Consider the following 40442-nt stretch of genomic DNA (forward strand, 5'->3'; position numbering starts at 1 on the left):
GCTGCCGTTGTCACGACAGTATTTTCTGTTGGCCCATAATGGTTTATCACCTCTGCCGGAAAATCACTGGGTGGATAATAACGCAATTGATCTCCACCCGTCAGCAGTTTGCGCAAGGCGATCGATTCAGGCCATTTCAGCAACAACAACTTTTCCAATAGTGGAGTCGGAACAAAGCTGACGGTAATCCGATGTTCAATCATCCAGTCACGCAGTGCCTCTGGTGACAAACGCACTTCATCATCCGGAATATAAAGCGAAGCTCCAGAAACCAGTGGCGGCCAGATTTCCCACACAGATGCATCAAAAGCTACCCCTGCAAGTAAAGTGCTTCGGTCAGAAGGTGTCAGCTCATACTCTCGTTGATGCCAATACACCAGATTGAGCAGCGAGCGATGGCTAATCATTACTCCTTTTGGCTTCCCGGTTGAACCCGAAGTATAAATCATATAGGCCAAGTCATCCACTGACACATGGACAGCGGGATCTTCCAAACATTCCTGGCTTATTTCATTCCAGATGGTATCGATGCATATGCGTTGACATGTCATTGGCAATTTGGCATGGATCTCCGTTTGCGTTAAAACCACTCGCACTTGCGCATCCCTGACCATGTAAGCCAAACGCTCTGGTGGATAGGTGGGATCCATCGGTACATAAGTACCACCTGCTTTCATGATGGCCAGCAAACCGATGATCAATTGGGGTGAGCGTTCCATACAAATCCCTACCAAATCCCCTGCACGAATTCCCTGTTTCTGCAGATAATGTGCTAGCTGATTGGCATGCTGATTTAACTCCCCATACGTCAGACAAGTTCCTTTACTGACCACAGCTGTCGCTGTCTTATTTTGCTCCGCATATTGAGCGATCAGCCCATGCACACAGTCATCCAGCGGATACGATACCTGTGTTTGATTCCAACGCTGAAGCCATTGCCGCTCAGTCTCCGTCAACAAGGGAAGCTCCGTAATTGAACAATCAGGATCAGTCAAAATCCCCTTTAACAGGATCATGAAATGATCTGCCATACGTTTGATGGTTTCCGCTTCAAACAGGTCCTTGTTGTATTCCAAATCCACTACCAAACCTGTTTCCGATTCCGCTATATTACAGGTCAAATCAAATTTGGCTACATGATGTGGCACTTCCTGCCAGGCAAGATCAAGCCCCTTTACCTCAGGCAACTCCAATGACACATTTTGCAAGGCAAACATCACTTGGAAAAGCGGCGTATAGCTGAGATCACGTTCTGTTTGCAATTCGTCCACCAGTTTCTCAAACGGCACGTCTTGATGGGCATAGGCTCCCAAAGCCACTTCCCGTACACGAGCCAGCAACTCACAGAAGCTGGGATTTCCGGACAAGTCAGTCCGAAACACCAATGTATTCACAAAGAAACCGACCAATCTCTCAAGTTCTTTCACTTGACGGTTCGCTACAGGACTTCCAACGGCAATGTCTTCCTGACCACTATAACGACCTAAAAGGATCTGAAACGCGGCCAATAAGGTCATAAACAGCGTAACGCCCTCTTTTTGACTTAATTCTCTTAACCCCTCAACCAGTTCGGCTGGCAACGAAAAACGATAAACATCTCCCTCAAAGGTTTGCTCGGATGGTCGTGGCCGATCCGTTGGCAGTTGCAGGACAGGTACACCCGCCAACTGTTCTCTCCAATATTGCAATTGTTTTTCCAACTTCTCTCCCTGTAACCATGTTCGTTGCCAAAGAGCGAAGTCTGTATATTGGATCGGAAGTGCTGGCAAGCCAGATGTTCGACCTTCAAGCAAATCAGCATAAAGGGAAAACAACTCTTCCAGCAATACCCTCAATGACCAGCCATCCGAGATAATATGATGCATATTGACATACAGTAGCCATTCGGTGTCCTTTACCTGGAATAACTTCACTCGAAACAACGGTCCGTTTGCCAAGTCAAATGGCTGTGTAGCATCCAGTTCCATGAGCTGCATCGCTTCCCGTTCTGGCTGAAGGGTCACACGCAAATCAAGTAACTCCCACCAGCCCTCTACATTCCCTTCGACTTGTTGCACGGCTTGCCCATCCAGGTCATGAATCGTTGTACGTAATGATTCCTGCCGTCTCATCAACTCTTCCCAACTCTGATGAAGAGCCGAAACATCCAGTTCCCCTGACAGTCTGAGTGCAAATGGAATATGATACACATCACTCTTTGACATGAGCTGTTCCAAAAACCAAAGTCTCTGCTGTGCGTACGACAGGGGAATCCGTGAATCTTTTTGCTCCATTTTCGTAATCGAAGGAAAGGACAGTGCATGATCACCATGAAGCTCTTTTTCGATATGTTCTGCAAGCTGGGCGATCGTCGTTTTTTCAAATATCATACGGAGAGGTAACTGGATCGCAAAAGCCTCATTTAAACGAGCAATTACTTGCGTTGCCAATAGGGACTGACCACCTATTGCAAAGAAAGATTGATTCATTCCCACTTTTTCCTTATGCAATACTTCACACCAGATTCCGTGAATAATTTCTTCAACAGGTGTACGAGGCCCTCGATCTGTAATACCATCAACAGCACAGTCTGGTGCTGGCAGTGCTTGGCGATCGATCTTGCCATTTGGAGTCAGTGGTAAAGCATCCATACGGATAAACAACGCTGGTACCATGTAATCGGGCAGCATTCTTTTCAGATATGCTTTCCATTCTTCTGCCAGATCCTGAAGTGCATCTGTAACCACATAAGCGATCAAAACTTTTTCCCCGATCTCTTCTTCATGCACGATCACAACGGTATCTTTTACAGCAGGATGTTGGAGCAAAGCCGTTTCGATTTCACCCAACTCAATACGATAACCACGTATTTTTACCTGTTGATCGATTCGTCCCAAAAACTCCAGATTTCCATCAGGAAGAAACCGGACCAAATCGCCTGTACGATACAAACGCTCTCCCTTTCGGAATGGATGAGGAAGAAATTTCTCCTCTGTCAGTTCAGGGCGTCCATGATACCCCCGGGACAAGCCATCCCCACCCACATATAGCTCTCCAGGAATGCCTACAGGTACAGGCTCTAAATGCTCATCGAGTACATAAACTTCTGTATTTGCAATTGGGCGGCCAATCGGTGGCATACTCGTGTCTCCACGCCCTTTGGGAACCGGAAACGCTGTCGTTACCACTGTATTTTCGGTTGGCCCATAGTGATTGACTACTTCAACCGGAAAGTCTTCTGGCAGATAGTGACGTAACTGGTCCCCACCAGTCAACAGCTTGCGCAGCGGCACCTGCTGTGGCCATTTCAAAAACAGCAAACTCTGCAGAAGTGGTGTTGGCAGAAAGCTGACGGTGATTTCCTTTTCCAATAACCAACCTTGCAATCTCGTTGGAGACAAACGCGTCTCCTCATCAGGAATATACAAACTTCCGCCAGTTACCAAGGTCGGCCAAATCTCCCATACAGATGCATCAAAAGCAGGACCAGCAATCAAAGTGGTTCGATCGTTCTCCGATAATTGATACTCCCGAGAGTGCCAGAACACCAAATTGAGTAGCGAACGGTGAGAAATTTGCACTCCTTTGGGTCTTCCTGTCGAGCCGGAAGTATAAATGACATAAGCCAAACCATCGACAGATGTCTGGCAGGTCGGGGGTTCTTTTCTTTCGTGGGCAATCCTTTCCCAATCTTCATCCAGACATATGATTTCCCATGGACCTCCCGCCAACTTCTCTTGAACCGATCCTTTCGTCAGCACCACTGACACCCCGGAGTCTTCCAGCATATAAGCCAGCCGCTCTCTAGGATAGGCAGGATCCATCGGCACATAAGCTGCCCCTGCTTTTAAAATGCCTAACACTCCAACAATCAGCTCTGATGAACGTTCAGCACAAATCCCTACCAAATCACCTTTACGGATCCCCTGCTTCACCAAGAAGTGAGCCAATTGATTCGCCTGGCTGTTCAACTCCTGATAAGTCAGCACTCCCTGCTTGCTGACAACCGCTTCTTTTTGCGGAATATACTCTGCTTGTAACTCTACCCAATCAAAAACGCATCGATCTTGCGGATAAGCCTTTTGAGTTTGGTTCCACTCTACCAGCAATTGCTCTCTTTCGGTTGGTGTCAGAAGAGAAATTTGACTCAATGATTGCGAGACATCTTCGATCATGTGCTCCAACACATGCACCAGTTGATGAGCCATACGCTCAACCGTTGACCGTTCATATCGTCTGGCATCCCATAACCATTTAAAACACAGTTTTTTCCCAGGAAATACGACTAGATTCAGTGAATAGTTGGTGCGCTCAATGGAACGGAGATCTGTCAGTTCAAGGTCTCCCGCTGTCAAAGCCTCCATCGGATAATTTTCAAAAGCTAGCAAGGCATCGAATAGGGAAGCACCTTGAGGCAAATCACTCCAACTTTGGATATCCGCAAGCGAACTGTATTCAAATTGCCGCATTTCCACTTGTTGCTTCTGGATGATCTGCAACCATTCATGAATCGGCATATGCGGTGAAATACGGATACGAGCAGGGAGCGTGTTCATAAACATCCCGACCATTGTCTCAAAACCAACCAATTCGGTGGGCCGACCTGACACAGCTGTTCCAAATACCACATCTTCCCGCCCGCTGTATCGGCTTAACAGATATGCCCATGCTCCTTGAATGAACGTGTTGACCGTTAGTTGATATTTTCGGGCCATCCATTTTATACGTGAATATTCCTCTTCAGATAAATATATTTCCATCTCTTCAAAGAATAAGGATGATTCTGAATCAGATCGCGACTTTTCTACTCGTAATGAAACAGGTTCAATGAACCCCTGTAACTTCTCACGCCAAAAGGCTTCCGCTTTTCTCCCATCTTGCTCTTGGATCCAGGCAATATAATCGCCAAATGGACGTGGCTCATGCAGGGCCAAAGCACAGTCTTGCTGATTGGATTCATAAAACTTCAATACTTCTTTGAGTACAATGGGCAAACTCCAACCATCCAAAATCAGATGATGAAAGCTCCAAAGTACACGATAGCTTTGCTCATCTTGCCGTACCAGAGCAAGTCGCATCAATGGTGGTTCAGACAAATCAAATCCTCTTTGGCGATCCCATGTAAGTAACTGTTTCCATCGTTCATCCTGTTCATCACGATCTACTTCTCGCCAGTCTTCATAAACAAATGGAACTTCGACCTCCTGATAAATCACTTGCAACGGTTGCTTTACGTCCTCCCAAACAAAGGAGGTACGAAGCATCTGATGACGGTTCATCACCTGTTGCCATGCCCATCGATATGTTTCAACATTGATCGATCCATGGAGCATAAAGGTGACCTGGGTTAAATACAGCTTCAAATCCGTTTCATAAAGTGAATGAAATAAGATTCCTTGCTGTACAGGGGTCAGTTCATATAAATCTTGAATTTCCTCCGTTAGCAAGACTGATCTCCCTTTCTTCCGATGTAATCTATTTCCAATATTATCCTATTTATTTCTCCATGGAAATAGTCCCCTGCCCAAACAGGGGAGATCTATTCCATTTTTTACCTTATCTTTTCTTTTTGGTTAATTTGGCTAAGACCTTGTTGAGCTCCGTTTTACTCAATTTTGCTTTGGAGAAGTCTGATGGTGTAAAACGGGCCGTTGTCTGATCATGCAGCATCGCTCTTAGCCATTTCAAATAATGTTGCGCCAAACGCTCGATGGTCTCTGGCTGATGATAGGCTTCATCATAAATCCACATCACCCGTAAACATCCTTCTGTGACCATTGCCGCTATGTCAATCAGATGTGGACGGACACTCGCCTGTTTTTCGCTTGGACCATTGAATTGAACCCATTTGCTAAAGCATGGTGACTCCATCAACAACTGATCAAACTGCCCCAGATAGTTAAAGCTGACTTCTGCTTGTGGAATCTGCTTCATCTGACGAACTGTTTCCTCTTCCGCCAAATAGCGCAAGATTCCATATCCAAAGCCATTATGTGGAACCTGCCGCAATTGCTCCTTGACTTCAGCAAGTGATTCACTTAAGGTTTTGGCTTGTTTTAACTGTAAAAAAACAGGATAAATACTGGTAAACCAACCAACGGTTCTGGTGATATCCACTCCTTCGATCACATTCTCACGACCATGCCCTTCCAAATGAACGAGCAGGGAACGGCGTTTGGTCCACTCAGCAAATGTTTCAACCAGTGCTGTTAGCAAGATTTCAGGCAACTTGGCTCGAAATCGATTGGGAGCCTCTTTCAGTAACAGGTTCGTCTCTTCCATGTTCAATGATCGGACCAACTGATTGACTTTTTTCTCCCGTGCCGATGCTCGGGCATCATCTACCGGAATCCTGTAGACCGCATCGGTAAGTTGGTGAACCCAAAAAGAATGTTCAGCCAGCAATGACTTTGAGCGAGCATATTGTTGCAAACGAAAAGCCCATTCTTTATACGAAGTCGTTTTTCGGGGCAAAATGACTTCTTGGCCTGTACGCAATTGCTCATAAACGGTTTGGATATCTTCCAGGATAATGCGCCACGATACCCCGTCCACTGCCAAGTGATGAATCACCATCACCAAATAGCATGTTTCTCCAAAGTCAACCCATACCGTCTGCAACAATGGACCACGCTCGATGTTCAAGCGACTTTCGGCATGATCCAGCTCTTTTTGTAACCATCTCTCTCTCTCCGATGCAGGCACATCTGCCTTATTGATTTTCTGAAACAGATTCATTCGTTCTTCAGCTGCATTCCATTGGTGCCACAAGTTTTCCTGCTCTTTAAAACGGAGCCTCAAGGCATCATGATGTTCGACCACTTGTTGGATGGCCTGTTCCAGAAGAGAAGCATCGATCCCTGGGCGAAGTTTTAACACGACGGACTGATTCCAGTTATGTCGATTGGGGATTTCCAGTTCAAAAAACCAATGCTGGATCGGTGTCAGTGGCAACTCACCGGTTACGATTCCTTGCTCGGCTTCGATGGAAGAGGTGTCTCCTGCAACTTTTGCCAGCTGAAAAATCGTCGGGTACTCAAAAAAGTGTTTGGGTGTCAAATACAATCCTTGCTTGCTGGCTTCGGCAATGACTTGTAATGTCAATATTGAATCGCCACCCAATTCGAAAAAACTGTCATAAATACCAACTTGCTTCATCCCTAACACTTTGCACCAAATTTCTGCCAAAGCTTGCTCGAGCTCTGTTTGTGGAGCCTGGAACCTGCTGCTTAATTCCAAGTGTTGTTGTTCAGGGCGCGGCAGCTGCTTTCGATCAATTTTTCCATTGGGTGTCAAAGGCATCGCATCCAACACAACAAAGGCAGACGGGATCATATAATCAGGCAGTTTCTGCTTCAGATAGCTTCGCCATTTTTCCATATTTGCTTGTTGCTGCTCTTTCAGTACGAGGTAAGCCACCAATCTTTTCTCACCGGGAACATCCTCTCTTGCCACAACGACGACTTCGCTCACATACGGGTGTTGCCGCAGACGGGCTTCGATTTCCCCCAGTTCGATTCGAAATCCGCGAACCTTGACTTGATAATCGGTACGCCCCAAAAATTCCAGCTGACCATCTGTTCGATAGCGTACCAAATCCCCCGTCTTGTACAAACGGGCTTCTGAATGGTCACGAAAAGGATGAGGAATAAAACGTTCCTGAGTCAGTTCGGGTTTGTTCAAATACCCTCGTGACAACCCAAATCCGCCCAGATACAGTTCTCCTGGAACCCCTATCGGCACCCGTTCCAAATGAGCATCCAATACATAAGCCTCTGTATTTGCAATCGGGCATCCAATGGACGGGCTTCTGGGGTCGTCTTTTTCAATGAGTGCAAATGTCGAATACGTTGTATCCTCAGATGGGCCATATAAATTATATACTTTCTCCACTGTTCCCAATTGATACAATTGTCGAACCAATGTTTGTGGCAGTGGCTCTCCTGCCAGATTGACCACTTTTACGGATGACGGAAATCCACCTATCTTCAGCAGTTCTTTCGCCGCTGAAGGAACAGTGTTGACCAAGGTCACTTGATGACGAGCAGCCAAATAAGGCAACTCCAGGGCATTGTCTGCCAAAATAACCATTCCACCACAACCGAGCGGCACAAAAATCTCAAATACTGACAAATCAAAACAGACGGATGTAGCGGCCAAAACGCCTTTTAGCTCATCAGGCAAAAATACATGGTACGCCCACTGGATAAGGGTAACTGTGCTCCGATGCTCGATCATAACCCCCTTTGGGTTTCCTGTTGAACCCGAAGTATAGATCACATAAGCCAGATGTTCAGGTTGAACTTCGCTTTCTGTATTCTTGATCGATTTTTCCCTGATCAGCTGCTGATCCCGATCCAAACAAACCACCATCGCTGAAGTATCAGGCAACTCAGAAAGCAACTTCTCCTGCGTAAGAAGTACTTTTACCCGAGAGTCTTCCAACATGTAAGCAATTCGTTCTTTCGGATAGGCAGGATCGAGTGGCACATACGCCCCTCCTGCTTTTAAAATCCCCAGTAACCCGACAATCAAGTCTGTGGATCGCTCCATACAAATACCTACGAGTACTTCAGGACCGACTTCCATACTTCTCAGATAGTGGGCCAACTGGTTCGCTCGCTCATTTAACTCCCGATATGTCAAAGACTCTGTATCCGTGAGAAGTGCCACTTGATTCGGTGTTTGTTGAGCCTGTTGTTCAAATAACTGATGGATACAAACCGGCCTGATGTCCAAAGCCGTTTCATTCCACTGATCCAGTTGACGCCGTTCTTGCTCGCTTAACAACGGCAGCTTGCTGATTACCTGCGTCGGTGTTGAGACAATTCCCCACAGTAACGTAACAAAGTTATCAGCCATCCGCCTGATCGTACTTTCATCAAATAGATCTGTATTATATTCAAAAGCAGCGAGAAGCTGATCCCTTTTCTGATACATCATCAAGGTTAAATCAAATTTCGAAGTTTTGTGCTCCATCCCAATGGTTTCCACTTGGAGACCGGGCACTGTTTCCAATACTTCCGGTAAATCCTGCAAACCAAACATCACTTGAAACAGGGGAGAATAGCTCAAACTTCGCTCAGGTTGCAGTTCATGCACCACTTGTTCAAACGGAATATCCTGGTTGGCATAGGCTTCTACAGCCACATTTCGGACACGGTGCAAAAACTCGCGAAAACTTGGATTCCCCGATAAATCGGTACGGAAGACCAGTGAATTGACAAAGAATCCCACCACATTTTCTACTTCTGGATGATTTCGGCCTGCTACCGGACTACCCACAGCAATGTCCGACTGACCCGTATAACGGCTGAGCAACACCTTGAATGCGGCAAGTAATGTCATAAACAGGGTCGTTCCTTCTTGCCGGCTCAATTTCCGCAAGGCAGTCACTAACTCATCGGGAATGATTTGTTGATACGTTGTCCCTTTAAATGTTTGCTCAGACAAGCGTGGACGATCTGTAGGCAGTTCCAACACGGGAACGTTTTTCAATTTTTGTTTCCAATAGACCAATTGCTGCTTCATCGCATCTTTCTGTAACCAAACTTTTTGCCATTCCGAATAATCCGCATATCGTACGGGAATCTCAGATAGATCAAGTGTTGTACGACCTTCGATATACGCTGCATAGAACTGGAACAACTCACGTACCAAAATCTCCATCGACCAACCGTCTGAAATGATATGATGCATATGCAACAATAACAACCATTCTCCATCTGCAACACGCAATAAGTGAACCCGCAGTAACGGACCCCGCTGCAAATCAAAGGGTTCTGCCGCTTCCCGATGCACGAAACTCATGGCTTCTTTCTCAGGATCTGTCGTTTGCCGTAAATCTTTGACAGTCCAGCTGATCTTTATTTCATCAGTGAGTATCTGGACAGCCTGACCGTCGATTTCCGTAAACCTCGTACGCAAAGCCTCATGCCGCTGTACCAGTTGCTCCATACTCCATTTCAACGCATCACAATGTAAAGTCCCTTTGAGTCGCAAGAGAAATGGGATATGATAAGCTGCCAATTGTGGGTTCAAGCGGTGCAAAAACCATAAGCGTTGTTGCGCATAAGACATCGGGATCATTTTTTTGGAGGAATCCGTCCGTTCCAGTCGCAAGAGCCTGTGATGATGTTCTGTCTGGCTTCGATCAATCCATTCCACCAATTCCCTGACCGTCGTTTTCTCAAAAAGTATACTCACTGACAAGTCCAAACCAAACATTTGATTGATCCGGGAAACAATTTGCCCCGCCAACAGCGAATGACCACCTAATGCGAAAAAATCATCATTAAGCCCTACTTTTTCAAGCTTCAGCACCTTGCCCCAAATCTCAGCCACCTGTTTTTCTGTTTCTGTTTGTGGAGTCAAGTATGCTTCTGTATCCATTTCAGGAACAGGTAAAGCATGCCGGTCGATCTTTCCATTTGGCGTTAACGGAAACGAATCCAAAACCACATACACTGTCGGAACCATGTATTCAGGCAATTTCCCCTTTAAATAAGAGCGCCAATCGTCCAATTTTTCTCCACTAATGACCAGATAGGCAACCAGCCGTTTCTCGCCACTTTCATCCTCATGTGCCATGACCAATGATTCCCGTACTTTTGGATGCTGGTTCAGAACTGCTTCAATTTCTCCCAATTCAATCCGGTATCCTCGAATCTTGACTTGATGATCCAGCCTGCCTAAAAACTCCAGATTCCCATCTTCCAGGTAACGGACCAGATCCCCTGTCCGGTAGAGCTTTGCTCCCGGATCAGAATGAAAGGGGTGGGGGATAAACCTTTGCTTGGTTAATACTTCACGCTGGAAATACCCTTGCGCCAGCCCTGCTCCACCCACATACAGCTCGCCTGGTACGCCAATGGGAACCGGTTGTAAATAAGCATCCAAAACGTAAACTTCCGTATTCGCAATCGGCCGACCAATAGCCGGAACGGTCTTTCGTCTTATTCCTTTAGGCACTTCAAACATGGTGGTAACCACTGTATTTTCGGTAGGACCATAATGATTCACCACATCAATCGGGAAATCATGGGGTGGATAAAAGCGCAACTGGTCTCCACCTGTCAAAAGCTTCCGCAACGTCACTTGCTTCGGCCAATCCAACCACAACACACTTTCCAATAATGGTGTTGGCAAGAAGCTTATGGTAATCTGATTCTCAATCAGCCATTCTTTTAGAGCAAGAGGAGACATCCGCACTTCCTCATCTGGAATGTATAAAGAGGCACCTGCTGTCAACGCTGGCCAAATCTCCCAGACAGAAGCATCAAAGGCTGTACCTGCCAATAAAGTCATACGGTCTTCTGAAGTCACTTGATAAGTCCGCAAATGCCAAAAGATCAGATTCAAGATGGAGCGGTGACTGATCATGACCCCCTTTGGCTGCCCAGTGGAACCAGATGTATAAATCATATAAGCCAGATCATCCAACGTGTCATTTGCCTGGATGGACCCTTCACTTTCTCTGGCAATCTCCTCCTCATCCAGATCCAGACAAATCAGCCGTTTTGATCCACCTTCCAACTTATCTATCAGATGAGATTTTGTGATAATGAGCGACACACAGGAATCCTGTAACATATAGGCGATGCGCTCTTTCGGGTACGTTGGATCGATCGGTACATATGCGCCGCCCGCTTTTAAAATCCCGAGTAAACCAACAACCAAATCACACGACCGTTCCAAACAAATGGCCACAAAATCACCTGAACGGACTCCCCGTTTCTGTAAATAATGGGCAAGCTGATTTGCATTCCGATTCAATTCACCATAGGTAAGCTGACCGTTCTGACTTACTACAGCCAATCGATTAGAGATCTTTTCAGCTTGTTGCTCAATCCATTGATATACATACCGATCTTGTGGATATGACTTCTCTGTTTGGTTCCAACTGCGAATTAACTGTTCTTCTTCACTCGTTAAGATGGAATATGTACGAATCGTTCCCTCTGGACGCATCACACTTTCTTCCAACAAACGAAGAAAATGTTGTGCCATTCGCTGAATCTTGTCTTGATTAAAAAGTTTGGAGTCATATGTAAAACGGGCGATCCATTGATTCTCATGCTGCAAGATACCCAATTTCAGTTCAAACGACGGACTGCCCCCATGGTCATCCTTCTGATCAGTTAACCATGCAAACTGTACAGCGAAAAGGGACAGACCTTTCTCTGTTTCCAATCCAAGCTCTTTGACGATCGACTTAAAGGAACCCGTCACATGCTGAAGCGACTTGTCTACCTTTTGACGAACCTGCTTGATCCAGTCATAAAATCTGGGATTTTCAATTCCTTTCATCCGAAACAAAACAGGATAAGCTCCTCCGTCCAATGCGCCACCTACCACCATATCCTTTTGACCACTATAACGAAGAAGCAAAATTTTAAATAGAGAAAAAACCGTGACCGAAAAAGGGACACCCATCTCCCTGCTGAACCCCTCTAATTTTCCCATCCATCTCTGCGGGAGTTCTACCTCTATCTTAGCCTGTTCAAACGGTTCATTGAGTGAACGCGGATAATCGGTTGGCAATTGTAATGCGGATGCCCCGCGTAATACATGTCTCCAATATGACAGTTCTTCTACAGGAACCGACAGCAACGGATTATGCAAGTTCATTTATGTACCCTCCGAAGAATATAATCTCATCAATATATGATTTATTTTGTTCAGGTATATTTTTATTCCTAATCCATCGATTGTGACCATAATTTGTAATCGAACAAGGAAGAAAATTTTTGACTAGGCAGTTATTTTATAATTATATATTTTTACTGTATTATTTTTATACAAAATAGACATTGTTTAATTTGTATTTGAAATGAACTCTTTTTAAACCCAGATAAACCAAGCGTTCTATGAAAACTTATGCATCCAGCGAAAAATCATCTGATTAAATTTTATTTTATACTATTAAAAGGACAGCGAATTGTCAATATATTTTTTATGTGAGATCAATTCGATATTCAACCTAAATGGGATATATTCAATTTAAAAATATTATAAATATTCATTCCAAACTCTTGGTCAGGGCGATTTTTTTAATAAAACAAAGCGGAGGGATGTGTTCCCTCCTCCGTGACGATTTCTGTACCATCACAACCACTCCGAAAGGAACCCATCCCGAAATGCGAGAGAAAACACATATTTTCAGATAGCTTAAAAACAGGTTTTTTCACTTGATCACAGAAAAAAGCCACCCGCATTTTCCGGATGGCTTCTCTAGCTTTATTTTACTTCCTTTTTCAACTCATCAAACTGGATTTCATGAAGTGGAATCACTTTCGTTTTCTTCACCCATTTATATCCTAACCAGATCACAAGGAAGACAGGTAATGTAATATACGTTTCCGCCATTTCCAGCCAGTTTCCCTGTTGAATGGCTTCGATGTTTTGTCCCAGAATGATAACCATACACAGTGCAAAAGCAAACAAGGGACCAAATGGATACCATTTTGCCCGATACGGCAAATCATTCAAATCTCTGCCCTGTGCCACATACGCTTTACGGAAACGATAATGGCTAATGGCAATCCCTACCCAGGCAATAAATCCGGACAATCCCGAAGCGTTAATCAACCAGGTATAGACGGTTTTATCTCCAAACAAAGATGACAGGAAGGTCAGGGCACCTACTAAAGCAGTCAAAAGCAGAGCAAAAATCGGTACACCCCGTTGGTTGAGTTTCGCAAAAATTTTGGGCGCCTGTCCTTCTTTAGCCAAGCTCCATAACATCCGGGTTGCCACATACATGCCAGAGTTTCCAGCAGATAACACAGATGTTAATATAACCGCATTCATGACAGAAGCTGCAAATGCAAGACCTGCACGTTCAAACACCAGGGTAAATGGACTGTAAGCCACACTCTCACTTTCATTGAGCAAACGGGGATCGGTATAAGGAATCAAAAGCCCGATCACAAAAATCGCCAACACGTAAAAGAGAAGAATGCGCCAGAACACTTGTCTGATCGATTTGGGTACATTTTCTCGCGGATTTTCACTTTCACCTGCAGCTACACCAACAATCTCCGTTCCCTGGAAGGAAAATCCGGCAATCATAAACACACCCAGAATGGCAAAGAACCCACCGTGGAAAGGACCTCCATCCAAGGCAAAGTTTTTAAAGCCAATCGCTTCGCTACCCATGATTCCAAAAATGGTTAATACTCCGACGATCAAAAAGATAATGACGGTTGCTACTTTAATGAAGGAAAACCAATATTCAGACTCTCCATAAACCCGTACAGAGACATAGTTCAGGAGGAATAGCAGAACCAGAAAAATCGAGCTCCAGACGATCGAACTTACTTGCGGGAACCAATATTGCATGAGCATGGAAGCTGTGGCAATATCAACAGCCAAGGTGATCGCCCAGTTATACCAATAGTTCCATCCCAATGCAAATCCCAAAGCCGGATCAACAAACTTCGATGAATACGTACTGAATGATCCTGAAACAGGGATAAATGTGGTCAACTCACCGAGGCTCGTCATTAAGAAGTAAACCATGATTCCAATCACGATATAAGAGAGTAATGCACCACCTGGTCCAGCATCATGAATGACTTTCCCGCTTGCCAAAAACAAACCGGTACCAATCGCTCCGCCAATGGCGATCATTGACATGTGTCGCGCTTTTAGTTTACGCTGTAATTGTGTGTTACTTGTTTTTTCCATCCTTTTCACCTTCACTTCTAAAATAAAAAATACCGTCCGAAAATATAGGACGGTATTTTTGTTTCAAAAACCCGTACCCCATACTTTCGTGAAATAGCCCTCCACGATTACTTGCCCAGTAATCGTGACAGTCCTGCCCCTATTCGGAAACAGCACCAGCTTGTCCCGCCCAGAGAAAGCAAGACAAACTTCGGCGACTTTTCCTTTCTTCAAATAGTCATCGATCTCTCTGTATCTCCTACTTGAATACTGATAAAAGCCGCTCCTCTACTTCATCGAATGATGTCAGGGTCAATATTCATTTATTAGCTTTATATATAAAATAACTAATTAATAAAATAAAGTCAATCGGTATTAATTTACATTAGTCAATAAATATATAAATTTATATTTGTAAAAAAGGATATTTCCAATAAACGCGGGCATGAAATCATCATCATCCCAAACCGCTATCCAAGCGAAAAGAAACCGCTTTCTATTCTTTTTGTACTCAATCTTTCTCTCTCAAAAATTTGATCCCTTTTGCTGTCAGGTTCATTCTTTTATTCAAAATATAAAATAAAGCTTTATTAATATAAATAAAAACCCGGAATCTTTACATTTGAGAGATCCTGGATCTAGCTTGTTGACAAATTTACCGTTATATACCAGGGTTGTTGACAGCCACATCCAGCATCTTCACATTCGAAAGATCCCAGGTTTTTTAGATTTTTTATCTTAATTCTTTACGCTTCCCATTTTCCATCCATAAACATTGAACAACATGAGCCAGTCCGCAATGGTACGATCTTTTGTGTCATTGGAATGATAGGTAACATAGATGCCCATGTTATCTTTTTTAGTAATCGCTGCTGAGTGCTCGATATCTTTATCCCCATCAAAGTCTACATTGATGATGTCCCCAATCTCCAACTCTTCTGCTTTATTTGCCAGTTCGGCTCTTGTCTTGAAATGTCTGAAAAATCCGTTTGCAACTCCCCAGGAGATGGATGGCTTCTGATCCGAGTAGTACCAAACGGTCGAACCGGATCTGACCTGCTTGATTCCGCCCACTTTCACAATCTGTGACGCAAAATTGGTACAATCGGCCCAGCAATCATAGCATCCACCATTCGCTCGACTGTAGTAGCCATACTCTTCATTGTTTCGCTTGTTCCACCATTTATAAGCATATTCCCTTGCCATAAAACGATGATATCCATTGTTTGCAATCACGTCAGGCGACTGGATCTTTCCTTTTGGAGAGTAAGATTTGGGAACGGCCAGTTTTGGACTGTCCGGGATTGGCAATAATCCTTGCAGTTCTTCTTCTTCATCTGGAGTGATGGTTCCCAAACGCCATTTTTTCTCCAATTCCCTAATCCGCTGATTTTTCCATTTGTTTTCATATACATCTACATATTTCGCATAGGCTACCATCGTCTTTTGTTGATAAGGAGTCAAATGTTCGAGATTCAATGCTGCCATATAAACCACTTCTCTGAATTTGGCATCATTGATATCCGGTTTTACCTGGATGTTCAATTTTTGTGCCAATTTTTGTGCGATTTTTACGGCAACTTGATGATCTTTTGGCAATGGTACATCCTTTTCTTTATAATAAGCAACAGGCACTGTTAGCTCGCTTTTCAGCATGAAGTTTTCCAATAAGGATTGTGATAAGGCAGGAATTGACTGGACTTCGCCATAAGCTGCCATTGGTGCCAAAATCATCAGCGAAATCATTCCCACCATTGACCAGATCAACGAGCATCTTTTCAACACAAACCCTCCATTTCAAACGATGTAAGATAATGGCAATTTACTATACCTTTATTCCACAATGAATATTAAATACCTCTTTTCTTTCCAAAAATAGAAGCACCCTCATGCAGGGTGCTTATCCTTACAAAGAATCCAGATCCTTTTCCAGATGAATGTATTGTTCTTTCACCTTTGCTTCCACTAGCTTCAAATGAGCGACATCGATCTGCTCTGATAAAATATACATCATGCTTTGATAATAATCTTGACAGTCCATAGAAACTTTCTGTTTGACCGCTGTTAGTCCATCCTGCCATTCTTCACGATAATGAGCGAACAATCGTTCCTTTTGCTCCTTGATATAGCTTTCAACTTCCTGCTCCAAAATCTTTTTCACTTCGTCCCTCATACTGGCTCTTTCATTTTTCTCAAAAAAGGATTTTGCATTTTTAAAGTGGGACAACGCTTTTTTAAATGCGGACAGATCAAGGGATGGAAATGGCTCCAAAAAGGTTGGAGTTGTATAGCCATGCTCGATTTCGACCGAAAATGGCAGTTCTCCATTAATCTGTTTACACGCTGCGACCATTCGTTCCAACTGTTCCATCAACTTCTTATCCAACCATTTTTCCAGGCGCAATGAAGTTGCACGCAATTCCTGCATCACATCATGACGAATAAAATCGAGCAATTCCAGAAGGCAATCATAGAGTTTTTGCTTGATCTGCCCCAGATCTCCTCGCAATGTGCCAGGATTGAAGATTTCAATGAACACATCATTATATCGCAAAAAGACCCGCTGTTTGACATAATAAAGCAGTTCTTCGATTTCTTTGTCCAATGCATACGCAACAGCACTTGCATTCCATTCTTTTATCACATCGGATACCTGGGCTTGTTCAAGAGACACTTGCTTCTTCTTCGCCTCTTTTTCTTCATGACTCTGTAAAGTCGAACGAATGAAATTTGCAAGCATCGTTTTCGCCCGTTCGATATTCCCAACCAATTGGCGTAAAGAAACCAACAACAAATCTCTCATGATAAAAGAAGTAAATGCTTTCTCAAACATCTCCATTCCTGAATTTTTTTCCGCCCATATCCCCTGTTTCTCACGCAAAGCAAGAAGACTGGAGACTGCAAACATTCTTGGATGACGAATTCCATACTGCAACAATTGTTCTTTCAAATATTGCTGAACGGCTTCCAGCTCTTCTTCAGACGAGGCCAAATCCGCTGCATTCATAATGAAAAACATTTTATCCATCGAAAAGGTATCTTTGACTCGCCCCAGTTGGATTAAAAACTCCCGATCTGCGCGAGAAAAAGCATGATTATAATAGGTGACATATAAAATCGCATCCGCATCCCGGATATATTCAAAAGCCACTCCCGTATGCCGGGCATTGATTGAATCCGCTCCCGGTGTATCAACCAAGGTTATCCCATATCGCGTCCATAAACAATCATAGTAGAGCTCAGCCAACTCAACAAAACAGGATTTCTCCTCATTGGCCACATATTCGGACCACTCATCCACGGTCACTGAAACACTTGAGCCCAATTTTTCCTGTACAGCCGGATATCCATTTCGTACTGCACGCAAAAAAGCAAAGCTCATTTTCTGTCTTGCGTTTGGCTCTGATATTTGGAGCAGATCAGGTATTGTCCGAATCGCTTCTTCCAGGGTGTTCACTTTTCGTTGAAACAACTGAAAAACATATTGCAAATCCTGAAGCAATGCTTCCCTTGATTTGAAATAGACTACCGCTTGTCCATGATGGTGCTTTTCGGTAGGTGGGCACACTTTAGTAATCGTCGCTGTTGTTGGATTTGGAGAAACAGGCAGGATGCTTTCACCGATCAAAGCATTGGCAAAGGAAGACTTACCTGCACTAAATGCTCCAAATAATGCCACCGTAAATTGCCTATCCGCTACACGTTTTCTTTTCGTGATCAGTTCCTTGCGAACAGACTCCAATCCTGTCACGCCATCGATCAGCTTCGTCACCGCATCTACACGATCCAGGATGCTTTTTATCTGTTCAGATATCTCTTGGGAAGATGAGGCTGGCTCCTCTTTCAACATCTCCTCTTCCTTCACTGGTATCGCGGAGACAGATGACCGGGAAATCCATTGATCCTTTCGAAGCTGTATCTGTTCTTCGGTCAACCAGGTTTCCAGATCCAGCTCAGGCCCTTCCAGTTCACCATTTATAAAGGCTACCAAACTTTCGTGATAAGTTTCCTGATCCTGCTTGAGTTTCATCAGCTCTTGACCCGCTATGAGTGCTCTTTCCCACTGCTGGATCAACGATCCCAATCGGCTAATCTCTGCAGTATATCTGGCTTCCAATCTGTCCTTAAACATGTCATAGATTTGTTGGCTCCACTGACGATATCTTCTCTTCAATTCATTGGCCAGATCTTCACAGTATTGCAAAAGATAATTCCCGCTTAATCCCGCTCCCGTTTTCACCATCTCTTCCAAAATCCCCGGTGACAAAGAGATAGAGGATTGGTAGATTTGAGCGGCTACCTCTTCTGAATCCAGCTGCTGCTCCTTAAAAAAGGTGTGGATCGCCTGTTTGACATGTGTATCAAGCTGGGTCTTGACGATTTGTGCCAGCTTATCAAAGAAGGCCTGTTTCCGCCGCGCTTTTTCCTGTTCGGTTTTACTTTTGGAAAACAGGAACCCCACTTTAAAATGTGGTTGGATCGATTCCAGATACTGCTCTGCAAGCTCTCGTACCTCATAAGGCATAAGGTATGCATTCTGCAGAATGGATTCGATTTGTTTTTTATACTTTGTCCCGATTTCATTTCTCTGTTGTTTGATTTGCTCTTGTTGCTGCTTAAGATGGGTCAATTTTTGTTCGATATCCGTTAATCGGTCTGTCTCATCAACCAGCTGGGCCTGGAGTTTTTTAACCCGTGGTTTGTCTCGTTCTTCGATATAACGCAGATGTTCTTTAATCAAATACTCTGCTTCATGATAGGCACTTTCCAATAAAAGTGTTTGCCGCTGTTCGATCAGCTGTTGGATAAACTGTTTAAATGAGTCCAATTGATTTTGCGAATGCTGGCGATTGCGTAAAGAAGTATAAAAAATGCCTTCTACTTGCAGATTCCAGTTTTGAAAAGATTCTTCCACACTTGCCTGATAAGCTGAAAATGGCAATTCTTCTTCCCGATGCTTGTCAATCTGGTTGATGACCAGATAGACACACTTATTCCGTTGGGTTAATTCTTTGATAAATAGATAATTTTCTTCTGATTGAACGTGGTTATAATCCATCATGTAAAAAATGACATCTGCCAGATGCAATGCCGACTCAGTCGCCATGCGGTGCGCATCATCGGTTGAGTCAATACCGGGCGTATCCAAAAAACTGACCCCTTCCGGGATATTGCTTTTATCTTTAAATACATGAACGGCAATTACTTCTTCTCCGTTTTTGCACAACTGTTTCAGCTCTTTTTCTGTATAACTGCCTTCATACGTATATTTTTCTCCCGAACTTAAGAATAAAGTGACCCGTTCTGGACCTGCCTGGATTTTGACGATATTGGCACTCGTCGGAATCGGACTGGTTGGTAAAAGATCCTCTCCATATAGCTCATTGAGCATGGTTGATTTCCCTGCAGAAAAGTGACCGCAAAAAGCAAGAATGAATTCATTTTTATGCACTTTTCGCATAAGCTCCAGCAGCTTCAAGTGATGGTTGGTGTCACCTTGCTGTTCCATTTGTTGAACAAGAGCTCCCAGTCGTTGAACCATCTCCCGTTGTTTATTTCCGATCATTTGCCGTTTTCCTTTCTTCCCTATTTTCTTGCTCCATCAATTTTCAGGAAATGAACATTTCTATGATATCATCCTTGATCCAAAATAAAAAAGTCTCCACAACAATATGGAGACTTTCCTTTTAATTATGATAGGCTCGAACTTCCAAAAGCTGGTCTACAGTAACAAACTCAAAACCTTTACTTTTCAGCTGTTGAATGACTTGCGGCAGGACGGATACAGTCGCACTACGGTTACCACCTGCATCGTGGAATAAAATAATGCTTCCTGGTTGTGTTTCTTTCTGGATGACATCCACGATTTGCTGTGGCGTTCGCCCCGGTTTCCAATCCACTGTATCCACATCCCAGTTTATAATCACATAACCTTCCTTTTTCAGTTTTTCTTCAATTCCTTTTGTCGCACCATAAGGCGGCCGCAAAAACAGAATATCTTTCCCGGATGCCTTTTTAATCTCTTCTTTCGTTTTTTTCAAGTCTTCATGAAGCTGTTGAGGTGTCAATTTCGGCAGTTCCTTGTGTTCCCAAGAATGACTGCCAATAGCATGCCCTTCATCAACTTCCTGTTTAACCAAATGCGGGAATCGTTGGACATTCTTTCCAATTAAAAAAAAGGTCGCTTTAATATTATTTTCACGCAATATATTCAGGATTTGGGTCGTAAATCTGGGATCTGGACCATCATCAAATGTGAGTGCCACCCGTTTCTTTTGTTTCGGTCCATTAAAGACAATATGTCTTCTCTCGATCTTCTTCAATTTCTCAAACTCTGCCTGGGTGAGCAATGGATTCAGTTTTACTTTCTGTTCCTGGCTATTTCCTGCACCAAACTGTTGCTGCTCTTCTGCTTGCGGTCCCTTTTTACTCATTGGATCCTCTGATTTATGTATAATTCGACATCCAGTCATCAGTAAACTAATCGTTAATAAAGCGACTCCTGCACGGAAGAACTTCCCCACTCTGCTCACTCCTAGTTTCTCTCTAAACTGAGTAAAAAAGTTGCCATGATGCCATTCATATGGCAGAGGCCAATTTTTCACATAAAAAAAGAAGGTTTATACAGAAGATCCAAACCTCTCCTCGACTCCTAAAATAAAGGGATGACTCTTATATTCTATCATAATTTCTGGTTAATTTAAGTAGTTTACAAGATAAATTATAGCAAATCATTGAAATATTTCATGACGTTCTATCTATGATGTTGCAAAATAATTTCCAAACTTTGATCGCACTTCATCCAACTGTTCGGAAGAAAGGCATTTGGAAGCTCCCAGTATACTGGCTCCAAATGCAATTTGTGCCACATACTCAATCAATTCCGCCCGCCGATAAGCATCTGCCATCGTTTTTCCTACAGCTATGACACCATGATGTTCCAGCAATGCACCATTGGCATTTTCCAATGCCTGCATGGCGTTTCTAGCCAATTCTTCTGAACCGTAAATCGCATAAGGAGCTACAGGAACCTCATTCCCAATATCTGCTACCAGATAATGAACGGCAGGAATCGCTTTTCCGACTGCAGCAAACATGGTGGCATAAGGCGAATGGGTGTGAACAATCGCCTGAATATCTGAACGCCCTAGATAAATCCAACGATGCATCGGCGTTTCGGAGGACGGACGCTGTGATCCGGTAATCACCTTTCCGGTTTCCAAATCTACTTCCAGTAAATCAGCGACTTCCATCTGATCATAGGGAATAGCTGAAGGAGTAATCCACATCGTATTCTTTTCCGGATGACGGATGCTTACATTTCCAGTCGTTCCTGTTACCAGACCTTCCTGTACCAGTTTTCGCGCATATCGAATCACTTCTTCCAATTTCACGGATGAACCCCTCCACTTGGTCTGTCAACTACCTCAATCATTTTATCATGAGAGAGTTCGGAAGATAAACGATCGATATCAATGAGAAGAATAGAAAAAGCTACCTGTTTAAGCAGGTAGCTGAAATCGTTGACAAACCCGGTTTTCCTTTTCCAGTTGAACGACTTCTTGCTCGTTTTTAAGCAACGGGAGTGAAACGGAAAAGGAAAACCGGCATATAACGGATACTTTGTCAAGCAGATTAAGCTACCTATTTAAGTAGGTAGCTAAGCATCAGTCAAAACGGAATCGATCGGGATGTTGGCCGAAGCGGTGGTCCTGATTCATCTGATCGATTTTCTCCATGTCTTCCGGTGCCAGTTCGAAATCAAAAATATCCGCATTCTCAGCAATTCGCTCAGGACGAACTGATTTTGGAATGGTCACCACCTGATGCTGCAGATCCCAACGCAAAATAATTTGAGCGGGCGTTTTTTGATACTTGGCTGCTAACTCCACCAGCGTCGGATGATCCAATTGATTCCCTCTCATTAGCGGACTCCATGCTTCTAGCTGAATGCCTTCATTCCGACAATAGCTTAACAGTTCTTTCTGGGTGAGTAATGGATGGAATTCGACCTGGTTCACCATGGGTTTCATCTCACTAACAGCTTTCAAGTCTTCCAAATGATGAATCAGAAAATTGCTCACGCCAATCGCCCGAACCCAACCGTCTCGGTACAATTTCTCCAATGCACGCCAGGTTTCTGGAAATTTTTCCTTCACTGGCCAGTGAATCAAGTATAAATCGATGTAGTCCACATCCAGTTTTTTACGGCTTTCTTCAAAAGCACGCAGTGTTTCTTCATAGCCTTGATCTGTATTCCAAACCTTTGTGGTCAGGAAAATCTCTTCACGTGGAATACCTGATTCTTTCATCGCTTTTCCTACACTTTCCTCGTTTTGATATAATGCTGCTGTATCAATACTGCGATAACCCAGTTCCAACGCTGTTTTTACTGCCTGTTTCACTTCATTTTCTTCTTTTACTTTATAGGTTCCAAGACCAAGCCAGGGCATCTTTACACCATTGTATAAGGTAACGGTATCTGATATATGCCGAGTCAATGCAATTCCTCCTTTATTTGCCCAATTTTCTCATAAACTTTTCCGGTTGATTCAGTGGTTCAAATCCATATTTCGCATACAATGAATGCGCATCTCTTGTCGCCAGCAAAAACTTCTTTACTTGCACTTCCGGCAGGGAAACGATGAATTCTACCAACCATTTTCCCAAACCTTTGCCTTGGAATTCGGGCAACACAAATACATCGGCCAGATAAGCAAACCTTACCGTATCTGTCATGACCCGTGCAAAACCGATCTGCCTGTTCTGATAGTATAAACCAAAAACAAGGGAAGAGTGTTCAATCATCCTGGCTACCTGATCACGTGCAATCCCTTTGGCCCAATATGATTCCTGAGATAGATAGCGATGGATCACATCAAGATCCAGCAGGCTACGATCGGTCGAGATCAGATAATCCCCTTTTCTCTCTTCATAGATCGTAGAAATCATCATGAAAACCCCCTATAAAAAAACCCTCCAGCCAATGAATGACTGAAGGACATATTTGTATGTATATGAAAGAAAGCCAGATTCATAACAGACAGGAAAAATGATGAGCGGACAGCATGGCATGAAGCTTTCTTTCTTTCAAATCGATCATAAATAAAACTGAAACAACAGTCAATGCATATTTTTACTATTAAAAAATAATAATTATTTTCTAAAATGTGCAGAACAAGTAAAATTCACCAAAATGCAAATAAGATCGATTCCTGTTCAGCCAAAATCAAACAAATGTTTAACAAGCTGCCCCAAGGGAAAATGGTTAACAGTATTCCTATCACAAAGGGGATGAAAGGATGCAACCCGTCAATCCATTTTCACCCGATTTCAAAGAACATGCTTATGAAATTTATCAGGAACTGCGTGAAAAGGATCCGGTTCATCAAATTACGATGCCGAATGGAAATATAGCCTGGATTATCAGTCGATATCATGACGCTGTCTCCCTGTTAAAAGACAAACGTTTACAAAAAAATCCCCGAACTGTCTTTTCTGCCGAACAGTATCAACAAGCCTTTCCTTTTCCAGAAATGCGCCTGTTTATCGAACATATGCTAAACAGCGACCCTCCTGATCACACCCGTTTGCGCTCGCTGGTTCAAAAAGCGTTTACCCCCCGTATCATCGAAAATTTACGTCCCCGCATTCAAGAAATTGCTGACCAACTTTTAGAGTCCGTGGAAGCCCAGGGCCATATGGATATCATTCAGGATTATGCTTTTCCCCTCCCTATTATCCTGATCTCGGAGTTATTGGGTATTCCAACAGAAGACCGAAATCAATTTCGCCAGTGGTCCAATGCCGTCATATATGCCTTTAACCAACCGGAGCGACTGAAGCAGGTGTTGCCTGAAATTCGTGCTTTCCATGCCTACCTCCAAACATTCATCACAAAACGCCGCCAAAATCCTCAAGATGACCTGACATCCGAGCTGATCCGAGCCGAAACAGAAAACGAAAAGCTCTCTGAAAAAGAGTTATACTCGATGCTCTTTCTTTTAATCATTGCTGGACATGAAACAACCGTAAACCTCATTGGAAACAGTGTCTTTTCCTTATTACAGCATCCCGATCAATGTGAAAAGCTGAAAAAAGAACCTGCTTTCATTTCGTTAGCCGTTGAAGAGTTTCTCCGTTATATGAGTCCAGTGGAGTTTGCCACAAATCGCTGGGCCATCGAAGATATCCAGCTTCACGGAAAAACGATTAAAAAACAGGACCTTGTCCTGATTTCGATTGCTTCAGCCAATCGGGACCCAGCCAAATTTACCCATCCTGAAAAGCTCGATATCACCCGTGAAAAAAATGAACATATCGCTTTTGGACATGGGATTCATTTCTGCCTGGGCGCCCCTTTGGCACGCTTGGAAGGGCAAATTGCCATTCAAACACTGCTTCAGCGAATACCAGCATTTGAGTTGGCTGTTACACGTCAAGAACTAAAATGGCAGTCCACCTTCCTGATGCGTGGACTTCAACATCTTCCCATTCGTTTTTAGGCTTTGCACTGCCATCCTGTGAACCAGGGCTACTTTTGAACAACAAGGGTTCCTTTTCCATTCGCGACCGGACCTCTCAAAAGTTCGAGCAAAAGTCGTACAATTGGATAAGGAACCTTATTTTTGTCATCAATACTTCCCGAGCTCGGGAACATGATCATCATGAAGGGGTATTGATTATGGAGTGGTACCAAAATGTAAATGCAGATGCCAAAGTAGCTTATTTATTAACCTTGACAGAAAAAATCATGGATAAAATCGAAAATTACGAATGGTATCATCTAGTAAGAAAAATGATGGACATGTGCTGGGAATGGGTAGAAGAGAAGAAGCATAGTGGAGACGAACTTCATGAGAGGTTCGATGATGAAGATGATGGGTTAATTTTGATTGAAGGATATGATGAAATAGAAGAAAATTCTCAAGCCGAGTTCGTCTTGTTTTGTATAATCGATGCAGTATGTTACGCTATATGGCAAGCCTATCAATATGAAAAGTCAGATTATATTCCACAATACCTAGAAATGGAAAGTGATCAATCCATTGATCAGTTCATGGAAAAAATAAGAAAAGTCGATGGGTATCAAGAGGAATGGACAGAACATTTAAAACAGTATTTGCTCGAACTTTATTCACCAGCAAGCAGTGATAAAAAGATAAAAAAAGACGAGATTTTGAGTCAGATTTGAATTTGTCGGAATTAGCTTAAAAGAAGGCTTGCCCCTGTGTAAAGGGGATAAGCCTTTTTGTATACTTACCCAAATGCCTATAGCATTCCCTTGATGCTTTATCACAATAAAGTCAAAATAAAATTTGGTATCCCGAATTTTTTGAGCATAAGCCCCTGCGATGCGGAGGGGTGGCTTGGGGGGTTAATATATTTCAGGAAATTGAGAATAAATTTGGCGTATTTACGATCTTAATGGCAACTATTCTGAAAAAAACAGCCGGTGATGTCCCGGCCATGATTTATTTTACTCGCTTGATCAAAATCTCTTCTTCTCCCTCATCCAATAACTTTTCAACTGTCTTCATCTGAATGGAGCGGTAAGCGGTCCACACTTCTTCTTTCCATTCTCCGTCGACTTTTTTCAGGATCTGATAGGTATATACTGGCTGAGGTTGTTGTTGGTTACTCGGTGGTACATATTTGACTCCAAAATACTCGCAAACTCCCATGGCTGTCTGCTCAGCTGACTCCCGTTGAAATCCTTCATCTCGCATCAATTTTGCTTCCCGGTAACCCCATTTCTCATCATCCATGAAACCAAATTCTATCAATATGGCGGGCATTTTCGTATTACGTAGAACATATAATTCGCCCCATTCTTTGACTCCACGGTCAACCTGTTGCGTCCCGGTACGTACATATTTATGAACCGTTTCTGCCAATTTTTTACTTCGCGCCTCTGGATAATAGTAAGTTTCCACCCCTTGTGCGCCTGGATTGCCTGGATGCGATTGACCGGAATGATTATAGTGGCAGGAAATGAAAATATCGGCATTGGCATCATTGGCGCGTTTGCAGCGAGAAGCGAGTGAATGATCATAATCACCCGGAGCTGTTAGAACGGTTCGAAATCCACATCGTTTTAATGCCTCATCCAAATACTGAACGACTTTTCGGTTAAACTCATTCTCATAGATCACTCCAACTCCTGGTATATTCGGAGTCCGTTTTCCTGGTGTCGGATTAAAATTTCCCTTATCATCCGTCAAACCATGCCCATCATCCAAAGCCACCAGATAATTTGCGGCACTCGACATACCCCTCACCTCATCTGTTTTTGGTTAACTTGTATCGCTCACCACTTTTCCATCCCCGTCCCCTCTCACTGGTTTGCCGTTATAAAAACCGCATTCCTTATCCTGTCCATTTTTTGAATAAAGAAAAAATCATCCCGTTATTGATCTCTCCTGTCCAATCTATCTATAAATAGCAGCAAGATTTTCTGTTGTCATCGCACACAATAACGCTAGCAAATCGATATTAAATATCATCCTGCAATAATGGTGGAAAATACCAATAACAATATCATGATTCATTTATTAACGGGTGAGGAACGATACATTCAGTCAATTTATTCCCTTTTTTTCTAATAAACTATCATTTATCAAAGAAAAATGCCAATCTTTTCTATAAAGATACTTCCATCTTTCTGTCGCATATCATTCGGTCATCATAGGAAATATCTTCACTTCTCACCAAAAATTATCGTCCAGCCTGATAGGCAGGCAATGGTTAAAGCCATTTCATTCTCCCAAAAAAGTTGGTCAATTTCTATTGGATGATTGTATAGATGATTGTATAATAGAAATGGATAAGAAACATTTGTTCCCATCTGTCATCCATAGCAAACATACATAACAGGGAGGTCATATCTTGAAACAGGAAGCGATCCGGCTTATCGAGGAAAGTGAACTTTTGCCTGAGTTAAAACCTGAAATACAAAAACTGCTTCGCTTCACCATCAACCTGGAACTGGAACTGGTTGAACCGGCATCTCTCCCGCCTGGCTCATCAAAAATTGGAGGAAGACCCGATTTGCCACCTGATTTTGAATGGCCCTGGATTCATGAAAAAGTCGGTGACAAGACTTGGGATCGTCCTTTATTATTTGTAGCCCAATTGAACTTAAAAGACTTGAACAGATTAAAGCCTGATCTTTTTCCTGCTGATGGCATTCTCTATTTTTGGGATGATTATCATGGACATGATGATGGCTGGAAAGTCTGGTACTATGATGGACCCGCAGAAACCCTCGTTCGTACGGCAAACCCTAATGAAGAGGAAGACAAAAACATCTTGAATGTATACGACGACATCCGTCTGAACGAATGCCGCATTCATTTCCGGCCAGGCTGGATGCTCCCACCAACAGAAAACATGCACCTGTGGAATCTATTAAGCAGAGAACGTTTGGGAGATGTTTATCCAGAACAAGAAGAGATATATGAACAGTTGTTCAATCAAATTCGTTTCCTGTCTTCTCAAAATATCCATCGCATTTTAGGATACCCGGATGGGTGGGAAGTAGTTGATATGACATATCGGGAACGGAAAGAGAACGGGACCGAAGAAGAATGGCTGTTACTCCTGCAACTCGTTGATGACAGTCAGGCGACAATGTCCTGGGGAGATGCAGGCTGCTTAAATTATTGGATCCGTTTGGAAGACTTAAAGAATAAGCAGTTTCAAAACATTTATCGTTGGTGGGAACAAGGTTGTTAAATGAAAAGAAGAAATGTCCAATCGTTTTGAAAAAGATTGCGAAATTCTTGAAATCCTATTTATGGCCATCGTGAAATGAAAATGTTGCAAGACAAAGATTTTAGCTGGAGTTCCGGAACCAACGGCCATGGTGGGGTGCGAATACTTTTGGGCTGGAAACAACGGAAAAGCCATTGACGGAGTTGTAGAAGAAAATTTGGCCAAGCCCATAAAGTAACTCAAAGAAAAAAGCTAGCGGAGATGGATCCGTCTAGCTTCTTTATTATACCCATCGTCTGAAACTTCTTTTCATTTCCCCCGCTTTAAAAAGGTCAATGATTAATGTTTATATCCTTTAAACTCAGCCAATGCATCTTGAACAAGTGTTACCGTCTGTGACATGGCCAATCCGCCAGCAAAAGCACCACAAACTGCAGCCGCCTCAAGAACTTCCTGATCCGTAGCCCCTTGATCGACAGCGCCTTTTGTATGATAAATGATGCAATACTCGTCATTGGTATATACGCCAAGTGCTAAACCAATCAGATGCTTCGTTTTCTTATTCAATGCACCTTCAGAAAAACAGGCTTCAGTAAATTGATTATAACTGCTAATGACCTCAGGTAATTGATGTGCCAGTTGTCCAATTCCTTTTTTATATTCTTGAAGTGCCTGTTGAATCATTGAACCATCCATCAAGTTTCCTCCTTACTTAATATGACACTATTATTTTCCTTTCTTAAGTAAGGAAATATTCAAAGAAACTTTGTTTTATCGCACTTTGAGGGGATTTTCACCAGGTATATATAAAACGGTTGACAAGCGCTATGCCTAATCAGACCAGAGAAACGGAAACCATTTTCTTTATTGCCAATGACAAACATTGATAAAAAAAGCAGGTTTTTCAACATCTTTTGCTGAAAATATACAATTAAAGGAAATTCATTGTTCGGAGGAATGGCGTTGTACGCAAAGTTATTCAGTGCAAGTGTGCTGGGCATTGATGGATTTATTGTCGAAGTGGAAGTCGATATCAGTAATGGTCTGCCTGTTTTCGACATTGTCGGACTACCTGACTCGGCTGTCCGTGAAGCTCGCGAACGGGTCAGGGCCGCGATCAAAAACAGTGAAAATTCATTTCCCCTACAGCGAATTACTACCAACCTGGCACCCGCCGATGTGAAAAAAGAGGGTTCTGGCTTTGATTTAGCCATTGCGATTGGCGTATTAATGGCGAGTGGACAAATTTCGGTTGAACAGGCAGACAAATGTCTGTTTATCGGCGAACTCTCTCTGGATGGGATCCTGCGCCCACTGAACGGAGTATTGTCAATGGTGATGGCAGCCAAAGAACTGGGCTTTACAGAAGTAATGCTCCCCTTGGACAATGCCGAAGAAGCTGCATTGGTTGATGGGATCCGGGTGATTCCCATTTCTTCGCTGAAAGAAGCGATTCAATATTTTCGCAAAGAATGGACTCCACAAGAAATACCAAAAAAGGAGTTCAATGACGAACCTTTGTTAACAGTGGATTTTTCAGATGTCCAGGGGCAACATCATGTAAAGAGAGCGATGGAAGTAGCGGCAGCGGGCGGCCATAATTTGCTGATGATCGGTCCTCCGGGTTCAGGCAAAACCATGCTAGCCCGAAGAATCCCCACCATTTTACCGTCCATGAGCATGCAAGAATCATTGGAAGTTACCAAGATCTGTAGTATTGCTGGACTGATTACCCATCGCGGTCGTTTAATCACCGAGCGTCCTTTTCGTTCACCTCACCACACGATTTCACAGGCTGGCTTAATCGGTGGGGGTTCCATTCCCAAGCCAGGCGAAGTAAGCCTGGCGCATCGTGGGGTTTTATTTTTGGATGAGTTACCGGAATTCTCAAAGTCTGCCTTGGAAGTTTTACGACAACCTCTGGAGGATCAAGAAGTCACTTTAGGCCGCGCTCGTGCTGTTTTGTCTTTTCCAGCTGATTTTATGCTGATCTGTAGCATGAATCCATGTCCTTGTGGTTATTTTGGCTACGAAGAAGATCGTGCATGTACCTGTACTCCAAAACAGGTTCAGCGTTACCGATCCAAAATCTCAGGGCCATTGCTTGATCGGATGGATATACATATCGAAGTGCCAAGGGTAGACTATAAGACTTTATCTTCTTCCATTTCCAGCGAATCTTCCAAAGATATCCGCAACCGGGTCAATCAGGCACGCAGCATGCAAGCAGAACGATTCCGCCATACAGCTACCTTATGTAACAGTTCCATGAACGCACAAGAAATCCGAAAATACTGCCGTTTAGATAAAGAGTCCCGCAACTTGTTGAAGCAGTCATTTGATGTCCTGGGACTAAGTGCCCGTGCTCATGACCGAATTTTAAAAGTGGCCCGTACCATTGCAGATCTGGCCGGAAAGGAGAAGATCGAAATGGAGCACGTGGCCGAAGCGATCCAATACCGTACACTGGATCGGAAATTTTGGGAATAAAATGGCGATTGTCTAATATAATCAATCCATTCTAACACATAATAATATTTGACAAAAATAATGAATATTATTTAGAATAGTAATAGCGTAACAGGCAGACTCATATGCCAGTGTTCCGAAAACGAATCCTGGCAGGCCGCCCATGGAGGCGGCTTTATTTATTTGTTTGGATACGCTAATTACCTCTCATGCAGAGCAATCCATAGAAGAATCAGCCATTCCCTTCTCCACTGCATTTTCCAAAAGTCTTTTACAAAAAAAGAGCTGTCTCCTGGCAACTTTTGAGACAGCTCCAATTCTCACTTGCATTTTCCCATAGTTGAAGCTAAAGGGGTTTTCGCTCGCATTCCATAAATATTGAGTTATCAAGTATTTGGTTAGATATATATTACCGTAGGTATGGCTACAATGACTGTCCAGTTATTTTAAAGCATCAGAATAATGCGATCCATTTGTGAGTTATTATACATTAGTATCAAACATCGCTGGGATGTTGATTTCTTTCACACATGATGCCTTAGAGAGATTAGCTACACATTTTACCAACGCAACGATATCTTGAACAGGGATTTTTGTGCCGTTGTAAGTGGAGATTGCTTTTTCCAATCCATCCTCGAAAGGCATCGCTGCTGCAATATTACCGGGATTAATACATGTTACGCCTATCCCATATTCCCTTAGATTCTCCCGCAAGGCATTACCGACACCACGCAATCCAAATTTCGAAGCTACATATGCCACTTGCTTACTATGAATATTTTCAAGTCCATACGTTGAGCCTATCAAAAAAACCTTGGCATTTTCCGATTTTTTAAGATTTGGCAATAACTTTTGAATACAGATGATCGCAGAGGTTGTATTTACATTGATAATGTTCGCGATATCCTTTGGATCATCTTTCTCAAAGTCATAGTTATCTTGAAATCCTTCCTTTTCCCATATCCCAGCATTGTATATTAATACATCGATTGTATCATCTTTGATCACATTGGCAATTTTATCACTTGCAGTCTGTAAGGATAAGTCAGCTTCAATCCAAAATCTATGAACCCCATCATTTATTTTTAAACTCTCTGGGCGATTTCTGGAAACGATCCATACACGGTCACCTTTTTCAGGTAACCCTTTCACAAAAGCATCACCTAATCCTTTACTTGCTCCAAATATAATAAAGTTTTTCATATTTCCCCCCCATTAATCTAAAAGAGGTGTAATCCATGGTTATGCGAAATCGAATGAGTTTATGACTTTCGAGGAGTTTCTTTTTTCAATCCTCATATAGAGGTGTCGATCCTATCAAGAAGATGATGTATCGTTATCGTGTAGCCTTTTCTCTCTTCCAGAGAAGCAAAGGGATTATTTGATGTTTTGAGTCACGGCTGTTTTCCCTATCCGGAACGTCATGACAAAACGATGATGTTGGATTACCATATGTTGCACAAAGCGTACCGACACAGTAAAAAGGCCTCTAGGATATTGAAACATATTCTTAAGCACCATTGCCATAATCGGGATCTCTGGGACAGTTGTCTAGCAGTTCTCATTGTGAAAATAGCTCAAGCTGTTCTTAGTCGTTCCTGATCAAAAACATCGAACGGGGAAGGAAATAACAAAAAGGATGTGAGAAAATGGATAGCTGCTGACAAAAGCAGCAGGTCGGCAGTCTTTTTTGTTGAAATAAAAAGATAACATCAGGGTAAAGGACAGAATGAAATGAATAAAACAATACTGAAAGGTATTTTCAGTACCATTATTGTTTGCTATGCCCGCTACAGAGAGCTTGCCAAATCAGAGAACAATACCTCCGTCAATTTCGCCGTCATCTGCCCAAGAAATGGGAAAAGCTATCCAATATTAAATCAAGGGTAGCTTTCTTGTGTGTTCTGGGAGAACGTTTCTGGTACATTAAATTTTTCGTAAACAATAATACTCCAATTTATGTCCATCAACTAATCGAAATCAATGATGGTTGGTAATACATCACGTCTAATTCCTTTTTTCCATTTTTAGGCACCTTTATTTGCCTTCGGAGTATTATAAAGATGAAAAATTAAAAGGGGGTACATCATCCATGGAAAATGAGTATCTTCAACCCGCATTTGCTCCTTCTCCAACTTTTGAGATGATTCAGGAGTATCAAAATCCAGCTTATACTGATCAATTTGGATTTCCCTTTGGTGGCTTTGGTCGATTTCCTTTCGGAGGATTTGGCTTTCCGTTCGGAGGGTTCCCCTTTGGTGGATTTCCTTTCGGGGGGTTCCCATTTGGAGGATTTCCCTTTGGCGGTTTTGGAGGTCCCTTTGGATTCTAAGCAAGAAACCACTTATTCGCGTTCGCGCAGGAAAAAGTTGAGAGAAGAGTTGGAGAGGGAAGCGAAAGCAGACAATCGGTCTCTCAGCAATTACGCAGTTCCTAAACAACTTCGGCATGGGGGTTACATACGAAGAGCTGGCAACCCGAACAGGCAGAGTATTAACCAAAGTGCCAAAATCCTTCTTTAAAAGCGACCGATGCAGTTGACACGCTTAGATTACAAGGCACGGAGATTCCAGATGAGTACCTACAACACCTCTCCCCGCTGGGATGGGAACACATTACCCTGACCGGCGACTATGTTTGGAATCTTAAACAACGTGTCGACTTCAACAACCTGCGCCCATTACGGGAAAAGATCGTGCTGCTGAAAAGTTCTGCAAGCAATCGATAAAGCACAAGAAACAAACCGGCCATCCCTTAGCGTACAGGGGGCCGGTTATATGTCTTAGCGTACAATTTTCCCGAAATGGTCCAGTGACTCCTTTATGACAAAGAGAGTCTGTGAACCTCCCATGGATTTTTGCAGGATCGGAGGTTTATAGACTTTTTCCGTTTTTGCTACAATAAAAACATTTGATATTTCGGGTGTTCACACACGGATCTAGTTGTATCCATTTTGGAATTGAAAGGATTATCCTGGCGGCTAGTAAAGGGAAGGATCTAAATCTAGTTGTATCCATTTTGGAATTGAAAGCTGGATCAGGCTGAAACTTCATTTTCTTGATGTATCGTTTAGGCCATAATGGAAAGTGCTTAACCAATCAGTCAGAAGAAAAGCGTTCATTTAACCAGATCCTGAGATTGATAACAAACCCCCCGAAAAAGGGATCGGGGGTTGTATATTTCAGGAATCTTTATATAAAAGGAATATCTTCTAAAGTAGTTAGCAACCAAATCATGTAGCCTTTTCTCTCTTCCAGAGAAGTAAAGGCATTATTTGATGTTTTGAGCCACGGCTGTTAGGGGGCATTGCTCTGTTACTCCGCAGTTCCCCTGTAACGTGCATAGCGAAGACCATGAAATTCTGCGTTAGTGAAGCTACGCTCAAGGGTATCGCCTCATCTCCGGGCACTTAGCGTACAAGGGAACGGGATGGTTGATACTACATTTCAAATTTAGCAAATGCCGATGCCGAAGAAGAAGAAGATAACGGCGATAACAAGGATGAAGATTAAAAGCCTATGCAAACCGAAACCACCCATTTTTTTCACCTCCCAACGGCAAATTCTATATATTCTATTTCACTAGTGAGGAAGTTGTAAGTGTGTTCTCCTATTTCAAGTGATTTTGGACAGATATCTTTCTTGATTCCAACTTAACAACTTCGAACAAGATGAGGCTGAACGGCCGGTTGAATTCGCTAAGCAAAAGATATGTGACATAGTGATAGTTTCCCTTTCCGATAAACGTGATGCCGCGACCGGACCGCTCGGAAAGCCTGTGGCCGATTTCTGTCAGCGCCTTGTGCGTGCAAAACAGATTGGCCTCCGTGATGTCCTTAAGCTCGATCCATTCGTCAGCAAAGTCGGACAGCTTATGCTGCCAGGGATAAGCATCGTCAAAGTTCAGCAAGGTCACGTCATGATAAAGGAGTCCCATGATCACCAATTTCCTTTCCTTACGAAAATGAAATGAACGATCAGGTTTTCCTTTCATGAAGTGTTGGAAATGAACTTTGGTCGATATATTCATGATGCCAAGCTGACGCAGGGGAGTTAAGAGAGGAGATGCAGACGGGATTTTTAGAAGTCTTTCCTTTGTTGCCATTGGAGCCGTTTCCACCAGATCCACCGGTTAGGTTCTCACAGGGGATTCCCTGTCTGATACGGTTAAGTCGCTCCGTTCGTTCCCATGACCATCTCTTCCCTCCAACTCAAAAAAAGCACCGCTTGGGTGCTATCAATCTAAGCTTAAGATAGGTCTTGGTACAAGTCTATTTAAAAAGGACGACCGAAACGATCTCTACGACGACGTCTACGACGACGACGTCTTGGGCAGACACAAAAACAACCAAATGGACAGAAACGTCTTCTTCTAAATCGTTGCTGCGTAGAATTCATGGCGATTCACCTCCTTTCGTTGATTTACAAGGAGGTTGACAGATTCAGTGAAAAGCTCCACAGTAAAACTGCCAAATCTACCAGCTTGATATAGTATATTGATAATTGACAAAAAACGTGCAGACGTTATAAAGAATGAGTTATCTACTTACGCCTTTTTTGTTTCCTTGTATCCCTCCAATAAAAAACACAATCACCAACTGGTTTAACGCCAGCGAGTGCATAGTGTTGAGAGCCAAAATTTCGCCCTCTTAGCACCCTTTTCCGGTAAGGGTAATACTTCTTCCCGATGTCTTTATATCAGAGTAAAGCGATAAAGCAAACCTTGGTATTCGTAGGGGTTGCAGATTCTAAAATGTTCCCTTCAAATTTCGTTTTTGCCTTTGCCGTATGGGGGATTCTTATGTGATTGTTGCATTCTTGGGTAATTCCGAATCGGTGAAATCACTTGGTGCCCATGGGTTTTCCGATTTTAGTTAAGAAAAACAAAAACAAACGGTCATTGATATATTCCCGTGGAATATCAATGACCGTTTGCCAGGGTTTCGACAACCTTCTGCTTGTCATCGTTACCATCTTCGTCTTCGTCAGTTCTATATATCCTATTTCGCTGGTGAGGAAGTTGTAAGTGTGTTCTCCCATTTCAAGTGATTTTGGATAGATATCTTCTAGGGGCGGAGGATACCAAAATCGACCTGCCCTACCCGACACCCCCTATTTACGTGAAGAAACCCTTTAATACTACTGCGTTTTTATATCTATATGACCGCTTTTGGACTTATCTCGGAGTTACGTATTAGGGAAAATCCCCATTTCACAAGATGAAGGAAAAGAATATGAAGTGACCTTCAACATTTCGTCAAGACAGGAAATTTGAGGCAAATGACTTAGTTCAAATGTGGATAAACCCTATGTCACCTCAATATTGGAGCAGAAATAGAAACTGGTAGCTTTTTCATTATTGCACAATGAACTTCACTCGGGTCCCATCCGGGTAATCCTCAAGTTGGTTACCAACCCATGCTCCGGCTCCACGGTTATCACTCGGACTGATATAACGAACATCGGCACCATACCCGCCTTCTAGACACATCGCCATAGGCCATTCATCTTCAGTATAGATAAATACTCTTCTAGTTTTTCAGCGTGTTTTGGACTGGGAGTAACCATCGACTGCAAGGACAAGCATGCAGATAATAACCTAGGCATTCATATAGTTAAAGAGAATAAACTAAATGGATTAAGAAGTGAGTTTATCGACTTGTTAAAAAATACTTCAGCCGGTCGTATTCGATCTGCTCGAATAGAATTAGGTATGACAATAAAAGAACTTTCCCAGGCTACAGGCTTAACCACTGAAGCCTCTTTCCTTCCCCGATCATTGATTTTTGTCTCAACTCTTATCTCCTTTACTAAGGATTTTACGATCTCTCGCTTATCTTCAAAGGCAAGTTCCCCATCATACCACTTTTTCCATAAGCTCTTTATTAATTCCTCAGCTATTTCAAACCCTCGATAGATATTTTTTCTTTGTGGATTAAATCCTCCTCAATTTCCTCAATTTGTCTTTCAGCTGATCCTTTTCAGAAGAAATTTTCTCAAGCTGTTTTTCCACATCTGAAAGACCAAATCATTTTTTCTAAATAAGTCTAAGATCCTTCCTTCTCTTCATTTTCATCTAGCTGCTTTTCTAATAACTCCCTTTCTTTTGTCCCATGCCTGATAGATTTTAAGCGTTTCATTTTTTCAAAATATTTCTTTCGGTTATCGCAACTCTATCATTCTATCTATTCTTTTATTGGCTTCAGCTTCAATTCATATTTCCCTAGCACGTATTCATCCTTTTTTCTTACTCTTGATATTTAGCTATGAATTTATACATTTTTAATAGATTATTAACATTAATAAAAAGGGAATTAATTATCATGATTAAGAAACCATTTCAGGAGGAGATCCGATGAAACGTGTTTATCTCACTATCCTATCTTCGTTAATGTTGCTTGTTGCATCTTTTACTGTCTCTCCAGTTCAGTCCTCAGCAGCAACATATACTGCGACAGTAGATTATGTCGTGGACGGTGATACTGTTCATTTGAAAGAATCAGTACTCGGAACAAACAAAGTCCGAATGCTTTCCATCGACGCTCCAGAATCGAACTATCAAGGTCAAGCGCAAAATCCATGGGGTACCAATGCGAAGAATTATCTAACACAACTACTTCCAAGCGGAACACAAGTAACCATTGAAACAGACACTGAAGAAAAAGACTCCTATGGCCGTCTATTGGCACACATTAAAAAAGGAACTCTGAACATAAACAAAGAGATGGTTCGTCAAGGTCATGCAGTAACTTATTACATCTGGCCCAACATGAAATACTTCACAGAATATCAATCTGCTTATTTAGAAGCAAAACAAAATGGAAGAGGAATGTGGAATCCATCCAATCCAATCAATGAACTTCCTTTTGAGTTTCGTGATCGGATTTCAGGACAGCCTCAAGACAAATATGTAGGCGATTATTACACCAAAACGTATGTTGATCCAGCGAATTACAAGCAAATTCCTATTGAGAAACGTGTCTTCTTCTTCAATGAATCAGATGCGATATCTGCTGGATATACCAAGTCTGGTGGTGGAGGCAATACGAACCTCGTCATCAACGAAGTGTTACCTGCCCCTTCTTCTACATTTACAAAAGAGTTTGTAGAGATCTACAACCCTACTTCTTCATCCGTTGATATTAGTGGATATGTGATCGATGACATCGTGGGTGGCGGCTCTGCTCCATATACGATTCCAAGTGGAACCATCATTCCAGCCAAGGGGTACTTCGTTTGGGAAACTACGAACTACTTTAATAATAGTGGTGGCGATGACGTGACGTTAAAGGCTCCGAATGGAACAATCATTGATCAATATCACTATTCTTCTTCTGCATACGATCAATCTTGGTATCGTTTACCAGATGGTGGGGCCTGGTCTACCAGTCAAGATGCAACTCCTACCAAAGGAACTTCAAATAACTGACAGGAAGCAAAAAGGACTGGATAGTTGATAATCCAGTCCTTTTTTGTCTTTAAATATGTTTTTCAGGATGGAGTCCCTTCTGGTTAACGCTTTAGAGCAGCTCTTATACATTGTTTTTCATACATTATTTGCACCATAGCCAGAGCTTTCACTCTTGCCTCCTCTATCCATGCAAACTACCCTCTAACCGAGTGCGAAGACGATAGGGACCGACCGGGATTTGGATCAGGCTGGTTTTTCCTTGCGCATCCATCCTGTAGATCTCATCACACAAGCTCGCATCAAATCCGAGGAGCGGGTGCCCTCCCATCCCGATGGCAGACGCCGCCAGTAGCAAACGCTGCACGAGCATGCCCGCTTCCATCTGTTGGATGCGGTATCCTCTGTACCCCAGTGCCGTTTTGAGGTGATCCTGGTCCCCTGCCACATGCAGGCAGAGCGGCACTTGGAACAGATTTACATTGTGCAAAGACATCCCCTGTTGCAGCCAGAACCGATGATCTCCGAGACGTACCTTCCGCAATGCATGAGCAGCGCTGTCATAGTGGTAGGCACCATCCGGAATGCCTTCAACGCCATACAAACAGCCATACAGTGAGACACGGGACTCGGGCTTTTCTTGTGTTCCATCCAAATCATTTTGATACGGAAAGGAAGTGGCCTCTTTGAGCAGAGTGGCCAGTTGCAGTTGGCTTACCTTGCCCAAAACAAAATCCATCCCTGGTGAATGCCGTTTTCGGCAGACCGATGCCAGATCATACGACAACCGGTTCACGTGTGGCAGGGCCACCGCCTGACCCTCACAGTTAACGTTCTTCTCCCCTGCGATTCTCCGAAACGATCGAGCTGATTCCAGCATGGACGCTTCGTTCATCTTGATCAGCATCGGATACTCCTTGATCCTCAGCGACCGGACGTAGTGATCATGCTGAACCTCTGTCAACTCCCGGCACAATTCGGTGGCAGAGATATCCACGTCTCCATCATTTCCGTCAGCAAACCAGGTGATCGCAGGCTCCACCGACAGCGGAATAACCGCATACACGCTCTCCTCCTGTTCGGACAGCCCGAGCAGATGGTTAACGGCCCGATCAAGAAACTGGAAGTACACCCCCGCTTCGAAGCCAAACCGTTTCGCCACTTCCAGCAACTGCCCGATCAGCACACCGGCATCCAGCCCTTGCAAACGGTAGGCAAAGTTATTGTATTTAAAGAAGTTTTTCCAAAACATGGTCGACACAAAAACCGTACAAAAACAAGCCGACACGTCACAGCGATTGCCAAGAGCCCTGGACAGATATGAATCGAAATCGCCTTCGCGCAACAACACCAGTCGATGGTGTGCCACATCATAATGGTACACCCCGGCAGGCAAATCCTCCATTTTTAGATACACGTATAATTCACTGGGATACAACGCTCCACCGGAGGGAACGAACCGCCGGTACAACTGCGTCAGACCCACCGCTTGTTCCGTGGAATCCATGGCATAAAATGACTGGAAGAATTGAGTGAGCCCGTATACATACCAGAGAAAATGACCGATTCCGCGAAGGCCGGGCTTCACGGGCATTTCCCGTCCTTCGAGCGTCAGCGGTACTTCCGGAGAAAACGGAAACACAGGCAAGCCACGGTATAGCTTATACGGAAGCGGTGCGTCTTCCCAATCCACCTCCCAGTCCGGCGGTTGGATCTTGTCAATGTCAAAATGCAAATCGTGCAGAAATGCTTCCAGACTCATCCTTCTTCCTCCCAGACACGGCTTATGGAAACGGATGCGGATGTGGATTGAGCTGTTCAAGCGTCAGCGGCTCTTTCGCATACCCGAGTTCCACCGGTACCCGTAGCACCCTCTCCAGACCTGTCACGCGGGTCAGATGATGTCCGAACGTCATCGGCAACATCCCCGGAATCAGCACTTTCACGCAATGCAGTCCGTTTCGCTTGATTTCCGGTGTCGTCTGATCCACCACGATCACATCAAGGTTCAATCGACGAAAAACCTGGAGAATGTCCTTCAGGTCATCGGTCAGATCCGCATGTCTTCCCTTGCGTTCAAATTCCTCATCAAACGATCGCAACGGGCGATTTTCATCCAGCAAAAATTGCAGGCGCTCCTCCGCTTGCGGCAAACTGTACAGCATGGAATGGTCCTCCATCTGCTGCACCAGGAACGGATC

The 40442-nt window shown here is 43.3% G+C and carries 22 protein-coding genes, 3 pseudogenes and 1 riboswitch (1 of these 26 only partly in view); of the genes and pseudogenes, 8 read left to right on the forward strand and 17 right to left on the reverse strand.

The window, feature by feature from the left end:
- The 9 genes from BMZ78_RS13645 to BMZ78_RS13690 form a co-directional block, all read right to left on the reverse strand.
- Positions 1–5426 carry the beginning of a non-ribosomal peptide synthetase gene (locus tag BMZ78_RS13645; RefSeq protein ID WP_093230996.1) on the reverse strand. It extends 5428 nt beyond the left edge of the window, so only the first 5426 of its 10854 coding nucleotides appear in the window; it begins with the start codon at positions 5424–5426; its stop codon lies beyond the left edge, outside the window.
- A gap of 109 nt (positions 5427–5535) precedes the next feature.
- Entirely contained in the window at positions 5536–12609 is a 7074-nt protein-coding gene (locus BMZ78_RS13650) for a non-ribosomal peptide synthetase (RefSeq protein ID WP_093230997.1), read from the reverse strand.
- Positions 12610–13218: 609 nt separating this feature from the next.
- Entirely contained in the window at positions 13219–14670 is a 1452-nt protein-coding gene (locus BMZ78_RS13655; protein WP_093230998.1) for an amino acid permease, read from the reverse strand.
- An 86-nt stretch (positions 14671–14756) separates the two neighbouring features.
- Positions 14757–14948: riboswitch (Lysine riboswitch) on the reverse strand.
- Between the two features lie 439 nt (positions 14949–15387).
- Positions 15388–16431, reverse strand: a complete 1044-nt coding sequence (locus BMZ78_RS13660) for an amidase domain-containing protein (protein ID WP_139203330.1) — start codon at positions 16429–16431, stop codon at positions 15388–15390.
- A gap of 124 nt (positions 16432–16555) precedes the next feature.
- Complete coding sequence (locus BMZ78_RS13665) at positions 16556–20215, reverse strand: dynamin family protein (protein WP_093231000.1); 3660 nt, start codon at positions 20213–20215, stop codon at positions 16556–16558.
- Between the two features lie 121 nt (positions 20216–20336).
- Positions 20337–21173, reverse strand: a complete 837-nt coding sequence (locus BMZ78_RS13670; protein WP_245739863.1) for a polysaccharide deacetylase family protein — start codon at positions 21171–21173, stop codon at positions 20337–20339.
- Between the two features lie 234 nt (positions 21174–21407).
- A complete protein-coding gene (locus tag BMZ78_RS13675) occupies positions 21408–22043 on the reverse strand; it encodes a class II aldolase/adducin family protein (protein WP_093231001.1) in 636 nt (211 codons plus the stop codon).
- 273 nt (positions 22044–22316) lie between these two features.
- Positions 22317–23102 (reverse strand): aldo/keto reductase, encoded by a 786-nt coding sequence (locus tag BMZ78_RS13685; protein WP_093231018.1) that lies wholly within the window; start codon positions 23100–23102, stop codon positions 22317–22319.
- 61 nt (positions 23103–23163) lie between these two features.
- Positions 23164–23604, reverse strand: a complete 441-nt coding sequence (locus tag BMZ78_RS13690) for a GNAT family N-acetyltransferase (protein WP_093231003.1) — start codon at positions 23602–23604, stop codon at positions 23164–23166.
- A gap of 347 nt (positions 23605–23951) precedes the next feature.
- Between BMZ78_RS13690 and BMZ78_RS13695 the strand changes: the two genes are divergently transcribed.
- Positions 23952–25154, forward strand: a complete 1203-nt coding sequence (locus BMZ78_RS13695) for a cytochrome P450 family protein (protein WP_093231004.1) — start codon at positions 23952–23954, stop codon at positions 25152–25154.
- 179 nt (positions 25155–25333) lie between these two features.
- Positions 25334–25843 (forward strand): Imm6 family immunity protein, encoded by a 510-nt coding sequence (locus tag BMZ78_RS13700; RefSeq protein ID WP_175482482.1) that lies wholly within the window; start codon positions 25334–25336, stop codon positions 25841–25843.
- A gap of 280 nt (positions 25844–26123) precedes the next feature.
- Here the strand turns inward: BMZ78_RS13700 and BMZ78_RS13705 are convergent, their stop codons facing one another.
- Positions 26124–26921 (reverse strand): N-acetylmuramoyl-L-alanine amidase family protein, encoded by a 798-nt coding sequence (locus BMZ78_RS13705; RefSeq protein WP_093231006.1) that lies wholly within the window; start codon positions 26919–26921, stop codon positions 26124–26126.
- Between the two features lie 616 nt (positions 26922–27537).
- Between BMZ78_RS13705 and BMZ78_RS13710 the strand changes: the two genes are divergently transcribed.
- Entirely contained in the window at positions 27538–28386 is an 849-nt protein-coding gene (locus tag BMZ78_RS13710; RefSeq protein WP_175482483.1) for a YwqG family protein, read from the forward strand.
- Between the two features lie 318 nt (positions 28387–28704).
- On the opposite strand, the gene BMZ78_RS13715 is transcribed toward BMZ78_RS13710, so the two are convergent.
- Positions 28705–29061: a carboxymuconolactone decarboxylase family protein gene (locus tag BMZ78_RS13715; protein WP_093231008.1), complete on the reverse strand. Its 357-nt coding sequence runs from the start codon at positions 29059–29061 to the stop codon at positions 28705–28707.
- A gap of 267 nt (positions 29062–29328) precedes the next feature.
- Between BMZ78_RS13715 and BMZ78_RS13720 the strand changes: the two genes are divergently transcribed.
- On the forward strand, positions 29329–30855 hold the full coding sequence (locus BMZ78_RS13720) for a YifB family Mg chelatase-like AAA ATPase (protein WP_093231009.1): 1527 nt from the start codon (positions 29329–29331) through the stop codon (positions 30853–30855).
- A gap of 462 nt (positions 30856–31317) precedes the next feature.
- Here the strand turns inward: BMZ78_RS13720 and BMZ78_RS13725 are convergent, their stop codons facing one another.
- Complete coding sequence (locus tag BMZ78_RS13725) at positions 31318–32037, reverse strand: SDR family NAD(P)-dependent oxidoreductase (protein WP_093231010.1); 720 nt, start codon at positions 32035–32037, stop codon at positions 31318–31320.
- Between the two features lie 889 nt (positions 32038–32926).
- Here BMZ78_RS13725 and BMZ78_RS13730 point away from each other — a divergent pair.
- From BMZ78_RS13730 to BMZ78_RS13740, 3 genes and pseudogenes are all read left to right on the forward strand, one after another.
- On the forward strand, positions 32927–33166 hold the full coding sequence (locus BMZ78_RS13730; RefSeq protein WP_175482484.1) for a hypothetical protein: 240 nt from the start codon (positions 32927–32929) through the stop codon (positions 33164–33166).
- The gene (locus BMZ78_RS13735; protein ID WP_093231011.1) at positions 33156–33356 is read left to right on the forward strand and encodes a hypothetical protein; all 201 of its coding nucleotides are present in this window, start codon (positions 33156–33158) and stop codon (positions 33354–33356) included. Before BMZ78_RS13730 ends, BMZ78_RS13735 begins: the two co-directional genes overlap by 11 nt.
- Before the next feature lie 11 nt (positions 33357–33367).
- Positions 33368–33562 (forward strand): annotated as a pseudogene (locus tag BMZ78_RS13740) (Tn3 family transposase); the annotation flags it as partial.
- Positions 33563–34104: 542 nt separating this feature from the next.
- On the opposite strand, the pseudogene BMZ78_RS19715 reads toward BMZ78_RS13740, so the two are convergent.
- The 3 genes and pseudogenes from BMZ78_RS19715 to BMZ78_RS13750 all read right to left on the reverse strand — a co-directional run.
- A pseudogene (locus tag BMZ78_RS19715) lies at positions 34105–34226 on the reverse strand (transposase); the annotation flags it as partial.
- 217 nt (positions 34227–34443) lie between these two features.
- Positions 34444–34962 (reverse strand): hypothetical protein, encoded by a 519-nt coding sequence (locus BMZ78_RS13745; protein WP_139203331.1) that lies wholly within the window; start codon positions 34960–34962, stop codon positions 34444–34446.
- Between the two features lie 1227 nt (positions 34963–36189).
- A pseudogene (locus BMZ78_RS13750) lies at positions 36190–36351 on the reverse strand (NucA/NucB deoxyribonuclease domain-containing protein); the annotation flags it as partial.
- Between the two features lie 837 nt (positions 36352–37188).
- On the opposite strand from BMZ78_RS13750, the gene BMZ78_RS13755 reads away from it, so the two are divergent.
- A complete protein-coding gene (locus tag BMZ78_RS13755; protein ID WP_093231013.1) occupies positions 37189–38262 on the forward strand; it encodes a thermonuclease family protein in 1074 nt (357 codons plus the stop codon).
- A gap of 163 nt (positions 38263–38425) precedes the next feature.
- On the opposite strand, the gene BMZ78_RS13760 is transcribed toward BMZ78_RS13755, so the two are convergent.
- Positions 38426–40003 (reverse strand): SagB family peptide dehydrogenase, encoded by a 1578-nt coding sequence (locus BMZ78_RS13760; RefSeq protein WP_093231014.1) that lies wholly within the window; start codon positions 40001–40003, stop codon positions 38426–38428.
- 22 nt (positions 40004–40025) lie between these two features.
- Positions 40026–40442, reverse strand: a 417-nt coding sequence (locus BMZ78_RS13765) for a YcaO-like family protein (protein WP_175482485.1), incomplete at its 5' end; no start/stop codon positions are given.

The organism is Thermoflavimicrobium dichotomicum (assembly GCF_900114055.1).
Taxonomy (GTDB): domain Bacteria; phylum Bacillota; class Bacilli; order Thermoactinomycetales; family Thermoactinomycetaceae; genus Thermoflavimicrobium; species Thermoflavimicrobium dichotomicum.

Excerpts from the sequence above, each read along its gene's own strand:
- BMZ78_RS13650 (WP_093230997.1), bottom strand. The coding sequence starts at position 12,609 with ATGAACTTGCATAATCCGTTGCTGTCGGTTCCTGTAGAAGAACTGTCA.
- BMZ78_RS13655 (WP_093230998.1), bottom strand. The coding sequence starts at position 14,670 with ATGGAAAAAACAAGTAACACACAATTACAGCGTAAACTAAAAGCGCGA.
- BMZ78_RS13665 (WP_093231000.1), bottom strand. The coding sequence starts at position 20,215 with ATGATCGGAAATAAACAACGGGAGATGGTTCAACGACTGGGAGCTCTT.
- BMZ78_RS13685 (WP_093231018.1), bottom strand. The coding sequence starts at position 23,102 with ATGCCCTGGCTTGGTCTTGGAACCTATAAAGTAAAAGAAGAAAATGAA.
- BMZ78_RS13690 (WP_093231003.1), bottom strand. The coding sequence starts at position 23,604 with ATGATGATTTCTACGATCTATGAAGAGAGAAAAGGGGATTATCTGATC.
- BMZ78_RS13695 (WP_093231004.1), top strand. The coding sequence starts at position 23,952 with ATGCAACCCGTCAATCCATTTTCACCCGATTTCAAAGAACATGCTTAT.
- BMZ78_RS13700 (WP_175482482.1), top strand. The coding sequence starts at position 25,334 with ATGGAGTGGTACCAAAATGTAAATGCAGATGCCAAAGTAGCTTATTTA.
- BMZ78_RS13705 (WP_093231006.1), bottom strand. The coding sequence starts at position 26,921 with ATGTCGAGTGCCGCAAATTATCTGGTGGCTTTGGATGATGGGCATGGT.
- BMZ78_RS13715 (WP_093231008.1), bottom strand. The coding sequence starts at position 29,061 with ATGGATGGTTCAATGATTCAACAGGCACTTCAAGAATATAAAAAAGGA.
- BMZ78_RS13725 (WP_093231010.1), bottom strand. The coding sequence starts at position 32,037 with ATGAAAAACTTTATTATATTTGGAGCAAGTAAAGGATTAGGTGATGCT.
- BMZ78_RS13730 (WP_175482484.1), top strand. The coding sequence starts at position 32,927 with ATGGAAAATGAGTATCTTCAACCCGCATTTGCTCCTTCTCCAACTTTT.
- BMZ78_RS13755 (WP_093231013.1), top strand. The coding sequence starts at position 37,189 with ATGAAACGTGTTTATCTCACTATCCTATCTTCGTTAATGTTGCTTGTT.
- BMZ78_RS13760 (WP_093231014.1), bottom strand. The coding sequence starts at position 40,003 with ATGAGTCTGGAAGCATTTCTGCACGATTTGCATTTTGACATTGACAAG.